This window comes from Vibrio sp. 1180_3, assembly GCF_029478545.1.
Lineage (GTDB): Bacteria > Pseudomonadota > Gammaproteobacteria > Enterobacterales > Vibrionaceae > Vibrio > Vibrio aestuarianus.
Genome location: NZ_SJFM01000027.1, coordinates 1 through 57,671, shown reverse-complemented (window position 1 = coordinate 57,671; position 57,671 = coordinate 1). Strand labels below are relative to the sequence as shown.

42 protein-coding genes, 1 tRNA gene and 3 pseudogenes (1 of these 46 running past the window's edge) are annotated in these 57,671 nt (G+C 42.7%); 17 read left to right on the top strand and 29 right to left on the bottom strand.

Annotated elements, in window-relative coordinates:
* Together EYW48_RS15710 and EYW48_RS15705 are read left to right on the top strand one after the other, a co-directional pair.
* On the top strand, positions 1 to 842 hold the end of the coding sequence (locus EYW48_RS15710; protein ID WP_171980306.1) for a methyl-accepting chemotaxis protein. The gene continues 1,150 nt to the left of window position 1, outside the view; only the last 842 of its 1,992 coding nucleotides appear in the window; its start codon lies beyond the left edge, outside the window; the stop codon is at positions 840 to 842.
* A gap of 171 nt (positions 843 to 1,013) precedes the next feature.
* Positions 1,014 to 2,174: a DUF1887 family protein gene (locus EYW48_RS15705; protein ID WP_171980307.1), complete on the top strand. Its 1,161-nt coding sequence runs from the start codon at positions 1,014 to 1,016 to the stop codon at positions 2,172 to 2,174.
* A 69-nt stretch (positions 2,175 to 2,243) separates the two neighbouring features.
* Here the strand turns inward: EYW48_RS15705 and fadR are convergent, their stop codons facing one another.
* On the bottom strand, positions 2,244 to 3,083 hold the full coding sequence (fadR, locus tag EYW48_RS15700; protein ID WP_053310108.1) for a fatty acid metabolism transcriptional regulator FadR: 840 nt from the start codon (positions 3,081 to 3,083) through the stop codon (positions 2,244 to 2,246).
* Positions 3,084 to 3,734: 651 nt separating this feature from the next.
* Here fadR and nhaB point away from each other — a divergent pair.
* Both nhaB and dsbB read left to right on the top strand, forming a co-directional pair.
* Positions 3,735 to 5,327 carry a Na(+)/H(+) antiporter NhaB gene (gene nhaB / locus EYW48_RS15695; RefSeq protein WP_171980308.1) on the top strand — a complete coding sequence of 531 codons (1,593 nt, stop codon included), beginning with the start codon at positions 3,735 to 3,737 and terminating at the stop codon, positions 5,325 to 5,327.
* A gap of 84 nt (positions 5,328 to 5,411) precedes the next feature.
* The gene (gene dsbB / locus EYW48_RS15690; RefSeq protein WP_176245916.1) at positions 5,412 to 5,933 is read left to right on the top strand and encodes a disulfide bond formation protein DsbB; all 522 of its coding nucleotides are present in this window, start codon (positions 5,412 to 5,414) and stop codon (positions 5,931 to 5,933) included.
* Between the two features lie 124 nt (positions 5,934 to 6,057).
* On the opposite strand, the gene EYW48_RS15685 is transcribed toward dsbB, so the two are convergent.
* Together EYW48_RS15685 and lrp are read right to left on the bottom strand one after the other, a co-directional pair.
* Positions 6,058 to 8,937 carry a DNA translocase FtsK 4TM domain-containing protein gene (locus tag EYW48_RS15685; protein ID WP_277432651.1) on the bottom strand — a complete coding sequence of 960 codons (2,880 nt, stop codon included), beginning with the start codon at positions 8,935 to 8,937 and terminating at the stop codon, positions 6,058 to 6,060.
* Positions 8,938 to 9,115: 178 nt separating this feature from the next.
* The gene (gene lrp, locus EYW48_RS15680; protein WP_053310112.1) at positions 9,116 to 9,610 is read right to left on the bottom strand and encodes a leucine-responsive transcriptional regulator Lrp; all 495 of its coding nucleotides are present in this window, start codon (positions 9,608 to 9,610) and stop codon (positions 9,116 to 9,118) included.
* Positions 9,611 to 9,766: 156 nt separating this feature from the next.
* Between lrp and ald the strand changes: the two genes are divergently transcribed.
* The gene (gene ald / locus EYW48_RS15675; protein WP_171980311.1) at positions 9,767 to 10,891 is read left to right on the top strand and encodes an alanine dehydrogenase; all 1,125 of its coding nucleotides are present in this window, start codon (positions 9,767 to 9,769) and stop codon (positions 10,889 to 10,891) included.
* A 74-nt stretch (positions 10,892 to 10,965) separates the two neighbouring features.
* On the opposite strand, the gene EYW48_RS15670 is transcribed toward ald, so the two are convergent.
* Both EYW48_RS15670 and cysB read right to left on the bottom strand, forming a co-directional pair.
* Positions 10,966 to 12,165, bottom strand: coding sequence for a methyltransferase (locus tag EYW48_RS15670; RefSeq protein WP_277432650.1), 1,200 nt, complete (start codon positions 12,163 to 12,165; stop codon positions 10,966 to 10,968).
* A gap of 91 nt (positions 12,166 to 12,256) precedes the next feature.
* Entirely contained in the window at positions 12,257 to 13,231 is a 975-nt protein-coding gene (cysB, locus tag EYW48_RS15665) for an HTH-type transcriptional regulator CysB (protein WP_053310115.1), read from the bottom strand.
* Between the two features lie 300 nt (positions 13,232 to 13,531).
* Here cysB and EYW48_RS15660 point away from each other — a divergent pair, with 300 nt between their 5' ends.
* Both EYW48_RS15660 and EYW48_RS15655 read left to right on the top strand, forming a co-directional pair.
* Positions 13,532 to 14,296 (top strand): hypothetical protein, encoded by a 765-nt coding sequence (locus EYW48_RS15660; RefSeq protein ID WP_053310116.1) that lies wholly within the window; start codon positions 13,532 to 13,534, stop codon positions 14,294 to 14,296.
* A 66-nt stretch (positions 14,297 to 14,362) separates the two neighbouring features.
* Positions 14,363 to 15,139: pseudogene (locus EYW48_RS15655) on the top strand (tRNA isopentenyl-2-thiomethyl-A-37 hydroxylase MiaE).
* Positions 15,140 to 15,270: 131 nt separating this feature from the next.
* On the opposite strand, the gene pyrF reads toward EYW48_RS15655, so the two are convergent.
* From pyrF to tig, 13 genes are all read right to left on the bottom strand, one after another.
* On the bottom strand, positions 15,271 to 15,975 hold the full coding sequence (pyrF, locus tag EYW48_RS15650) for an orotidine-5'-phosphate decarboxylase (protein WP_171980314.1): 705 nt from the start codon (positions 15,973 to 15,975) through the stop codon (positions 15,271 to 15,273).
* A gap of 86 nt (positions 15,976 to 16,061) precedes the next feature.
* A complete protein-coding gene (gene lapB, locus EYW48_RS15645) occupies positions 16,062 to 17,231 on the bottom strand; it encodes a lipopolysaccharide assembly protein LapB (RefSeq protein ID WP_053310120.1) in 1,170 nt (389 codons plus the stop codon).
* A gap of 21 nt (positions 17,232 to 17,252) precedes the next feature.
* Positions 17,253 to 17,528, bottom strand: a complete 276-nt coding sequence (locus EYW48_RS15640) for a lipopolysaccharide assembly protein LapA domain-containing protein (RefSeq protein ID WP_053310121.1) — start codon at positions 17,526 to 17,528, stop codon at positions 17,253 to 17,255.
* Between the two features lie 143 nt (positions 17,529 to 17,671).
* Positions 17,672 to 17,968 (bottom strand): integration host factor subunit beta, encoded by a 297-nt coding sequence (gene ihfB / locus EYW48_RS15635; protein ID WP_168522718.1) that lies wholly within the window; start codon positions 17,966 to 17,968, stop codon positions 17,672 to 17,674.
* Positions 17,969 to 18,036: 68 nt separating this feature from the next.
* Positions 18,037 to 19,707 carry a 30S ribosomal protein S1 gene (gene rpsA, locus EYW48_RS15630; protein ID WP_053310123.1) on the bottom strand — a complete coding sequence of 557 codons (1,671 nt, stop codon included), beginning with the start codon at positions 19,705 to 19,707 and terminating at the stop codon, positions 18,037 to 18,039.
* A gap of 103 nt (positions 19,708 to 19,810) precedes the next feature.
* Positions 19,811 to 20,491 carry a (d)CMP kinase gene (gene cmk, locus EYW48_RS15625; protein ID WP_053310124.1) on the bottom strand — a complete coding sequence of 227 codons (681 nt, stop codon included), beginning with the start codon at positions 20,489 to 20,491 and terminating at the stop codon, positions 19,811 to 19,813.
* A gap of 173 nt (positions 20,492 to 20,664) precedes the next feature.
* On the bottom strand, positions 20,665 to 20,958 hold the full coding sequence (locus EYW48_RS15620; protein WP_168522722.1) for a helix-hairpin-helix domain-containing protein: 294 nt from the start codon (positions 20,956 to 20,958) through the stop codon (positions 20,665 to 20,667).
* A gap of 139 nt (positions 20,959 to 21,097) precedes the next feature.
* On the bottom strand, positions 21,098 to 22,957 hold the full coding sequence (ppiD, locus tag EYW48_RS15615; RefSeq protein ID WP_171980315.1) for a peptidylprolyl isomerase: 1,860 nt from the start codon (positions 22,955 to 22,957) through the stop codon (positions 21,098 to 21,100).
* 158 nt (positions 22,958 to 23,115) lie between these two features.
* Positions 23,116 to 23,388, bottom strand: a complete 273-nt coding sequence (locus EYW48_RS15610) for an HU family DNA-binding protein (protein ID WP_053310127.1) — start codon at positions 23,386 to 23,388, stop codon at positions 23,116 to 23,118.
* 196 nt (positions 23,389 to 23,584) lie between these two features.
* Positions 23,585 to 25,936, bottom strand: coding sequence for an endopeptidase La (gene lon, locus EYW48_RS15605; RefSeq protein ID WP_053310128.1), 2,352 nt, complete (start codon positions 25,934 to 25,936; stop codon positions 23,585 to 23,587).
* A gap of 120 nt (positions 25,937 to 26,056) precedes the next feature.
* Positions 26,057 to 27,337: an ATP-dependent protease ATP-binding subunit ClpX gene (gene clpX / locus EYW48_RS15600; RefSeq protein ID WP_274693432.1), complete on the bottom strand. Its 1,281-nt coding sequence runs from the start codon at positions 27,335 to 27,337 to the stop codon at positions 26,057 to 26,059.
* Between the two features lie 82 nt (positions 27,338 to 27,419).
* A complete protein-coding gene (gene clpP / locus EYW48_RS15595; RefSeq protein WP_053310130.1) occupies positions 27,420 to 28,046 on the bottom strand; it encodes an ATP-dependent Clp endopeptidase proteolytic subunit ClpP in 627 nt (208 codons plus the stop codon).
* A 105-nt stretch (positions 28,047 to 28,151) separates the two neighbouring features.
* Positions 28,152 to 29,453 carry a trigger factor gene (gene tig, locus EYW48_RS15590; RefSeq protein WP_053310131.1) on the bottom strand — a complete coding sequence of 434 codons (1,302 nt, stop codon included), beginning with the start codon at positions 29,451 to 29,453 and terminating at the stop codon, positions 28,152 to 28,154.
* 552 nt (positions 29,454 to 30,005) lie between these two features.
* Here tig and EYW48_RS15585 point away from each other — a divergent pair.
* Both EYW48_RS15585 and EYW48_RS15580 read left to right on the top strand, forming a co-directional pair.
* Entirely contained in the window at positions 30,006 to 31,793 is a 1,788-nt protein-coding gene (locus tag EYW48_RS15585; protein WP_274700707.1) for an ATP-binding protein, read from the top strand.
* A gap of 15 nt (positions 31,794 to 31,808) precedes the next feature.
* Positions 31,809 to 33,149, top strand: a complete 1,341-nt coding sequence (locus tag EYW48_RS15580) for a sigma-54 dependent transcriptional regulator (RefSeq protein ID WP_053310133.1) — start codon at positions 31,809 to 31,811, stop codon at positions 33,147 to 33,149.
* A 37-nt stretch (positions 33,150 to 33,186) separates the two neighbouring features.
* Here EYW48_RS15580 and EYW48_RS15575 read toward each other — a convergent pair whose 3' ends face one another.
* From EYW48_RS15575 to EYW48_RS15545, 7 genes are all read right to left on the bottom strand, one after another.
* Positions 33,187 to 34,548: a TRAP transporter large permease gene (locus tag EYW48_RS15575; RefSeq protein ID WP_053310134.1), complete on the bottom strand. Its 1,362-nt coding sequence runs from the start codon at positions 34,546 to 34,548 to the stop codon at positions 33,187 to 33,189.
* A gap of 3 nt (positions 34,549 to 34,551) precedes the next feature.
* Complete coding sequence (locus EYW48_RS15570) at positions 34,552 to 35,238, bottom strand: TRAP transporter small permease (RefSeq protein ID WP_168522730.1); 687 nt, start codon at positions 35,236 to 35,238, stop codon at positions 34,552 to 34,554.
* Positions 35,239 to 35,370: 132 nt separating this feature from the next.
* Positions 35,371 to 36,366: a TRAP transporter substrate-binding protein gene (locus tag EYW48_RS15565; protein ID WP_053310136.1), complete on the bottom strand. Its 996-nt coding sequence runs from the start codon at positions 36,364 to 36,366 to the stop codon at positions 35,371 to 35,373.
* Positions 36,367 to 36,636: 270 nt separating this feature from the next.
* A complete protein-coding gene (locus tag EYW48_RS15560) occupies positions 36,637 to 37,899 on the bottom strand; it encodes an ABC transporter substrate-binding protein (RefSeq protein WP_277432649.1) in 1,263 nt (420 codons plus the stop codon).
* A 53-nt stretch (positions 37,900 to 37,952) separates the two neighbouring features.
* Positions 37,953 to 39,407: an ATP-binding protein gene (locus EYW48_RS15555; protein ID WP_053310137.1), complete on the bottom strand. Its 1,455-nt coding sequence runs from the start codon at positions 39,405 to 39,407 to the stop codon at positions 37,953 to 37,955.
* Between the two features lie 3 nt (positions 39,408 to 39,410).
* On the bottom strand, positions 39,411 to 40,142 hold the full coding sequence (locus EYW48_RS15550; protein ID WP_277432648.1) for a response regulator: 732 nt from the start codon (positions 40,140 to 40,142) through the stop codon (positions 39,411 to 39,413).
* A 135-nt stretch (positions 40,143 to 40,277) separates the two neighbouring features.
* The gene (locus EYW48_RS15545; protein ID WP_277432647.1) at positions 40,278 to 41,747 is read right to left on the bottom strand and encodes a protein adenylyltransferase SelO; all 1,470 of its coding nucleotides are present in this window, start codon (positions 41,745 to 41,747) and stop codon (positions 40,278 to 40,280) included.
* A gap of 373 nt (positions 41,748 to 42,120) precedes the next feature.
* Between EYW48_RS15545 and EYW48_RS15540 the strand changes: the two genes are divergently transcribed.
* On the top strand, positions 42,121 to 43,488 hold the full coding sequence (locus EYW48_RS15540; RefSeq protein WP_172531953.1) for an L-serine ammonia-lyase: 1,368 nt from the start codon (positions 42,121 to 42,123) through the stop codon (positions 43,486 to 43,488).
* Positions 43,489 to 43,653: 165 nt separating this feature from the next.
* On the opposite strand, the gene EYW48_RS15535 is transcribed toward EYW48_RS15540, so the two are convergent.
* A complete protein-coding gene (locus EYW48_RS15535) occupies positions 43,654 to 44,427 on the bottom strand; it encodes a hypothetical protein (protein WP_274678381.1) in 774 nt (257 codons plus the stop codon).
* Between the two features lie 271 nt (positions 44,428 to 44,698).
* On the opposite strand from EYW48_RS15535, the pseudogene EYW48_RS15530 reads away from it, so the two are divergent.
* From EYW48_RS15530 to EYW48_RS15505, 6 genes and pseudogenes are all read left to right on the top strand, one after another.
* Positions 44,699 to 45,443 (top strand): annotated as a pseudogene (locus EYW48_RS15530) (carbon-nitrogen hydrolase family protein).
* A gap of 184 nt (positions 45,444 to 45,627) precedes the next feature.
* Positions 45,628 to 46,866, top strand: coding sequence for a DEAD/DEAH box helicase (locus tag EYW48_RS15525; RefSeq protein WP_053310143.1), 1,239 nt, complete (start codon positions 45,628 to 45,630; stop codon positions 46,864 to 46,866).
* Positions 46,867 to 47,076: 210 nt separating this feature from the next.
* Positions 47,077 to 48,858, top strand: coding sequence for an alpha-amylase family protein (locus EYW48_RS15520; RefSeq protein WP_277432646.1), 1,782 nt, complete (start codon positions 47,077 to 47,079; stop codon positions 48,856 to 48,858).
* A gap of 56 nt (positions 48,859 to 48,914) precedes the next feature.
* Entirely contained in the window at positions 48,915 to 51,950 is a 3,036-nt protein-coding gene (locus tag EYW48_RS15515) for an EAL domain-containing protein (protein ID WP_277432645.1), read from the top strand.
* A 146-nt stretch (positions 51,951 to 52,096) separates the two neighbouring features.
* Positions 52,097 to 52,690, top strand: a complete 594-nt coding sequence (locus EYW48_RS15510) for a hypothetical protein (protein ID WP_171980325.1) — start codon at positions 52,097 to 52,099, stop codon at positions 52,688 to 52,690.
* A 99-nt stretch (positions 52,691 to 52,789) separates the two neighbouring features.
* Complete coding sequence (locus EYW48_RS15505) at positions 52,790 to 53,914, top strand: hypothetical protein (RefSeq protein ID WP_277432644.1); 1,125 nt, start codon at positions 52,790 to 52,792, stop codon at positions 53,912 to 53,914.
* A 248-nt stretch (positions 53,915 to 54,162) separates the two neighbouring features.
* Here the strand turns inward: EYW48_RS15505 and EYW48_RS15500 are convergent.
* Positions 54,163 to 54,239, bottom strand: a tRNA-Arg gene (locus EYW48_RS15500).
* Positions 54,240 to 54,440: 201 nt separating this feature from the next.
* Between EYW48_RS15500 and folD the strand changes: the two genes are divergently transcribed.
* Positions 54,441 to 55,304 carry a bifunctional methylenetetrahydrofolate dehydrogenase/methenyltetrahydrofolate cyclohydrolase FolD gene (gene folD, locus EYW48_RS15495; protein ID WP_171980327.1) on the top strand — a complete coding sequence of 288 codons (864 nt, stop codon included), beginning with the start codon at positions 54,441 to 54,443 and terminating at the stop codon, positions 55,302 to 55,304.
* 55 nt (positions 55,305 to 55,359) lie between these two features.
* Here the strand turns inward: folD and EYW48_RS15490 are convergent, their stop codons facing one another.
* Positions 55,360 to 57,516, bottom strand: a complete 2,157-nt coding sequence (locus EYW48_RS15490) for a hypothetical protein (protein WP_277432643.1) — start codon at positions 57,514 to 57,516, stop codon at positions 55,360 to 55,362.
* Between the two features lie 38 nt (positions 57,517 to 57,554).
* Positions 57,555 to 57,671: pseudogene (locus EYW48_RS15485) on the bottom strand (IS630 family transposase); the annotation flags it as partial.

The window sequence follows — 57,671 nt, the reverse complement described above, 5'->3', positions numbered from 1 at the left end:
TCCTAGTACAACTCAATGATGCTTCTGAAAACCTAACCGACACGGCTAATCATAACCAAACCACTTCGTCGCAAGCACAATCGAAACTCAATTCTCAACGTGAGCAAACCGCGAATGTCGCCACTGCAATGACAGAAATGGCGCACTCTGTTCAAGAAGTCGCGCAAAGTGCACAAAGCTCATTAGAAATGGTACAGAAAGTGGAGTCGGCTTCTGAATCTGGCCGCAACATCATGAGCACCAATATCACGACCATTAACCAGCTTGAAACACGTTTGAACCAATCTGTAGATGCGGTGGGTGAATTGCAAAAAATGAGTAGCCAAATTGGTTCTATTTTGGATGTAATTCGCAATATCGCTGAACAGACGAACTTGTTGGCATTAAACGCAGCTATTGAAGCCGCGCGAGCAGGAGAACAAGGCCGAGGTTTTGCGGTTGTAGCTGATGAAGTTCGTGTTCTCGCAAAACGTACCACTGACTCTACATCTGAAATTGAAACCATGATCAGCAACCTACAATCAAGCTCTTCATCAGCAAGTACAGTCATCGAAAGCTGTATGTCAGACATGGAAATGTCGGTCGAACAAGCGTCAACAGCAAATAGCGCGATGGAAGAAATTCAAGCGCTTATACTCGAAATCAGCCAAATGAGCACGCATATCACTCAAGCAGCTGCAGAACAAAGTGAAACCACCAGTGATATTGCACGTAATATTGAAGATATTAATTTGATCGCAGATGAAAGCTATCAAGCTATGTCTCAAATTGCACAAGCAAGCGCTAGTTTGACTCAACTAGCCAGCCAACAAAATGAATTGGTCCATCAATTCAAATTGTAACAAACCCATGGCTAACTCACTTTAGTTTGTAAGTTAAGTGTCAATAATCGTCCAAGGGCGGCTTTTATCTAAAGTCGCCCTTGTTTTTTAAGCATTGCATCGTTATATGATAACTATTGCTTGCACACCATTTTACTTCTTATTTTTGCAAGCTAAACATGAGGATGATTTATGGCTGTTCATGTTGGCATTATTGACCAAGACCCTATTCGCTTGGTCACACCCCTACTGGATAATCGAACGGTAAGTTCACACATTGTTTTTATTGGTGATCAAAGCCAAGAACCTATTTATTTACGTCTACACTCCGTACTCAAGCAACGCGATATCACCTCTGAGTTTTTTGAGATCCCATCGGGTTCAAATACATCAGCGATTAAAAACTCGATCTATGAGTTAGCAGAAGAACTTAAAGCAAGAAATGAAGAGGTTAAGCTCAACGCTAGCTGTGGACTGCGCCATCGTCTGTTGTCTGTTTATGAGGTATTTCGTAGTTACCACTGGCCAATTTTTGTGATCGAACCGAGTAGTGATCGTCTGTGTTGGCTCTACCCTGATGGAAATCAAGATGCTCAAGTTCAAGACCATATCACCATCTCTGATTACCTGACTATTTTTGGTGCCAGAGGTGAGTTCAGTGAACATAATATCCCACCTCAACTCGACAAAAAACTCTATGAACTCGGTGAGCGTTGGGCCAGCAACGCATTAGAATTAGGCCCTGGCCTCGCTACCTTAAATTACTTAGCAACGACTTGTCGTAAAGAGCAGAAACTCGATGTTGAGCTCTCTGAAAAACAACAAGGCTACCGTGAACTAAACCTTCTTTTAACTGATTTGGTCGAAGCTAGAATTGCTACCTATGAAGATGGTGTTTTAACTTTTGCTAATGAAGATGCGCGTCGTTTCTCGAATGGGGAGTGGCTTGAAACTTTAGTACATAGCACGGTGAAGCAAATTCAAGATGATATGCCAACGATTCAAGACCGTTCTCTAAATGTACAAGTTTATCGTCAATTAGGAGAAAGAGAAGTTCGAAATGAACTTGATGTTGCGACAGTTGTGAACAACAAGCTGCATATTATTGAATGTAAAACCAAAGGCATGCGTGATGATGGCGATGATACTCTCTATAAATTAGAGTCATTACGTGATTTGCTTGGCGGATTACAAGCAAGAGCAATGCTAGTTAGCTTTCGTCCTTTACGCCACAACGACATTACCCGAGCTGAAGATCTGGGGTTAGCCTTGATTGGTCCTGATGAACTGAAAGACTTAAAAAAACACCTTGCGGTTTGGTTCCAAGAAGCTGGGGGTAGCGAAGAAATCTAGCGACTGCCATAAATAACAAAGCCCGCTCTGCGGGTTTTGTTATTTTATGAATACTCGACAATGAATAGCCTAGCTATCATCTTCCGTAAAATTAGTCGGTAACGTTGTCTTCATCTGATTCCAAATGTGGGCACTATCGATACCATAATGACGAATAACTACGGGCAATTCTTCGCGGTTGCCGCTCTCACACACAGCTAATAACTCTCTATAAAACTTCAGAGCCAAATCACGAGCTTCTGGGTTTGAAAAATAGTAGCTACCAATTCGGTCGTACAATTTTTTAATTCCGTTGAAGATCAAACCATAAATTTGATTACCTGAATGAAATGCTAAACGTTGGAAAAGCATGTAATCATAAAAATTAAATGTTTTTGCGATGAGTATCTGTTGACGTTTAGCCTCATCTTTCTCGCCATCATCTTTAATGTGCTGCTGAATTTTAGTAGCATAAGGTGATGATTCCATAAAAGAATCCCACGATTCTGCTCTTATCAGGGCTTCACAAGATTCAATCACATTAGTGATCGTACGCTCAGAGCTTTCTTTGTTTACCTTAAAAGCATAGCGCATAAATATTGGACTAATATTAGTACGTGCAGCTAGCAAATCTTCCACGATACTGGTTGCATTGTCAGCATCAAGCGTCATAAGCGTATCTAAAATATGTAGGCCAGATGTTTCCATAAACTGGTTTACTTTCGTTGGCTTACCATGTTGTATAGTTAGCCAACCATCACGGGCTAAGCGTTGCAATACTTCTCGAAGCGTTGTGCGTGTAACACCAATTAATTCGGAAAGTTCTCGCTCTGCTGGTAAGATTGAACCAGGCGGAAAGCGACCATTCCAGATGCTCTCAATTATGTATTTTTCAGCAAAACCTGCTGGGCTTTTTGCCTTAATGACCATTAAGTACTTTTCCAGTTTTCTATTTATTTGTGGGTCGAATAGCACTCATCATACCACTACTTACTCGTTATCGGAAACCACCCTTCAGTAAAGTCGTCACAAAGCAAAATTAGAGCAAAAACTCCATTTCATTCAGTATGGAGATTCCATTTAGATAATAAGTAAAATAGCTATTTTCCATCACTTATGTATCCCTGCCACTCATAACTCACTATAAGATAAAGAGAGATAAATCACATTCATAGATTTATAAGGCGTAATTTAATCTTGCGAAATTCGCTCTTTTTACTTTCTTTGCACGCTATTAACTTAGTTTCACTTCGAATCGTATCTCAATGAACATTTATCATCATTCTCAAGCCATGTTTACACTACTTTGATCGCGTTTTTGACCAAAATGTTGGTAGGTATTTTATCAATAAGCGGTTTCTTATTGACTAAAAAAGCGTGCAAGGTAGAGTGGCGTTCGAAGTAAGGATTGCTTGTCTCACTCAAGGAGCGTCTTAGTTAAGCAGTTATTCAACACTTGAATTATTGTTTCACTAAGTCATTGTCAAATAGACGGTTACGACTACAACATTTGATAATGCCAATACATGAATTTAGATAAGCTGAAGATGTCTATTCATATCAACAGTAAGAGTACTACCCATGCCGATGTCCCTCGGAAGCGCTTTTCTCAAGAACTTTCTTGGTAAAGCTCCTGACTGGTACAAAGTTGCCATTATCACTTTTCTCATTATTAACCCGATTGTCTTTTTCTTGATCAACCCATTTGTTGCCGGTTGGTTGTTAGTGGTTGAGTTTATTTTCACCCTTGCGATGGCGCTCAAGTGTTATCCTCTTCAACCTGGTGGCTTATTAGCTATTGAAGCTATTGCTATTGGGATGACCAGTGCTGAACAAGTAAAGCACGAGTTAGTCAATAATATTGAAGTATTACTGCTACTGGTATTTATGGTCGCGGGTATCTACTTCATGAAGCAGTTATTGCTCTTTATCTTCACCAAGATATTACTTGGCATTCGATCTAAACCTATGCTGTCGGTTGCATTTTGTATCGCTGCTGCTTTCTTATCAGCTTTCTTAGATGCTCTAACCGTGATCGCTGTTGTTATTAGCGTCGCTGTTGGTTTTTATTCGATTTATCACAAAGTCGCTTCTGGTCAAGGTACAAGCTCTGCACACGACCACACGCAGGATGAGCATATATCAGAACTCACACGTGACGACTTAGAGAACTACCGAGCTTTTCTTCGCTCATTGCTGATGCACGCAGGTGTCGGGACCGCATTAGGCGGTGTAATGACGATGGTTGGTGAACCACAAAACTTGATCATAGCAGACCAAGCGGGGTGGCTATTTGGTGAATTCATCATTCGAATGTCTCCAGTTACTGTCCCTGTCTTTATTTGCGGAATTTTAACCTGCGTACTAGTAGAGAAATTCAAAGTTTTTGGTTATGGCGCAGAACTTCCAAACAACGTCCGTAAAATTTTGGTCGATTTTGATACCGAAGAGCGAAAAACTCGCACTAATCAAGATGTTGCTAAACTTTGGATTCAAGGTGCCATTGCGATTTGGTTGATTGTTGGTCTCGCTCTGCACTTAGCAGCTGTTGGCTTAATTGGCCTTTCGGTCATTATTCTTGCAACAGCGTTTACTGGTGTTATTGAAGAGCATTCGTTAGGTAAGGCATTCGAAGAAGCCTTGCCATTTACAGCCTTACTCGCCGTTTTCTTTTCGATTGTAGCCGTCATTATTGATCAAGAGTTATTCAAACCTGTGATTGATGCAGTACTGCATGTTGAAGATAAAGGGACTCAACTCGCGTTGTTCTATGTGGCTAATGGTCTACTATCTATGGTCTCCGACAATGTATTTGTCGGCACGGTATACATCAACGAAGTTAAAGCGGCACTTACTGAAGGTATGATCACGCGTGATCAGTTCGATGTGTTAGCTGTGGCCATTAATACCGGTACTAACTTACCTTCTGTAGCAACCCCGAATGGTCAAGCCGCGTTCTTATTTTTGTTGACTTCAGCACTTGCGCCACTTATTCGCCTCTCCTACGGCCGAATGGTGTTAATGGCTCTACCCTACACTATCGTACTCGCCCTAGTAGGCTTAGCGGGAATTGTGTTCTTAGTCGAACCAATGACGGCTCACTTTTATGATTTAGGTTGGATAGTACATCACTCAGCAAAAGCGGTGGAGCACGCAGTTTCTATTGGGCACTAAAAATTTCAGTTGAACATGAAACTTATCCAAGTTAAAAAGCTCTGATAACTCAGAGCTTTTTTTATTCTCAATAGGGAAATATCAGTGAACATTCTTTCCACCCTCAAGTCCTTCTCACAATCTAGAAAGTCTTGGCTTTTACTTTTGCTTTTTGTGGTTTTCTTCGAACTCTGCGCACTCTTTTTCCAGCACGTATTGATGCTAGCACCTTGCGTTATGTGTATTTATGAGCGAGTTGCGATGTTAGGGATTGTAGGAGCAGCCGTTATCGGGGCTATTGCGCCAAGCAACCCATTTGTACGTTGGGTTGGCCTAATCGCTTGGGGAGCGAGTGCCTACAAGGGGTTAACGTTAGCAATGCAACATGTGGACTATCAATTTAACCCTTCTCCATTCGCTACTTGTGATCTTTTTGTTACTTTCCCCAGCTGGGCGCCACTGAATCAATGGGCACCATGGATGTTTGAAGCTTATGGAGATTGTTCAAAAATTGTATGGCAGTTTTTATCGCTTTCGATGCCACAGTGGTTAGTGGTTATTTTTGCAGGTAATTTATTGGTATTAGCGGTGATAGTATTAGCTCAACTAGCAAAAACCAATCGATAAGCTTATTAGGTCACTGAATTTTAAGGGCACTGCAATCCATATTCGATGCTATGGATTGCAGTGCCCTTATCTTTTTCTATCCTGATAATGGACCAAACGCAGTTAGGCGTTGAGAAACTGAATGTTAGTCTCTTGATGGTGCGGGAGCCAGTACCTCTCGATTGCCATTATGACCAGGCGCACTCACGATTCCTTGAGCTTCTAGCTGTTCAACGATTCTTGCCGCTCGGTTATAGCCAATCTTAAACCGCCGTTGAACACCCGAAACTGAGCCTCTACGCGTCTCTACGACATGTTCCACCACTTGATCAAAGAGTGGGTCGACTTCTTCATCACTTTCCATCTTCTCACCAGGTAGCAAACCTTCTGGGCCTTGATCGCCATGAGTGATCTCTTCGATATAATTAGGTTTACCACGAGCTTTCCAGTTATTCACTACCGCATGCACATCATCATCTGAAGCAAAAGCACCGTGCACGCGAATCGTATGGCTTGAACCCGGAGGTAAATAAAGCATATCACCCATGCCTAATAACGATTCAGCACCGCCTTGATCAAGAATAGTACGTGAGTCTGTTTTGGTAGAGACAGTAAAAGCAACACGTGTTGGAATGTTAGCCTTAATCAAACCCGTAATAACGTCAACTGATGGTCGTTGGGTCGCTAGGATCAAGTGAATACCAGCCGCTCGAGCCTTTTGCGCTAAGCGAGCAATCAGTTCTTCAACTTTTTTACCCACCACCATCATTAGATCAGCGAATTCATCCACAACCACAACGATATACGGCAATTTTTCTAGCAATGGCGGTTCGCTATCCATGCTGTCACCTTCTCGCCAAAGAGGGTCATGGATTGGGTGACCCGCTTCAGCAGCCATCTTCAGTTTATCGTTGTAACCTTTAATATTACGCACACCAAGCACTGACATGAGCTTGTAGCGGCGTTCCATTTCACCCACACACCAACGCAACGCATTGGAAGCATCTTTCATATCAGTAACAACTTCAGAGAGAAGATGAGGAATACCTTCGTAAACCGATAGCTCCAACATTTTAGGGTCAATCATGATAAAGCGGACCTCCTCAGGCGTTGCTTTATACAGCATGCTGAGAATCATGACATTGACCCCAACCGATTTACCTGAACCCGTGGTACCGGCCACCAGCACATGAGGCATCTTAGATAAGTCGGCCACAAAAGCTTCACCAGCAATGTCTTGCCCTAATACAATTGTTGTTGGTGATTTTGCTTCTCTAAATTGCGGGCTATCAATAACATCTGATAAATAAACTGTCTGACGGCTCATATTCGGTAATTCAAGGCCCACATACGGTTTACCAGGAATAACCTCAACCACACGTACCGCCATCGCAGACAAAGAACGCGCTAAGTCCATCGACAAACTAGAAATACGGCTGACCTTAACCCCTGGTGCAAGATCCAACTCAAAACGAGTAATCACCGGACCTGGGAAGATATCTACAACCTGCGCCTGAATTTTATAATCAGCGAGCTTGGATTCAACCAAACGAGCAATTTCTTCTAATGCATCTCGGTCAATAAAGTTCTCACGCTTTTCTGGATGATATAAAAGCTGCAACGTTGGCATTGGCTCGGCAGGTTTCGGAAGATTGGTTTCTTGTTGCATTAAAAATGGATTCTGTTGCGCAGCCATATTTGCCTGTGCCGACGCCACCATTTCTTGAAAAGCAAGTACGTCGCTATCGGTTTGTTCTGCGTGATCTTCTTGCTCGACACTTGCAACTTGCGGCATAAGTTTAGGCTCAGAGTGAACAAACTCTACTTCGCTTGGTGCTTCTTCTTCATCAACCACATCAAAATCTGAAATAACGGGTTCAACGCGCAGTTCATCGACTTCGACTTCAACGTCAGCCACCGAGCTAAATGCCGGGTCAACCTCGGTATCTGCCTGAGGCTGAGGCCAATTTGAATCTTGATCCAATGGTTCAGATCTCAACGGCCGTGCTGGTATCTCTTCCATCGTATTATTAATGAACGTGGGATCAGGCGATTCTTGCCCTGATTGAGATACAAGATCATCATCTTCTAAAGCGACCGATTCAAGCTCCTCAATCGTTGCATTAAGTTGTTTGCTGCGATCAAACTCAGGTTGTTCGATATAATTCGATGGTGTTGTTAACTCAACAGGTTCTTTGGTTTCAGGCATATGAATATTAAAACGCCTTGGCGCCTCATCTGCTAAAACACTCTGTTGAGCACCTTCCACTGTCGGCTCAGTCGACTCACGATCATTCACAACCTCTTGGTCAAGCACTGTGGGTTCAGCACGAGATAATTCAACGGCGGTGAGAACAGGTTCAATGGTCTCTTCTCGCTCACCACGAATCCGGTTAAGCAGCCATGAGAACATGCGGATGCTCGTCTCTCCTAGCGATTCAACAATGGTTAACCAAGAGATCCCAGTTAGCAGCGTAAAACCTGCTCCCCATAGAAAAAGTAATACTAACGTGGAACCTAATAAGTTTAATGTAGGCAAGGCTAGGCTCGTCAGTACATCACCAATAACACCACCCGAAGAGAAATACCAAATATCATCAAAGTTAATATCAGCTAATCCGCAACTGGTTAAAATCAGAACAGTTAGGCCGAGTAAGCGCGTACCCCACAACACAAAATCTAAAGGATCATCGGCATCTCTTTTTCGTAGAAAAACCCAAGCAATCACCATCATAATAGGCGGGATAAGATAAGCCAGTGACCCAAATATGAAGAACAGCGTATCCGCAACCCAGGCCCCAATAACTCCACCAGCGTTTTGTATATCACTGCCCCAAGACGTTTGGGACCACGATGGGTCGGCAGGGTTAAAAGTAAGTAATGCGACAGAAAGAAGTGCAGAGGCAAGGACAGCGATGATCAGTCCGCATTCTTTAAGGCGTTGAGACCCATTCAAACGTGAAGACTGAGGCTCTTCACTCGTTTTAATAATAGTCTCAACTTTATTCGGGTTCTCTTTGAACATAAACCTAGATTCTGATTAGCGCCAATACGTAAATTTGATGAATAATTTAGCGATTGGTTTAAGTGGAAACAGTCCGAGCGGCAAAAGCCGCTCGGTTTGTTATGTAATTTAACCTATCAAGGTTAAAAACCCAATTGACGAAAGTCAGAATGTGGAAAGAAGTACCACTATTCAAACATTATCGAGTTTTTATAACCAATTGGTTGGTTTGCTTTACTTCTTCCATTACGACGTAGGTGCGCGTGTCGTTTACACCAGGTAAACGTAGCAACGTGTCGCCTAGCAGTTTTCGATACGCCCCCATGTCAGATACACGAGTTTTCAACAGGTAGTCGAAATCACCAGAAACAAGATGACATTCTTGAATGTCATCCAGCTTTTGAACCGCAGTATTAAACTGCTCAAACACATCAGGTGCACCACGATTCAACGTAATTTCAACAAATACCAAAAGCGAAGCATCAAGATATTGAGGATTCAACAACGCGGTATAACCGGTAATGAAACCTTGACGCTCTAAGCGACGCACACGTTCTAAACAAGGCGTTGGAGATAACCCTACCCGTTTAGACAATTCTACATTCGAAATACGACCATCTTTCTGCAGTTCATTAAGAATATTGCGATCGATACGGTCTAGATCCTTGGACGGCCTTTTATAGTTGTCTGCCATTTTTTATTCCACCTTATTACTTCCTTGCAAAAATATATACTACAACTTTTTAATATTCAGTATCAAATTTTACACATTCACATCTATACTAGTCATAAATTCGCAACAACAACCCAACATGCAGTTATAACAACCAAAAATATCTAAGGAGTTAGGATGATCATTGGAGTCCCTAAAGAAATCAAGAACCACGAATATCGTGTGGGTATGATTCCCGCGAGCGTGCGCGAACTTATCTCACACGGCCACCAAGTCTTTATTGAAACAAATGCCGGTTCCGGCATCGGCTTTTCAGACGATGATTACATCGCTGTAGGCGCATCCATTCTTCCTACTGCTTCTGACGTTTTTGAGAAAGCAGAAATGATAGTTAAGGTTAAAGAACCTCAGGCTGTTGAGCGTGCTATGCTCCGTGAAGGCCAAATTTTATTTACCTATTTACATCTAGCTCCAGATTTTCCACAAACTGAAGAGCTAATCAAGAGCAAAGCTGTCTGCATAGCCTATGAGACTGTAACAGATAATATGGGTCGCTTACCACTATTAGCACCAATGTCTGAAGTTGCGGGTCGCATGTCTATTCAAGCAGGTGCACAATGCTTGGAGAAATCACACGGTGGCAGTGGATTACTGATGGGCGGTGTACCAGGCGTAGCACCTGCTAAAGTGGTCGTTATCGGTGGTGGGGTTGTTGGCGCAAATGCTGCGCGTATGGCGGTTGGCCTACGTGCGGATGTCACCATTCTCGATCGTAGTGTCGATACATTACGCAAACTTGACGAAGAATTCCAAGGCCGTGCAAAAGTCGTTTATTCTACAAAAGATGCTATTGAGCAACATGTTCTAGAAGCTGACTTAGTTATCGGTGCTGTTCTTATTCCGGGGGCAGCGGCACCTAAGCTTGTCACCAAAGATCTTATTTCTCGCATGAAACCTGGCTCTGCGGTCGTCGATGTCGCCATTGACCAAGGTGGTTGTTTCGAAACTTCTCATGCAACAACACACGCTGACCCAACTTATATCGTTGACGAAGTTGTGCACTATTGTGTTGCCAATATGCCAGGTGCCGTTGCACGCACATCAACATTTGCTTTAAATAACGCTACTCTGCCTTACATTGTAAAACTGGCGAATAAAGGTTATCAACGAGCATTACTTGATGACAAAGGCTTCCTCGAAGGACTCAATGTTATCCATGGAAAAGTAACGTGCCAAGAAGTTGCCGAGAGTTTCTCTCTTGAGTATGTTGCACCTGAAGAAGCTATTGCAATGTTCAACTGATCGCGAGCTCTTATAGTTGCGTTCCGCTGAAATGGATAGAAAGTCAGGCTAATCACCTGGCTTTCTTTTAGCTGCTACTTCTTGAAAGCGTGGACCAGTATATTTCTAGGGGTGATTTCCCGTTCACAAAACTGCTCAATCGTTACTTTGTAACCATTCTCTTGCAAATAAATGGCTTTATCCAACACTAGCCATAGCTCAATGATGCGACGAAAGGCTTGCTGTACAAGACTCAGTCTTTCCATCTGCCAGAATCTATCCGCTCCCTTTTCTTCATAGTGTTTTAAATCCACATCGGCAGGCAACTCAATGCTCTTTTGCGCGCAAGCCCATTGGCAAAAATGGCGAAATCCAGCGGCTAACTGAGATTTTTTGATACTCGGTACAGGACAATAATCTTGATAGCCTAACTCTAGTCGCAAAAATAGATCAAAACCTAAACGATACGTCATTTCCTGCTGACGGTGTCGTCGCACTCTCTCCCCCCCTGTTACAGTTTCTTGTAGGGGAATACGTAATTCACTTTGACTTAGTGCTAATGATGACGCTTGCCCCTCACTCGACATCGCTTGGTAGAGGGCTGCTTGAATTAGGTGATAACAACAAGGTGAGAATGAAATAGCGGGTAGTTTTTTCGCTACTGAATACTCTAAAAGCCGAACGTGGAGGTCACCGCAAGCATGCAGTGCTACAGCGTGTTGTGCTGGATGAAATGCACACAGTGCCTCTGGCTGGAAGGCATCTCCTTGTATAAACTGCATCGGCAGAGCAAATGCATCCGCAATGGTTTGTCCAGCCTCACATAATGGCATTTGATACTCAAAGCTTGTCACTTTTTGTTTTGATTGAGCTGCCAGTATTCTTCCTAAAAAACCTTTACCTGAACACCATTCCAACCATTCCGTCCCTTGGTGCTGATACAATAAAGCTGCGCTCATCGAACGAATTTGCTGTAATTTTCGGCCTGGAATTCCTGTTTCAAGATGGGAATCGCGAATAAGTCGATGACTACGACGGGCTGGTCGAAGTTGTAACGAAGCGTGAACTTGATCTAACCCTTCAATGAACTCAGATAAATGAATAACCAGTTCATTTGGCGACAATTTCAACGCTTCAATTTGTGAAAAGCTCAGAGAGCTTAACCACTGACCTAAAGGTTCATTGAATGAATGCCATGGCGAACCGGGCACAATACTCTGATGAAAAGGCTCAAATCGCCAAAAGTGTTGATTTTCGATTAAGAAAGCATCGAGCTGTTTAAATAATGTACGCATTCATCCCCCTAGAGTTGCTAATTTTAGGGGGAGAGTCATTAATTAGAAAGCGTTTCGCATTGAAAAGAGAAATCTCGAACAAACGAACTATTTAACGAACCGGTAATTCAATATCTTTAAACATCTCTTCTATCTCTATATTCGATTTCAAAGAGATGGCTCGCTCGACGACTGGACGGGTGAGATGAGGTGCAAAACGTTCCATAAAATCAAACATATAAGAGCGCAAGAATGTACCGCGTCGGAATCCAATGCTCGTTGTGCTGGCACCGAAAAGATGACTGGCATCAATGGCCACTAGGTCACTGTCACTTGCTTTATCAATGGCCATACTTGCGATAACACCAACGCCAATTCCCATGCGAACATAAGTTTTGATTACATCGGCATCCGTTGCGGTAAAAACCACTTTGGGAGTTAACCCTACACGGTTAAATGCCGTATCTAGCTCTGAGCGCCCGGTAAAGCCAAATACATAAGTGACTAGTGGATAGGCTGCCAAGTCTTCAATTGAAATGCGCTCTTTTTTGGCTAAAGCATGATCTTTAGGTACAACAATAGATCGATTCCAATGGTAACAAGGCAACATGACGGCGTCTTGATATAAGTGCAAAGCTTCTGTCGCAATAGCAAAGTTGGCAGTACCTTTGGCAACCGCTTCAGACATCTGACTTGGTGTCCCTTGGTGCATGTGTAGTGAAACTTTAGGATAACGAGCAGTAAAGCCTTTGATGACATCTGGTAGAGCATAACGTGCTTGAGTGTGGGTAGTGGAGATATTCAGCGTGCCCATTTCTGGGTGGGTATGTTCACCAGCAACGGCTTTAATGCTCTCGACACGCGAAAGGATTTCCTGAGAAATTCGAATAATTTCTTCTCCAGCCCCAGTCACCTGAGTAAGGTGCTTACCGCTACGTTCAAATATTTGAATGCCTAACTCATCTTCAAGCAAACGTACCTGTTTACTAATACCCGGCTGAGAGGTATACAGACTTTCCGCAGTTGCTGAAACATTCAGGTTATGATTAACCACTTCAACAATGTATTTTAACTGCTGTAACTTCATTATTGGCCCCGCAATCCCTTATCAAAGATCCAGATCATACAATCATAGTTTATAATAATTAGTTATAACGCTTAACACTCTCAATTCAAAGCCTGTAGGGTCAATACTTAACTAAAAAAGAGAGCATTTTGTGCAGTTGACTAAATTTTTGCCAAGCAACGCCCAATCTCACAAATAAAAAGCAGTTTTGACGTTTTAAAACAGGAATAATGAAAATAGTCGTTTTGAAGGTGTAGTGATAACTGAGGATCGTGTATCCTTAAATATCAACCGCTGAATTCTAAGAAAGATACGGATTTTATGAATATAGGTTTAATCATTGCTCTAGTTGCCGTTTTACTGGTATTGGTCCTTGGCTACAACATCATGCTCCAGTACAAAGTAAAGGTCGAGTCAGCAAAAAAGCAGGAATCGACTCGCTACATTGCGATTATTGATGCCACTGAAGATCTTATCGGGAACGCTCACCACATGCCTTTTAGTAAGGATTTATTGGTTTGCCTCAATAACCGCATTCTTGATGCTCTGCTTAATATGCATGAACTGGATCCCAAGAATAAACAATTAGTGCAACGAATTGAAAACATGAAAACACAGGTCAAAAACTTGCAAGAGAATCACCCGGGGGGAGACAGTACAACGTTCAAAGTTCCAACCAGTGATAAGCAAGCCCTGATGATGTTGAAGTTGGTTAAACGCCTTAGAGATACGGTACGCAGTGAACACAATAAAGGACGCTTTGAAACTCAGGCTTATGTCACTGAAAATGCGCGTCTAGAAACTATACAAGTTCGCATCAATATTGAAAATGTACTTAAGCGAGCTAATGATTCAATCATGCGTGGGCAGCCAGGAACAGCAATACAATTATTGCGTAAAGGTTTGGATGTACTGAGTACCAAAAATGACGCTTACTCTAATCAAGCAAGAGAAAAATTGCAGTCAATGTATGATGATTTAGAGAAACGCCGCCAAACTAAAAGTGCCGCAGACCTTCAAGTCATGGAAGACAAAGAGAGAAATAGTGATATGGATGCTCTCTTTGGCGAAAAGAAAAAGTGGTAATATACCACCTCGATTTAATTCTAATTTTGAAGGTCGCGATCGCGGCCTTTTTTACACAGTAACGACATGATAAACAAAACAACAATCCAATCCCTATTAGATCCTATACACCAATTTTTGCAATGTGAAACCCCCGATGAATGAGTAGAAGAGGCTCGTAAACCCAGCAATTTGAAAATCATTCTTCTCGATCATTTACTCTGTGAGCTGAAGGCTGGGCAATCAGCGATGTATCTGATTCGCAAATACGCTGTTGATCAACAAAGTGCACTTACCCTCTTAGATTGGTTCAAACCTTATGAAGATTTTGCTTATCGCCATATCGGCTCCATGGAAACCCTTAAGGGCAAAAGTAATATTTCCAAGATGATTATGGCTAAGTCAAACTCTCCTTATAGCCAAGATTTGATCGACAAAATGGTTCTGCTGATTAAAGAAGAGCTTCACCACTTCTATCAAGTACTCGAAATTATGCATTCCCGTGGCATTGAATATGAGTCAATACCAGCGAGCCGATATGCAAAAGGGCTGCTATCGCATATGACAACACATGAACCTAATACCTTGATTGATAAACTCATTATTGGCGCCTATATTGAGGCCCGTTCTTGTGAGCGATTTGCAAAACTTGCTCCGCATTTAGATGAAGACATTGCAAAATTCTACATTTCATTATTGCGCTCAGAAGCAAGACACTATCAAGATTACCTAGCGCTAGCAGAGCAAGTTGCAGGTAAAGATATTAGCGAGCGAGTCAATTATTTCGGCCAAGTTGAAGCTGATTTGATCACCACAATAGATAATGATTTTAAGTTTCACAGTGGTCGTCCCGCTTCAAACTGATTAAGCGCATAATAATAAGCCCTACCGAAGTAGGGCTATCACTGATAAAATTTTCACTTTGAATCTTCATTAACTAAAGTCGCGGTAATTTACGCCACCAATCAATTTAGCGACGGTTTATCCCTTTATTATCATCCGCGCGGAAGAATACTTTCATTTATCGCTTTTAAAACAGCATCAGGCTGCACAGACTGCGTGATTGGACGACCAATAACTAAGTAGTCAGATCCCGCTTTGATAGCCTCATATGGTGTCATGATGCGTTTTTGATCGCCTACTTCAGCCCCTACAGGACGGATCCCAGGAGTAATTAGCTTGAAATCATGACCAAAGCTACCTTTAAGCACTGTGGCTTCTTGCGCAGAGCAAACCACACCATCTAGGCCTGAATTTTTGGTAAGACTTGCAAGTCGCATGACGTGTTCTTGTGGAGTCGTATCAATGCCAATACCACGCAGATCGCTCTGCTCCATGCTCGTTAAGACCGTCACCGCAATCAACAATGGCTTATCGTTACCATAAGGTTCTAGAATTTCACGCGAAGCTGTCATCATTCTCTCTCCACCACTTGCATGAACATTGACCATCCATACACCAAGTTCGGCGGCTGCTCTTACGGCTTTAGAGCATGTATTAGGAATATCATGAAACTTAAGGTCTAAAAATACTGAAAAACCACGCTTATGAAGTTCGCGCACAAAATCTGGACCAAACAGTGTAAACATCTCCTTACCTACTTTTAGTCGGCAAGAATTAGGGTCGATTTTATCGACAAATGCTAAAGCTTCATCTTGTCTATCATAGTCCAACGCGACAATCACTTTCTGGTCTTTCATTATTACTCCTAACAGTATTGAACCTAAAAAAAAGCAGCTTATTAGCTGCAAATTCTTTTTCGAGTTAACGGATTAACTCTGATGAATCATTCTCCATCTAGCCCACGAATGGGTTTGATTGACCCCCAATTTTTACAAGAAGGACAGTGCCAATATAAAGAATGGGTAGAGAAACCACATTTTCTACACCGATAATGGGGCTTCACTTTAAGCTGCTCTCCCACCAGTTTCTGCAATGTAGACAAACTATCTTTAGCTCTTCCCTCTTCAGCATCGGCTAGATGATAATCAATTAAACGATAAAAGCCTTTCATCGTTGGATTTTTTACGAGTTGCCTAGTTAGCAAGTCTTGAGCTGCACCAACGCCTTCATGTTGTGCAACTAACTGTGCAAGCATCAACTCAGCCGATACACCCGCTTCTTTTTCTATACATTCTCTTAAGAACTCGACCAAGTGCTGTTCTTGGCCAATGTGGTGGTAACAGTCTGCTAGAGTAGGAAGGATTTCACCTATAAAATCAATATCTTGCTCTAAAACCATCTGCATGTATTTAATCGTATGCTGATAATCTTCACGCTCAAGGTATAACTTCCCTAAAGAGATGGTAGCACGAACACATTTAGGGTCTTCGCTTAATGCCTTCTTAAAATTCTGAATCGCCTTGCTATCGTTACCATCTGCTTTTTCTTGCATAGCGAGTTCACACCAAAAATGAGCAATCACACTACGCATTCTTTTGCGGCCTAATTTCACCAAATCATAGGCGTAATCAATGGCTTTATGCCATTCGCGGGTTTGTTGATAAATAGCGACGAGTTGCTGTAATGCACCTTCACGGTGTTCAGGTTCATCCACTAACTGCTCAAAAATTCTCTCAGCGCGATCAAGAAAACCAGACACCATATAGTCTTTTGCCAACTGTTGCAGAGCGAGATTTTTTTGATCAATGGTTAAACTCGAACGAGATATCAGATTTTGGTGAATACGAATAGCACGATCGACCTCTCCTCTTGAACGAAATAGATTGCCTAACGCCAAGTGAGTATCAATGGTTTCATTATCGACCTGAAGTAGTTCAATGAAGTGATCAACCGCTTTATCTGATTGATCAGAAAGCAGTAAATTAAGCCCCGTAACGTATTGACGGGATATTTGGTGAGAATGCTTCTGCTTGTCTTGCTGGGCACTACGATTGCCCATATACCATCCGTAAGCGGCTGCTATTGGCAATAACAAGAAGAGAATTTCTAACATTAAGTCAGCCTTTATTCCATTCTAAGCTTTACTTGTAACGGCATTTTTTTCAGCCGTCTGTTTCTTCAGCTGCTTATTTAGCTTTCGCAGCTGTAACTGAGATTTAAAATAAAAGCTACTGCCAATTAACCAAGCTAAAGCAAAACCTGAGACAAACACTACACCAAGTAAAGTAGATAGGTGGAATTCACCTTGAGCGAGTAAGTAATTAAAAGTCACAACCACTTGATTTTGTGCACCTAATGCTAAAGCAATCAAAAAAAGCGCAACAATGAGAACGATTTTTATAATTTTCATAAGCCATTACCTATCCAGTATTGATCTGGTCTGATTATGCAGGAAAATGACTTCACAAACCATGTCTATCTATAGATTGATATCATAAAAAAACGGCATACCAACTGTATGCCGCTTCTCAAAATAGGTTCTAAATAACAAATTTAGAGGCTCTCATTAACTCGCTCACGCAACTCTTTGCCTGGTTTAAAATGAGGTACAAACTTTCCGTCTAATACCACTTTATCACCAGTTTTAGGGTTACGTCCCACCCGAGGCTCACGATAGTGCAAAGAGAAACTACCAAATCCGCGAATTTCAATTCGCTCTCCGCTCTCCAAAGTTGATGCCATGTGTTCAAGAATATCTTTCACTGCATCTTCAATTTCTTTAGCAGATAGGTGCGTTTGCTCAGCACAGAGTCTTTCTATCAATTCAGACTTAGTCATAGTTTCCCTCATTACTTGCTTATCAAAGTAGGCACTAACCGAAAAAAAAGGAGCCTTTCGGCTCCTTCTAGCGAGTTAGATTATTCGCCTTTAGCAGCCTTGAATGCATCTGCCATAGCATTACCGAACGCACCTTCATCAGTTTTGTTCAGAGTAGCCATTGCTTCTTGCTCATCAGCTTCATCTTTAGCTTTGATAGATAGGTTGATTACGCGGTTCTTACGGTCTACACCAGTAAATTTCGCTTCAACGCTATCACCAACGCTTAGGATTAGAGACGCATCTTCAATACGGTCACGCGATACTTCAGAAGCACGGATGTAACCTTCAACGCCGTCTACAAGTTCAATTGTAGCACCTTTCGCGTCAACTGCAGTAACAGTACCGTTAACTAGAGTACCTTTTTTGTTGTCTGCAACGTATGCATTGAACGGGTCGTTTTCCATTTGCTTAACGCCAAGAGAAATACGCTCACGCTCTGCGTCTACTGCTAGGACAACTGCAGAGATTTCATCGCCTTTCTTGTAATCACGTACCGCTTCTTCTCCTGCAACGTTCCAAGAGATATCAGATAGGTGAACAAGACCGTCGATGCCGCCGTCTAGACCGATAAAGATACCGAAGTCAGTGATAGACTTGATCTTACCAGTAACTTTGTCGCCTTTAGCTTGTGCTTCAGCGAATGACTGCCATGGGTTAGCTTTACACTGTTTCAGACCTAGAGAGATACGACGACGCTCTTCGTCGATATCAAGAACCATAACCTCAACTTCGTCGCCAACATTAACAACTTTAGATGGGTGGATGTTCTTGTTAGTCCAATCCATTTCAGAAACGTGTACTAGACCTTCAACGCCTTCTTCGATTTCAACGAAGCAGCCGTAGTCAGTTAGGTTCGTTACACGACCAGATAGTTTGTGACCTTCTGGGTAACGCTTAGCGATTGCTACCCATGGATCTTCGCCTAGTTGCTTAAGACCTAGTGATACGCGAGTACGCTCACGATCGAACTTAAGAACTTTAACTAGGATTTCGTCACCAACGTTAACGATTTCTGATGGGTGCTTAACGCGTTTCCATGCCATATCTGTGATATGTAGAAGACCGTCAACACCACCAAGATCAACGAATGCACCGTAGTCAGTAAGGTTCTTAACGATACCTTTAACTTCAGTTCCTTCTTGTAGAGTTTCAAGAAGTTCGTCACGCTCAACGCTGCTTTCTGATTCGATAACAGCACGACGAGAAACAACAACGTTGTTACGCTTCTGGTCTAGCTTGATAACTTTGAACTCTAGCTCTTTGTTTTCTAGGTGAGCAGTGTCACGGATAGGACGTACGTCTACTAGAGAGCCTGGAAGGAAAGCACGGATACCGTTTAGTTCAACAGTGAAACCGCCTTTAACTTTACCGTTGATGATACCAACAACAGTTTCAGCTTCTTCGTAAGCTTTCTCAAGAACGATCCAAGCTTCGTGACGCTTAGCTTTCTCACGAGAAAGTTGAGTTTCACCGAAACCATCTTCAACAGCGTCAAGAGCTACGTCTACTTCAGAACCAACTTCAACTTCAAGTTCGCCAGCAGCGTTCTTGAATTGTTCAGCAGGGATAGCAGACTCAGACTTAAGACCAGCATCCACAAGAACGAAACCGTTCTCGATAGCTACTACAGTACCTTTAACGATAGTACCTTGTTGAAATTCAGTTTCGTTTAAAAACTCTTCAAAGAGTTGAGCAAAAGATTCAGTCATTTATTTAATCTTCAATAATTAAACTTCCATGGGTATCCTACCGCATGGGGTTATTAAATTCGCCAGTCATCATCCTTGCGACCAACGCTCTTACCTAACAGAACTATTCTGCTAGCTTAGATTCGGTATATTGTAATGCTTTTTCTACAACTTCGTCGATAGACATTGAAGTTGAATCAAGCAATAGCGCATCCTCAGCAGGTCGTAATGGAGCCACTGGGCGGTTACGATCTCGATCGTCACGCTCTTGGATTTCGCTTAAAAGGGCGTCAAATTTAACATCTAGGCCCTTGAGTTGCAACTGCTTAAAGCGGCGCTGAGCACGCTCTTGCGCACTCGCATCTAAGAATATCTTTACTTCAGCTTGTGGGAATACAACGGTCCCCATATCACGCCCGTCAGCAACTAGGCCTTGCTCTTTGGCAAAAGCACGCTGACGGCGCAGTAACGCTTCACGCACTCGAGGTAAAGCCGCTACTTTTGATGCTGCCATGCCGGTTTCTTCTTTGCGTAGCTCTTTAGATACGTCTTCACCTTCCAAGATAACTTTCACTAAGTCACCTTCCGCCAAAAACTGAACATCCAAATGCGTTGCTAAAGGCACGAGAGCATCTTCTGATTCTGTGTCAACTCCGTGGTGAATAGCGGCGAGTGCAAGCACACGGTATATTGCCCCAGAATCTAATAGATGAAAGCCTAATTTTTTAGCCAACAACATACAAAGTGTGCCTTTACCAGCACCACTTGGTCCATCAACGGTTATAACCGGTGTATGAGAGGACATGATTTACTCCAATTCGTTTTAGTGCGACACATTGCTCGCTTTTGTCGGCGACAAATTATAGTGCTTATCCAGTAAAGGTGCTAGGAAGGAATGTTGATGTGTCTGAAATAGTGCAATAAAAAGTAGTGAAGAGGAGCTCTTCATATAGCCCCTCGTTATTAATTTATGCCAAACTATAATAAAATTCTGTCTTCATTTTTTTGAACGATGGCATTACCGATTCCTTTTACTTGGCTCAGTTGCTCCTTCGTTTTAAACGCTCCATTTTGCTCTCGATAGTCGACTATCGCTTGTGCTTTTTTCAAACCAACACCTTTTAATAAATCAGCGAGCTCTTGGGCGGATGCTTGGTTTATATTGACGGTAATTTCTATACCTTGATAAGTGTCTGCAACTTCTTCGGATGCAAAGGTAGGTGTAAGTGGCAGTAATAAGCTTAAAACGAGTAACCATAGTTTCGATTTCATCTGAGTATCTCCTTGTTGTCAGTTCAGTCACCTCTATACTAACGACTTAAAAAACACATTCAGATGCATAAAGCCAAAAATTAAAATGGGCTACATCTACAGCCCATTTTGAGTTTCATATCAGTTACATTGCTAGTAACTATTGGCTCACAACATAGTACTCAATATCCGTATTCTTACGTAAGATACTTAGCATTCCCGCAAGGTCTTGTTGGCTACCCATTCGTTCTAGCTGAGCACCAATTTGATCGTTGTACTCTGGTGTAACTTTTGACTCAACTTTATCAAGCTCAATAATGACGACATCACCATTTGCCGCTTTTGCTTGCCCGTAAATCACGCTATCCGTTACTGGTTTAGGTAATGAGAAAACGGTATTAGCAAGTGGTGAACTGCGATCAATCATTTCTGCCTCACCAAATTCCAGAGCGTTCTGTTCGAGCAGAGATCGATCTCCATTTTGTAGTGAAGCGACGAGTTTTTCGCCCAACTCCGTTGCCTGTTGCTCACCTTTCACTTTTGAAAGTTGAGTAACCACTTGTTCTTTAACCTCAGATAACGGCAGTACCATTTGCTCACGAGCATCGTTAACACGAACCACAATAACGTGCTCAGGCGCAACTTCTATCACCTCAGAATTTAGGCCATCCTCTTTTACTTCTGGGCTCAAAATCGCTTGTAGCACCGCTGGTGTCAACAACAATTCTGGCGCATCTTGTTGTGAAATAAAGTCAGTAGTTTGGATGGTTGCAGAAATCGCTTTAGCGGCATCATCTAAAGAATCTGGAAATTCAAACGCTACTTTTTCTAATTCACTTTGGAGTTCATAGAATTTATCGACCGCTTTTTGATCTTTTAGCTCTGTTTTAATTTCAGAAGCAACTTGCTCATAAGGTTGGGCAACCGAGTCTTTCACTTCATCTAAACGAATGATGTGGTAACCAAATTCAGATTTAACTAAACCTGTTACATCTCCGACATTTTGAAGTGCGAATGCTGCTTCTTCAAAAGCAGGATCCATCACATCACGTTCAATCCAGCCTAGGGATCCCCCCTCTTCTGCGCTACCAATATCTTCAGATTTCTCTTTTGCTAACGTCGCAAAATCCGCACCTGCATTGAGTTCATCAAGTATTGCTTGCGCTTTGGCTTCATCGTCACCTTGTACCAGAATATGACTCACTTTACGTTGAGCTTGTGTTGAGTACTTATCCAGATGCTCTTGGTAATACTTTTTCGCCTGCTCTTCAGAAACGGCCATTTGCTCTTTCAACTGTTCAGCCGAAAGTTCTATATACGCGACTTTTACTTGCTCAGGTCGAGTGTAACGCTCTGGGTTCTGTTGGTAATATTGTTCAATGTCTTCTTCTGTTAATTCTACTCCTTTAGCAAACTCATCAAGAGATAGCGTTAACGAACGAATATTACGTGTTTGAGAGATAAGTTGACTTTGCTCATCAATTTCACCAGGAAGAATAAACTCACTGCCTTGAATGGCGCTCAATAGTTGGTTACGAACCAAGTCACGACGTAGATATTCAGCAAAACTTTCTGGCGAAAAACCGGCACGACGAAGCGCTGCTTGATAGATTTCTTGATCAAATTTTCCATCAACTTGAAACTGAGGCATATCAATAATCATTTGACGAACCTGAGCATCGCTGACTCGTAAACCTAACGACTGAGCATGCTGCTCAAGTAGTAGGTCGTTGATCATGCGGTCAAGTACAGATTTACGGAAAGACTCTACATAGCTTGGATCAGCCAACAAATTAGCAAAATAGTCACCTAATTGGGACTGCATGCGATTGCGCTCATTTTGATATGCTTGCTCAAAGTCTCCACGACCAATCTCAGTATTGCCAACTTTTGCTGCAGCATTGTTGCTACCACTGACGAGGTAACTACCTACACCTGCGAAGATGAATGATAAAATAATCATTCCTAAAATAATTTTCACCGCGATGCTGTTCACGCCTTCGCGTAATCGATCCATCATAATCTAACTGCTCTCCGGATAAGAAGTTTCACACTTCAGCCTAAAAATTTGAATAGCGCGATAATATCAGAAAAAGAAATGCGCATCAGTAGGATGCGCATAATTTCAAAAGGTTCGAATTAATTTTGCCTACCAGTGGCAAAAAAAGACGATTTTGATTAGTTACAAGCGTCTTTAAGAGCTTTACCTGCTTTGAATGCAGGAACTTTTGCTTCAGCAATTTGAATTTCTTCACCCGTTTTTGGGTTACGACCTGTGCGAGCGGCACGAGTACGAACACTAAATGTACCAAAGCCAACAAGAGCAACTTGGTCACCAGACTGAAGAGTACCGCTTACCGCTTCGATAAATGCATCAAGAGCACGACCTGCAGATGCTTTAGAGATGTCAGCGTTATCTGCGATTTTTTCTACTAATTGTGTTTTATTCACTGTGTTTCCCCTTAGTGTCACCAGTTATAATTTTTTAATGGTGACTTTTCCGTTCCATTAAGTTCCTAAACTAGCTTGAAGCCTTATCGTGTCTGGGCTACAAGCTATAGTGGGTTACGTTAGCGCCCAAAAAAAACGCTGACAAGCCTTTTTAAGCCTATCAGCGCAATCTTTTACTTATTTTTGCTACACATCACTATTTTTTAGCGTCAAACTCAACCCCTGATGGGTCTCGCTCCAGTGCAACCTTTAAAACCTCATCAATCCATTGAACTGGAATGACTTTTAGATCGGCAATAACGTTGTCAGGAATCTCTTCCAAATCACGCTCGTTATCTTTCGGGATCAGTACCGTGGTAATACCACCGCGATGCGCTGCCAACAGTTTTTCTTTCAAACCACCAATCGGAAGCACTTCACCACGCAAGGTTATTTCCCCTGTCATCGCCACTTCAGCTTTAACTGGGTTCCCCGTGAGGCTTGAAACAAGCGCAGTACACATAGCGATACCAGCACTTGGACCATCTTTCGGTGTCGCACCTTCTGGCACGTGAACGTGAATATCACGTTTTTCGTAAAAATCTGGGTTAATCCCCAATTTCTCAGCACGAGCTCGAACCACAGTCATCGCGGCTTGAATCGACTCTTGCATCACATCACCCAAAGAACCAGTTTGGGTGAGTTTACCCTTACCTGGCATGGATTCAGTTTCAATCGTTAAGAGGTCACCACCCACTTCAGTCCACGCAAGACCTGTTACTTGACCAATACGATTGCTGTCATCAGCTTTACCGAAGTCACAACGTTGTACACCAAGGAACTCTTTCAAATTCTCTTGATTTACTACAACGGTTTTTATCTCTTTATTCAACAAGATATTTTTAACAGCTTTACGACAGATTTTTGAAATCTCACGCTCTAAACTACGCACGCCAGCTTCGCGAGTATAGTAACGGATGATGCCAATGATTGCTGAATCTTCAATGACGATCTCATGCGCTTTTAAGCCATTGCGTTCTATCTGTTTGGTAACCAGGTGACGCTTAGCAATGTTCAGTTTTTCGTCTTCGGTATAACCAGAAAGACGGATCACTTCCATACGGTCAAGAAGTGGTCCTGGAATGTTCATTGAGTTTGACGTGGCAACAAACATAACGTCCGAGAGATCATAATCGACTTCAAGGTAATGATCGTTAAAGGTGCTATTTTGTTCCGGATCAAGCACTTCAAGTAATGCAGATGAAGGATCACCACGCATATCTGAAGACATTTTGTCAATTTCATCCAATAGGAATAGCGGGTTCTTAACACCAACTTTTGCCATTTTTTGGATCAATTTACCTGGTAGTGAACCAATGTAAGTTCGGCGATGGCCTCGAATTTCAGCTTCATCACGAACACCACCCAGAGCCATACGCGTGTACTTACGCCCAGTGGCAGCAGCAATAGAGCGACCCAATGAGGTTTTACCGACACCAGGAGGCCCAACAAGGCAAAGGATTGGACCTTTTAACTTGTTGATACGACTTTGTACCGCAAGATACTCTAAAATACGCTCTTTCACTCGTTCTAGACCGTAGTGATCAGAATTGAGGATCTCTTCTGCTTTCGTTAAGTCCTTCTTAACTTTAGAGCGTTTTGTCCACGGGACATTAACCATCCAGTCGATATAGCTACGTACCACTGTCGCTTCAGCAGACATTGGAGACATCATTTTCAATTTCTGAAGCTCTTGCTCTGTCTTCTCGCGCGCTTCTTGCGGCATTTTTGATTCATCAATTTTCTTTTTCAGCGTTTCAAATTCGTCAGGTGCATCATCCATATCACCCAATTCTTTTTGAATCGCTTTCATTTGCTCATTGAGATAATACTCACGCTGAGACTTTTCCATCTGTTTTTTAACGCGGCCACGAATTCGTTTTTCAACCTGTAGTAGGTCAATTTCCGACTCCATCTGCCCCATTAGGAATTCCAGACGCTCGCTGATATCAATAATTTCTAAGACTTTTTGTTTATCAACCAGCTTTAACGGCATGTGCGCAGCAATGGTGTCAGCAAGACGAGCGGCTTCATCGATACCATTCAATGAGGTAAGTACTTCTGGTGGAATTTTCTTATTTAGTTTAATAAAACCATCGAACTGGTTAATAGCACTACGTACTATGACTTCCTGCTCTCTTTCGTCCAGCTCAGGAGTAATAAGATACTGTGCTTCAGCTGAGAAAAAATCACCTTCAACAAAGCGGTCTATTTTCGCTCGTTGCTGACCTTCCACCAATACTTTGACAGTGCCGTCAGGTAGTTTGAGGAGCTGTAAAATGGTAGCAACAGTTCCAACGTCAAATAGATCTTCTATCGTTGGTTCATCAGTTTCTGCTTTTTTCTGTGCCACTAATAGAACTTGTTTGTTGTTGTCCATTGCCGCTTCAAGACATTGGATAGATTTTTCTCTACCAACAAACAAAGGAATAACCATATGAGGATAAACCACCACATCACGTAGAGGCAGTACGGGGATTTCGATACGCTCGGAACGCTCCAAGTTCATATTATTCTCTCTTCCGCTTTAACTTATTACCGAGTATATGGGGGCTAACTAACTGGATTCAATAACAGAATAAAAAAAAGGAGGTATTTGCTACCTCCTTTAAATATTTATCTCTGTGTTTTACTCTGCGCCTGCAGCTTGGTTCTCATTTGCGCTGTAAATTAGCAGCGGTTCAGATTCACCATTGATTACCGATTCATCGATTACCACTTTGCTAACATCCGATACAGACGGAAGCTCATACATGGTATCGAGCAAGACACCTTCTAAAATTGAACGTAAACCACGTGCACCAGTCTTGCGGTTCATTGCTTTTTTCGCAATCGCTCGCAATGCATCTTCACGGAATTCAAGTTCGACATTCTCTAACTCGAATAGTGCAGCGTATTGCTTAGTCAGTGCGTTTTTAGGCTCGCACAAGATTTGAATCAGCGCTTCTTCATCAAGTTCAGTCAGTGTAGCCGTAACAGGAAGACGGCCAATGAATTCAGGGATTAACCCGTATTTCACCAAATCTTCTGGCTCAACTTGAGTGAACAGCTCGCCAATGGTCTTAGTTTCATCTTTGGAACGAACTTCCGCTCCAAAGCCAATACCTGAACCTTTAGCAACGCGTTGATCAATTACTTTATCTAAACCAGCAAATGCACCACCACAGATAAATAGAATCTTAGATGTGTCTACTTGCAGAAATTCTTGCTGCGGATGCTTACGTCCACCTTGTGGTGGTACAGAAGCAACAGTACCTTCAACCAATTTCAATAGCGCTTGCTGAACCCCTTCACCCGATACATCTCGTGTAATCGATGGGTTTTCAGCTTTACGAGAAATCTTATCGATTTCATCGATGTACACAATACCGCGTTCGGCTTTAGCAACATCGTAATCACACTTCTGAAGTAGTTTTTGGATGATGTTTTCGACATCTTCCCCTACATAACCCGCTTCTGTTAGTGTGGTTGCATCTGCCATCGTGAACGGTACATCTAGGAAACGAGCCAGTGTTTCTGCCAGTAGTGTTTTACCACTACCCGTTGGGCCAATAAGCAAAATATTACTCTTGCCAAGCTCAACCCCTTCACTTGTCGTATCACCGTTACGTAAACGCTTGTAGTGGTTATATACTGCAACTGCAAGCACTTTTTTCGCGTGTTCTTGGCCAATCACATAGTCATCAAGATGTTCACGAATCTTGCGTGGCGTAGGTAACGCCTCAGATTCCTTTTTAGGCAGAACATCTTTAATCTCTTCACGGATGATGTCGTTGCATAAATCAACGCATTCATCACAAACGTAAACAGAAGGACCGGCGATCAGCTTGCGAACTTCGTGCTGGCTTTTACCACAGAAAGAGCAGTACAACAGCTTGCTACTACCGCTCTCTTTGCTTTTGTCTGTCATTCGCTAACCTCTTAGCCTTTACTCTTAATGGTTTGAGTGTAACTCAAATTAAGCCAAAATGCGTGAATAATTATGATAACTGTTACTCGCCACGTTTGCTTAAAATCGAATCAACTAAACCGTATTTAACCGCTTGGTCTGCTGACATAAAGTTATCACGGTCAGTATCACGTTCAATCACTTCTAGTGGTTGACCTGTGTGCTCAGCCAATAGTTTGTTGAGTTTTTGTTTGATGGTCAAAATTTCTTGAGCGTGGATCTGAATATCAGAGGCTTGACCTTGGAAACCACCCAACGGTTGGTGGATCATCACTCGTGAATTAGGTAACACAAAACGTTTACCTGGCGCGCCCCCCGCCAATAGAAATGCCCCCATAGAACAAGCTTGACCCATACATACCGTACTCACATTAGGCTTAATGAACTGCATGGTGTCATAAATTGACATCCCTGCGGTTACACTACCACCTGGGGAGTTAATGTATAAGAAAATATCTTTGTCAGGGTTTTCTGATTCTAAAAACAGCAATTGTGCAACGACAAGATTTGCCATTTGGTCTTCAACTTGACCTGTCAAGAAAATCACTCGTTCTTTAAGCAAGCGGGAATAAATATCGTATGAGCGCTCACCACGGGAAGTCTGCTCAACCACCATGGGTACTAGCGCGTCAATAATTGGCGACATTGCGTTTTTTTCTTGGTAGCTCATATTGTTATGTCCCTAAAATAAATGGCCCGGATGATGGGTATCACGCGGACCATTGTTAGCAGAATAGTTAACGTTAAGTCAACCACCTACGCTACATATTGCTTATTAAGCAGGTTGTTGGTTCATTAGCTCGTTGAAGCTAACGGCTTTCTCAGAAACCTGTGCTTTAGCGATGATCGCGTCGATTGCTTGCTCTTCAAGAGCAACATTGCGCATGTTGTTCATCATTTGCTCGTTTTGAGCATAGTAAGCCATTACTTCAGCAGGATCTTCGTAAGCAGTCGCCATCTCTTCGATTAGCGCTTTTACTTTCTCATCATCCGCTTTTAGCTCTTCAGTTTTGATCACTTCGCCAAGAAGAAGGCCAACAACTACACGACGTTTAGCTTGCTCTTCGAACAATTCACGTGGAAGTTGCGCTGCCGCTTCAGGGTTGCCACCAAAACGTTGTGCAGCTTGTTGGCGTAGCACACCGATTTCTTGGTCAATAAGTGCAGAAGGAACGTCAATGTCGTTCTCTTTCACTAGGCCTTCGATCGCTTGCTCTTTGATGCGGTTCTTAACAGCTTGCTTAAGCTCACGCTCCATGTTTTTGCGAACTTCAGCTTTAAGCGCTTCAACACCGCCTTCAACAACACCGAATTTAGCAACAAACTCATCGCTTAATTCTGGTAGCTCACGAGTTTCTACTTTGTTGATCTTGATTGCGAATTTCGCCGCTTTACCTTTTAGGTTTTCAGCGTGGTAATCTTCTGGGAAGTTTACGTCGATTTCGAATTCCATGCCTTTAGTTTTGCCAACGATACCGTCTTCAAAACCAGGAATCATGCGACCTGCACCCATTTCTAGTGGGAAGTTTTCAGCTTTACCGCCTTCAAATTCAACACCGTCGATTGAACCAACGAAATCGATAGTTGCGCGAGAACCGTCTTCAACTGCTGCATCAACTTCAACCCACGTAGCTTGTTGCTTACGTAGCGTTTCTAGCATTTCAACAACATCTTCTTCTTTAACTTCAACCGCTGGTTTTTCAACAGTGATGCTTTCTAGACCTTTCAACTCAACTTCTGGGTAAACTTCAAAAGTTGCAGTGAAAACAAGATCTTGGCCTTCTTCAGTAGCAACTGGAGCAAAAGTCGGAGCACCTGCTGGGTTGATCTTTTCTTTTACGATTGCTTCGATGAAGTGACGTTGCATTACTTCGCCCATCACGTCTTGACGTACCGCTTTACCGTACATTTGAGCAACCATTTTCATTGGAACTTTGCCTTTACGGAAACCATCGAAACGACGATTTTTCGCGATGTTGCGTAGTTCAGCTGTAACTGCATCTTCAATGTTAGCAGCAGGAACAGTAATATTCAGACGGCGCTCTAGGCCTTCTAGCGTTTCAACAGTAACTTGCATTATTTATAAACCTCAAAACTGGCTCAGTATTTCTGAGCATCATGAGCCGTAAGCTAGGCTATCGCCTGGTGCTTGGCTGCATCCTTGTGTTGTGTTCTATCCGAACACTTCAATTAAAATGAGCGTCGACATCTGAAGCGAAAACACCCAAACATCGGACTAATGAGCGATATCTTTACCAACCTAGGTCAAAAAGGTATCTCCGATTAGTCTCAGGACAGAAAATTTAGACGCGACATTCTACCGACCTGAACCAGTGCTGTCGAGCCAATCACCGCTTGGAGATGATTCAATGCCCTAAATTGCCTATCGAGTGCTAAAAATTCCATCAACATGGAAAAGCACAGTTTTGAAATGGGGACAATAAAGGCTTTTTCAAGGGAATCGAGGCTTTTTTTATCTCAGAAGTGTAAAAAGAGATCTTGCTCCTGTTTTGTGCCGCACTATTGAACTCTTTTTAAACAAAAAAACATCGAAAACCAGTAGACTTATCGTGTTCAGAAATGGATTTTCTTAATCACAACCGCAGCTGCAATAAAAGAGTAACCAAGGATGCTAGCGATTCGCCGTGTCAGTCTAATTTTTGTAATACTGTTCGTGTTGATAACAGCACTGGGTGCTCACCTTACCTGGCAATACAGTTATCAAAACTTATTAATTGAACATCAAGCTCAACTTGATCGTTTCTCTAGCCATATCACGGCTAAACTCGATAAATATGCGCACATACCAAGATTACTCTCTAAAGATAAGGAGCTAATCGATGCATTAAACAGCCCTAACAATAGTGCCCAGATAGAAATCACTAATCGCTACTTGGAGCAAGTCAATGAAGTCATTCAAGCGGCCGATACGTATCTCATCGATCAATATGGCAATACCATAGCTTCAAGTAACTGGAACCTTGATCGCTCTTTTATCGATCGCAATTTTGCTTGGCGGCCTTATTTTAAAGCGGCTATTACGGGCCAGGAGAGTCAATATTTTGCGCTAGGCTCAACATCTGGCCAACGCGGTTACTATTATTCTTACCCTGTCATCTATGCGGCGGATGTAATAGGTGTAGTGGTGGTTAAAATGGATCTATCGGCCATTGAAGAAAACTGGCAGAGCAAGCAAAGCTACTTTGTAGCAACCGACAGCAACAACATTATTTTTATGTCCAGTAAACCACAATGGCTGTTTAAAAGCGTGGATACGTTGACCGATAGTCAACGATTATTAGTACAAAATAGTCGCCAGTACCTTGAAACTTCGATTCGTTCTCTCGGTTTAGTGGGTGACTTTACCGCTCCAGTTTCTGAGTGGCAAAACCCACATCAAGGTTGGTTCAAAGGCGACTTCATTGTCTCTACACGTGCTTTGCCTAATGTTTCGCTCAATATCCGCGTGTTATCGCCGAAGATGAATATTTTTTGGGATAGCTTTGCCTTTGCCCTGATCTCTAGCATGGTATTTGCCATCATCTATTTAGCGCTCCTGCTCATCCATCACCGTCAACTCAAACAGCGCCAGATCGAACACTTGCAATCAGAAGCCAAGCAAAAACTCGAATTTTTAGTGATGGAAAGAACCTCAGAGCTGCACGCAGAAATTGCCGAACGAAGTAAGACCGAAGTAATGCTGAGACAAACTCAAGATGAATTGATCCAAGCCGCTAAGCTTGCGGTATTAGGAGAAATGTCCGCCAGCATTAGCCACGAACTCAATAATCCACTCGCCGCCATTCGAAGTTTTGCCGACAATGGACGCCGCTTTTTGGCAACGGGCAAGCCCGAAAGAACCGATGATAATCTTGCTCGCATTTCTGCGCTAACTGAACGCATGGCAAAAATCAGCGAACAGCTGAAATCGTTTGCGCGCAAAAGTGCAACGGATGAAAAAGTTATTGCACAATTATTACCGATTATTTTATCGACTAAAGAGTTGATGCAGCCTCAATTCAAGTCGCACTTAATTCAGTTTCATAGTGAATTACCCAACCAGCCCATTCTAGTCAGAGTAAACCCTATCCAATTAGAACAAGTATTGATTAACTTACTCACCAATGCCGTTCAAGCTGTTGATGAACAAAAAGAAAAGTGTGTTCACTTAACAACAGAAATCCATCAGGATTACGTTACTATTCATATTGATGATAACGGGCCAGGAATCTCACAAGAAAAAATTGGCCACCTTTTTGAACCGTTTTTTACCACTAAAAAAAATGGACTGGGGCTTGGTCTTTCTATCTCACAGCAAATAATACAAAGTATGGATGGCAAGTTAAGCATGACGAAATCAACGCTTTCAGGGGCTCGCTTTTCCGTATCATTGCCACGAATCGCAGAACCACAATAATCACAAGGACACCATATGTGTGATGTGTTTTTTATTGACGATGAAGATGATATCCGTATCGCCATCGAGCAAAGTTTTGAATTAGCCGACATTAGTGCTCGCCTCTTTGCTAGCGCCGAAGAAGCCTTGCTTGCCGTGAAAAGCGATGGCCTGCCTCTTGTGGTCGTCACCGATATCTGTTTGCCAGGTCTCACGGGGCAAAACCTACTCAATTCTATTCGCCATCAAGACCCTGATATCCCTGTGATATTAATCACTGGCCACGGCGATATATCGATGGCCGTACAAGCGATGCACGATGGAGCCTACGACTTCATTGAAAAGCCTTTCGCCACTGAACGATTAATGGAAACCGTTCAACGAGCCATAGAAAAGCGCCAGCTAACACTTGAAAATCAACAGTTAAAACGCACTCTCAAAGCTAGCCAAACGTTGGGGCCTCGCATTATCGGTGCTGCTCATAGTATTGAGTCATTACGCGAGACGATTACGCACATTGCTGATACCAATGCAGACATTTTGCTGTTTGGCGAAACAGGGACTGGTAAGGAATTGGTTGCACGTTCCCTGCATGAGCAAAGTTCACGCCGCGAGCAAAATTTTGTTGCCATTAATTGTGGTGCCGTACCTGAAAATTTGATTGAAAGTGAGCTATACGGGCATGAAAAAGGCGCGTTTACTGGCGCAGATACAAAACGTATTGGTAAGTTTGAACACGCGCAAGGTGGAACACTTTTTTTAGACGAAATCGAATCCATGCCGATGCAAGCTCAAATTCGCCTACTTCGTGTGTTGCAAGAAAGAGTCATCGAACGCGTTGGTTCCAATGAGCTGCTTCCTTTAGATATTCGCGTTATCGCTGCCACCAAAATCGACCTAAAACAGGCTGCTGAAGAAGGTACTTTTCGACAAGACCTCTATTACCGACTCAATATTGTTACGCTTGATATTCCACCGCTGCGCGATAGAAAAGAAGACATTCCAGCCTTATTTCACCATTTCCTTTTGGTGGCTGCTGCGCGTTATGGTAAGGCCGCCACCGCACTACCAAAATCAGACATGCAAACATTGATTAGCCATGACTGGCCAGGCAATGTGCGCGAACTGAGAAATGCCGCAGAGCGTTTTGTTCTACTCGGTAAACTCGTTCAATTGGGAACCACCCAACCAACCATCCAAACAACCAGTAACCTGACAGACCTAGTGGCTGAATTTGAAAAATCGACAATTGAACAAGCGTTAATTGAATGCGGTGGAAGTATAAAAGAGACGATGGAAACGTTGAATGTGGCGCGTAAAACCTTATATGACAAAATGCAGCGCTACGGGTTAGACAAAGACAATTATAAGATTTAATACCATAAAAATGCCCAGCGTCGCTGGGCATTGGATTTTATTTGGTAATGATTTCCGGCCCCATCAGCGTGGTCGGTAACCAGGTTGAGACCCATGGCACATAAGTAACGATAATTAGGAATAAGAACATAATAGCAACCCATGGTAATGCCGCTTTCACCACACTCATCATCGACATTTTGGCGACTCCGGCGGTGACAAATAGGTTTAAGCCCACGGGTGGCGTTATCATGCCGATTTCCATGTTAACCACCATAATGATACCGAGATGAATTGGGTCAATTCCCAACGCAATAGCAATAGGGAAGACCAGTGGAGCGACGATAATCAGCAAACCTGACGGCTCCATAAACTGACCACCTAACAACAGCAGTACGTTCACAACGATGAGGAAGGTAATTGGACCAAGCCCTGCCGACAACATCGATTCTGCGATAATTTGTGGGATGCGCTCTTCAGTTAATACATGCTTTAATATCAAGGCATTGGCAATGATAAACAGCAACATTATGGTCAGTTTACCTGCATCAAACAGGGTCGCCTTGGTGTCTTTATGAAAAAAGGCTTGTACCACTTTGACAACCGCAGGCTTAGTGTTTTCTTTATCTGCAAATGGGCCCATATCTTTGTAAATAAAGTTAGCGATCAAAAATGAATAAACCGCGGCAACGGCTGCCGCTTCTGTAGGTGTAAATATTCCGCCATAAATACCACCAAGAATAATGACCACAAGTAGCAGCCCCCAGCTAGCTTCTTTAGCAGCCGACATCGCTTCTTTCCAACCAACAAATGGCTGCTTGGGCAAATTTTTCACACGGGCAAAGATATAAATGGCAATAATTAACATCAGCCCGGCAAGCAACCCAGGGATCACTCCCCCTAAGAACATTCGCCCAACCGATACGTCCGTGGCCGCCGCATAAACAACCATAACGATCGACGGAGGGATCAAAATTCCGAGCGTCCCCGCATTACAAATAACACCAGCGGCAAACTCTTTGGTATACCCATTTTTCACCATACCAGCGATAACAATACTACCAATAGCGACCACGGTAGCAGGTGATGACCCAGACAACGCAGCGAACATCATACATGCCACAACAGAGGCAATCGCCAAACCACCGCGGAACCAACCTACCATCGCAATTGCAAAGCGGATAATGCGTTTTGCAACGCCGCCTGTAGACATAAAACTGGAGGCTAAAATGAAAAATGGAATCGCCAATAAGGTGTAGTGCCCTTCAAAGGCATTAAATAAGGTTTGAGCCACAGATGCTAACGACGTATCTGAGTGCCACAAAAGAAAAAGAATACTCGATAAGCCAAGTGAAATAGCAATGGGTACACCCACCAGCATAAAACCGATCACCATCACAAACAGTAGTAAAATTTCCATGAATTAGCGCTCCTTGCTGCTGTCGTTCGAGGCGGTAGGTTGACGGAATGGTTCGGCCATATCGTCAGCGGCTTGCGCCATTTCGGCTTTCAGCGCTTCTAAATCTTCTTCGGCTTCATGACCTGCAATCATACGGTCTAGCTTGCCTGTTACAATTTGGTAGGCAATTTGTAAAAAGCGGAATGTTAACAATGCCATTCCTATCGGCAATGCCATATAAGGAATGAAACGTGGTAGCTTTTCATAGCGTTCGCCTTCATTCATCAAATCTGCGAGAAATTGCAGCATCTCTGGCATCGGAATATCGTCTGTTTCATACCATGCGCGCTCTGTCGCAAAGGGATACCAATAGTTCCACGAACCAATGAGCAATAAGATAGAGAAGGCTAAACAACTGCCAACAGCAAGCAAAGCAAACACTTTACGCATACCGGCAGGAACCATGTTAATAATGACATCAACACCAATATGAAAATGCTTTTTCACACCGTAGGAAGCGCCCACTAACACCATCCAAGCAAACATGAATACTGTCAGTTCCAATGCCCATAAAATATTTTCGTTAAACACATAACGCAGCACGACGTTAACGAAAGTGAGTAAGGTCATACTGCCAAGGAAAAATGCAATCAGCATTTCTTCTATGGCATCCGTAAATTTGCCGACTTTAGAGAAAAAAGAGTGTTCCATTTGATACATCGCTCTAATAGTTATTATCGGAATAGACACAAAGCGCTGTACTACTTAACTTCCAAACCAGCGGTAGAGTTAGGTGCAGCGTATTGAGAAAGCCCCATCACTCTTGATGGGGCAAATGGTACGTTATTGGTTTGAAGCCAACGCAGCATCAATCAAATCAGTACCGATGTCTTTTTCAAACTTCTTCCATACGGGTTTAAGTGCAGTAACCCACTCTTGACGCTGTTCTGGGGTCAAGGTGCGAATAACGCCGCCCGCTTCTAATACATACTGTCTGTTTTGTTGCTCAACCCGATTTGATTCGGAATTACGCGTTTCCGTTACTTCTTTTAGAATGGTGGCAAACTGATCGCGAATATCCGTTGGTAGACCGTCCCACCATTTGGTTGAGGTCACGACCAAGTAATCCAAAATACCGTGGTTCGTCTCTGTGATACCATCTTGTACTTCGAAGAATTTCTTCCCATAAGTGTTAGACCAAGTATTTTCTTGGCCATCGATAACTTTGGTTTGTAAGCCACCATATACTTCAGCAAAAGACATTTTTTGCGGGTTTGCACCAAGTTGCTCAAACTGAGCCACTAGCACATCGGAGGCTTGAACACGGAATTTCAACCCTTTGGCATCGCCTGGGACCAACAATGGCTTATTGGCTGACATCTGTTTCATGCCGTTATGCCAAAACTCTAGGCCTTTCACCCCACGACGTGCCATTGAGTTTTTCAGTTTTTCGCCGTCAGCAGAATTTTGGAAACGGTCAACGGCATCAACATCATCAAAAAGAAAAGGAAGGTCAAAAATGCGGAACTTTTTGGTGAACTTCTCAAATTTAGAAAGAGAAGGTGCAGCAAGCTGAACATCGCCATTGAGCAAAGCTTCTAACACTTTGTCATCATCATAGAGTGTCGAGTTTGGAAATACCTGCATACAGGCTTTGCCATTCATTTCCTTATTGACGCGCTCTTCAAGCAATGAAGCTGCGATACCTTTAGGGTGTTTATCGGTATTGGTTACATGGCTGAATTTAATCACCATTTCACCAGGGTCACAGTTTGCAGCGGCATTGAAACTCGTTACGGCAAGAATTGAGGCAGAAAGAAGGGTTAGAGGCTTTAACATTATTATTCTCCTTGAGTGAACATATCAGCCCCATCAATGGGTGCTGTATAGGCTATACAAGGCAATTACCAAGCCAACTTTGTACATTTATTTAACAAGCCTTTAACCACAAGGTTCTCAACGATTACGCGGTTTGTAAACAGACAAAGTCCTACAAGACTTATTGGTACAATGGGTGGGAAATGACACACATAAAACGGCATTTTGGGTGGAAAATGACACTAAGCAAGATGGTAAGCGAGTAAAGCATGAGGATATCAACCTCGAACGTTACATCGCCGCTTTTACTGCTTTGGCTAGCTTACGCGCAGCCTGTTTAGGATCAGCATGGCTGTCGTTAAAGAAGTCAGTAACTACATCAAACATTGCACTTTGCACATAGCTGGTCGTTGCCATGCCGTGTGCCATGCTAGGTACTAACCCAGCGGATGCTGCCGTGTTTTTAAAGGCATTCATTGAATCTAAAGCGCATAGATCAAACTTAGACATGTCTACGTCAACTCGCACAGGAATGGAGCCTTTTTTGAGATTAAATATCTCTTGGAACTGAGGAGCAAGAATCGTCGTTGCCAATGCTTGTTGCGCTTGCTTATTTTCGGTGTCGCTTAACTCATAAAAGGCAAAACTATCGATATTATGAATGAACTGCCCTTCCGTACCGGGCGCAGCAACACAAAGGTAATCTTTACCTGCAACTTTACCGGCAGCGGTAAATTCACCTTTGGCCCAATCCCCCATGATCTGCATCGCAGCTTGACCACCTATCACCATCGATGTTGCTACGTTCCAGTCTCTACCGGGAGCATTAACGTCGATATAATCATGCATTTTTTGGAATTTTCTGAACACCTCGACCATTTTATCACTCGATAGTACATCCATATCCAGATTAACAAATGCCTGCTGGTAGCCTTTAGGACCCAATACGTCTAAAGCAATGACTTCAAACAACGTTGCGTCTTGCCACGGTTGACCACCATGAGCAAGTGGAATAAAGCCTGCGGCCTTAAGTATATCGCCGGCTGCAAAAAACTCATCCAAGCTAGTAGGTACTTTCAGACCGAATTTATCCAATAGTGCAAGGTTGACCCATAGCCAATTTACACGATGAATATTCACTGGGACAGCAACATACTGGCCATGCCATTTCATGATCTCGGATACCACGGGCGGAAGAACATCATCCCAATGGCCTTGTTTGGCAACATCATTCAAATTGGTCAGAAAACCAAGCCCTGCCCACTCTTGAATATCACGCCCTTTAATTTGCGCAGCAGAGGGTGGGTTACCCGAAACGGCGCGGGTTTTTAGCACGGTCATCGCGCTGTCACCACCACCACCAGCCACCGCAAAATCCCTCCAACTGTGACCTTGCTCTTCTAGCATCCCTTTCAGTACATCAATCGACTCAACTTCTCCATTAGCAGTCCACCAGTGAAGAACTTCAACATCAGCGGCATCAACCGATGCAGTGAACAGCAACGATAAAACCAAGAGTATTTTTTTGATAGATAACCTCGTGTTGGTACTCATATCAACGTCCATCGTTTGCTTTGCGCTAAAAAGAAATTGTCTGGCATCCTAGATCACACTTCAAGCATAGGCGGGATAAACACTTGCACTTCCAACCCACCGTGCGCTGGGTTGCGCAAAATAATATCACCACCGTGTCCATGTAAAATACTGCGGCAGATACCCAACCCTAAGCCGTGTCCTTGATCATCATCGGCCAAGCGAAAATAAGGTTCAAATACCGCCTCCAATTTATCAGCCGGAATACCCGGGCCTTTGTCTTGGATTGTCACTACCACCCATTCTGGTGTTTCTTCCAACTTAACCCACACCTGCTGACCATATTTAACACCGTTACCAATTAAATTGGTTAACACGCGCTTGATAGCCAGCGGCTTTGCGATAACGGGAGCGATCTCAATCGGAGAGAAGTGCACCACAGATTGAGATAAGTTATAGCCCTCAGCGATAGTGATAATCATCTCATTGAGATCAATGCTGGCATTATTCTCATGCAAATCGGTATCGCGTACGCACTGTAATGCCCCTTTGACCATCATCTCTAACTCGTCCAGATCACGGTTAAACTTCTCACGTTTTATATCGCTGTCGAGCAATTCAGCTCTTAGCCGTAAACGGGTGATGGGCGTTTTTAAATCATGAGAAATGGCAGAGAATAGATGCTCCCGATCAGCAATATAACGGCGAATACGTTGCTGCATTCGATTAAAGGCTTGCGTGGCCGTGATCAACTCCGTTGCGCCCTCTTCACGTAAAGGACGTTGGGCAATATCCATGCTCATTTCATTAGCGGCCTTAGCGAGGTTTTTCAACGGCCTAACTTGGCGGCGCATTAATAAGTAAGTGAGTAGCAGCAATATGGTGGTGGAAAAGAACAAAAATAACATTTGCTCCTTGCCCAAAATCGTATCGTCTAACTTCACGTACGGTGCGGGCAACAAGGCGGCAACGTAGATCCACTCATGGCTTGAAAGCTCAATTTGCACCACCAAAATAGGTGGATTAAGAGGTTCCAGTGTTAACGTATGGTATGCCCAGGACTTTGGTAAATCACTAAGTAAAATGTCATTTTTCAATAAACGTAGGTGCTCAGGCTTGGTAAATTCCACTTGAATGCTAGCGACATTGTTTAATTTTTGCATGAGAACCTCAGTGACAGCATCAACCGAAGCTCGCTTTAAGCGCGTCTCTTCAATCGGCTCCACCAACAACGCCTCTTTATTGAAAGAGACAAAAAATCGCGTGCCACCCATATTACGGATTTGGTCGAGTACAATATGACGGTATTTCACTGGCAGCGACTGAAAAAATGTCACTGTAGAAGCAAACATACCCGCCATACTAGATGATACCGAGTGTATCCCCTCGAGTTCTTTCTGTTTCGATTGGCTGTACCAAATGGCTGTGGCGATCCCTTGTGCAATCACCACCGCTAACAGCGTCAGTAGTAGTGTGCGAGAAACTAAAGAATTGGGTTTAAGTCGCGAGAATAAAGGCGTCAATGGCATCGTTTAACTACCATATGTGACCGGAACCGAGAGAATATAACCATTACCACGCATCGTTTTTATATAGTGAGGATATTTAGCGCTATCGCCTAGTCGTTGTCGCAAGCGACTCAGTTGAACGTCAATACCACGCTCATAAGGCAAAGCTTCGCGCCCACGCGTTGCGTACGAAATAGTGTCACGATCCAGCACTTCATTAGGGTGGGTTAAAAAGAGCATCAATAAGGCAAAATCGCTGCCTGAAAGATCATGTCCTTCATCACGTTCAAGATGCATGATGCGATGCGACAAGGTATCAAGTTGCCAATCGCCAAAAGTAATCTGCTTGGTAGACGCACTATCGGTAGGCTTATCGTCAGAAACTTGCACTCGACGAAGCAGCGCTTTGATACGAGCCATCAACTGACGCGGGCTAAAAGGTTTCGCGACATAATCATCAGCCCCAATCTCCAAACCAATGATTTGATCGGTTTCATCGGAAACCGCTGTTAGCATAATGATTGGCACATTTGAATTGCGACGAATTTTTTGACATAGCGTAAAACCGTCGTCACCCGGCATCATCACATCAAGCAGGATAAGATCTGGGTACGTGTTTTGCTCTAAATAAGACAGCAATGCCACACCATCAGCGAGCGTAATAATTTCATAGCCCGATTTGGTCAGATATTCGTCGAGTAGCTCACGAATTTCCTTATCATCATCTACTACAACAATGCGCGTTCTTGACTGCATACCCTTTTCCCGCCTTTACCACAACTTGATTTTTTACCACTAATCGCCACAGTGTATCGATCGACCATTTTTTTGATTATTGATATTTATGTAAAATTTGAATTCAAACTGGATGAAGATCACAAATTGGAATGGTTATGAGGAACAGCTGATCGTTAATTTTTTCCCCCATTGTGGTGGAAGTTGCGCATAGTGATCGTTTTCAGGTTGCTCATCAAAAGGGTGAGCCAGTAGTTGTGCCAAACGTTGCACTTCTTGATAATCACCCTGTTGCGCTTTATCGATAGCTTGCTGAGCAAGGTAATTACGTAAAACATACTTAGGGTTCACTTTTCGCATTGCTTCACAGCGCGCCTCAAGCGAGGTCAAATTTCCAAACCGATCCGTTTCTAAATGACAACGTTCTAGATAGTGATCGAGCCAAATTTTGGCCTCCCCCCTGTCAAGGAATAGATCAATAACCGCTTGAGATCCTTGAGTATCTAGGTTAGATAATTGCCTAAAAAATCGTGTGTAATCGGTATGGTTTTTAGTTAGCAGCTCGAACATATGCTCAAACAAAGCAGAATCGCCGGTTTGTTGTGTCAGTAAGCCAAGTTTATGGCGCATGTGCTGGCTAAAATAACGCCCAAGTTGTCTTTCAAACTGTGAAAGAGCGGCTTCAAGATCAGCACGCTCAACCAATGGAGAAAGCGCATGTGCTAACGCCGACAAATTCCACAAGGCAATTCTAGGCTGCTGATCAAACGCATAACGCCCCTGATAGTCAGAATGGTTACTAATAAAACTGGGCTCGTAATCATCTAAAAATGCAAAAGGGCCATAATCAAAAGTTTGACCAAGAATCGACATATTGTCGGTATTCATCACACCATGAGCAAAGCCGACCGCTTGCCAATCGGCAATCATCTTGGCTGTGCGCTCCACAATGCGGTTAAACATAACGGCATAAGGTTTTTCTTCAGCGAGGCAGTCTGGGTAGTGCCACTCGATCACTTTATCGGCGAGTAACTTTTGCTGCGTAAGTTGGTTGGTATAAAAGAAATGCTCAAAATGACCAAAGCGGATATGGCTTTGTGCCACTCTCACCAACAGAGCACCTTGTTCTTGTTGTTCTCTATAAACTGTCGTATCACTGCTCATCATAGCTAGTGCTCGGGTGGTGGCAATTCCTAAACCTGCCATTGCCTCACTACACAAATATTCACGAATGGTTGAACGCAGCACTGCTCGGCCATCGCCCATTCGAGAATAAGGTGTTAACCCTGCTCCTTTAAGATGGAGATCAAAGACCTCCCCTGAGTGACTTTCAATTTCAGCAAGCAGTAAACCGCGCCCGTCACCCAGTTCAGGGTTGTACACTCCAAACTGGTGGCCAGCATATTTCATGGCAAGCGGTTTAAATTGAGAAGGAAGTGCTTGACCCGATAAACTGACTAATAACTCATCGTTAGCCGACTCTGGTAAAGACAAAAACGAAGCTAGCTGTTTATTCCAAGCCACCCAACGCACATTTTTTAATGGCGTAGGATCAACCTTAGAATAAAAAGCGGTGGGTAACTGATCGTAACGATTGTGTAGCTTTACCTCATCCCAAATCGACATGCGAAGTCCTTTGTTTACAATGCTATGACACTCGCACGTTAACAAATACCCGACCAAGTTGCTAGGGTATATGAGTGTAACCCAACCCTAGTTGGCTCTATTTAGATAAAGGCAAATATACCCATAACGATAACGAACGAAAAAAGACTGGTTTTACCTATCACCCCGAGAAAAGCAGGTTGGATCATTTCTTGATGCTGCATGTTACCCTCACTAATTATTACATCGTGATTACAATATGATGAATTTTTGATATTTACTCAACTGGTTAAGATATTAAATTTTTGTTACAAAGCATTCAATCTTCTCTCTCTTTCACTAACGAAAAACGCTACTATTGCTAACAGTCACTCTCTTTATCGTAGGTATTGCCATGTTATCCATTTTTGAGATTTTTAAAATTGGCGTCGGCCCTTCAAGTTCACACACCAACGGTCCGATGATCGCCGGTTATCAATTCACACGCCTTATTGCTGATCTTTCTGAAGTAAAGCGAGTACAAGTTGATCTTTATGGGTCTTTATCGTTAACCGGTAAGGGCCACCATACCGACCGAGCGGTCGTTCTTGGTTTACTGGGCAATAAGCCCGACACCATCAAAATAACCAGTGCCAAGCAATCACTAGCCGTTGCTTTCGAAGAGGGAATACTCAACTTAGCAGGCTCTCACAATATCGCTTTTGACGTTCAAACCGACCTTATTTTCCAATCGACCAACCTGCCACTGCACGAAAATGGCATGACTATTACGGCCTTTGGTAAACAAGGGCAGCAGCTTGCCTTTGAAACCTATTATTCAGTCGGAGGCGGATTTGTTGCCACAGCGCAAGAGCTGCAACATGGCAGCAGTCAACCGACAGTAGACGTCGAATTCTCTTTCTCCTCTGCCGACGAGCTCCTATTCAAAGCTGAAAAAAATGGGCTCAGTTTAGGTGGTTTAGTGCTACGCAATGAACTTGCCTTTCAAAGCGTTGAAGAGATCAATAAAAAAGCTGACCAAATTTGGAAGGTAATGTCGCTGTGTATGCAACGAGGTTTAGAAACAGAAGGAATACTAGAAGGAGGGCTGCATGTCACTCGCCGAGCACCTGCGCTATTAAAAAAGCTGGAAGCAAATGCGGCAATAGAGAATGACCCAATGGAAATCATGGATTGGATTAATTTATTTGCTTTTGCAGTAAGCGAAGAGAATGCAGCGGGTGGACAAGTGGTCACATCACCAACTAACGGTGCCGCTGGCGTTATTCCTGCGGTGTTAATGTACTACCATCGTTTCATTAAGCCACTCGACACCAAACAGTTGAAAGATTTTCTAGCCGTTGCTGGCGCGATTGGAATTTTGTACAAAACCAATGCATCAATATCTGGCGCTGAAGTGGGTTGTCAAGGTGAAATTGGCGTGTCTTCCTCAATGGCTGCGGCAGGGTTAACCGCACTGAGAGGCGGCAGTAACGAACAAATATGCATTGCTGCAGAAATCGCGATGGAACATTCTCTGGGTATGACCTGTGACCCGATTGGTGGTTTAGTCCAAGTGCCATGCATTGAGCGAAATGCCATGGGAGCAATGAAAGCGATAAACGCCTCTAGAATGGCATTAAAACGAACCAGTAAATGTTTAATATCTTTAGATAAAGTCATCGATACTATGTTTCAAACTGGTAAAGACATGAACAAAAAATATCGAGAAACGTCATTAGGTGGGTTGGCACTTATTCATTTAGCTCCACCCTGTGAATAAACGGTCTCTGATAAAAATAAACCTTATACCCTTCCGACTTGAATTTGCAGCGGTGTTGGCTACGTTCACTCACCCCAATCACATAGTGTATCTATGCTAATGGGGATGAACTCACTTGCCGCCTACCTGCAACTGCAAGTGGTTTGGGTATATACCAGTGAAGCTTTAAGCATTAAATTCTGGCACGCGGTTTTCTAGCTTCTGCTCTGCCGCTTCGCGTTGAATGATCCATTGATAACTCAATGACAAAATACAAATTTCAACTGCACAAACAAACAGCCAAATTGCAGAGGCTAAGAGTGTCATCATCAAAATATTGGACGCAAATAATGGTTGCAACACGATATTGATCAATGTCGGGATCACACCAATCAAAATAAACAGCGATTTACTGTGTGGCTTCGACCTGCGCCACGCAATAGTTAACCCTCTTGGTTGATGGTCTAAAGCCGTTGCAGGTAACACCAGTGACCAACGTGCTAATAGCCAGCAAATAGGAAGTATCACACCATAAGTCATAAGCTGCAGCACCCACTGTGCAGCACCGATGGAACTTGCAAGTGACCCGACCAGAAACAAAGGGATAAACATCACACCAAACAACGCACTCGCCAATACACACCACCACCCCACAAATCGCCACTCACGGATACTGATATGAAAAATAGCCTCCAAACTGCATGACTTTTCATCTAACAGTGCCAAACGGTGAATCCGAACGGCCGCCATTGCTGCTGTCGCCACATAAAGTAAACCAATCAGTATATTCAATGGTGTAAAGATAACTTGAGGCTGTGAAATATCAGCCCAACCTAAAACAAAATAGCCATTCACTACACAAAAAGGAGCAGACAGAAAAAGCAGCGTCAGCCAGTTTGCTCTTACTAGTTTAAGCGCACTGACCACCGTATATTGGACGGGTAACTGTTGATCTTCCATGAATGAATTCCCTTACAAAACCGTAGGGTTAATATATCGGATATGGATATTTTTTATCCGAAAAGCTCTGTGACACTAATCTAACTCCCCACATTAGTTGTTAACAATATTGTTTTTACCTCGATAAAAAATTAACGAAGCCGTGCTAGTAATCTTTAGAAGGTTAAGAGATAGTAAAAATGTCGTATTACTCGTTGCTATTTTTTCCTGGCTATCAGTCAGCTGATTTCTAACGAGCAATCCAGATAAATAAAAAAAGGATACTTATTCAATGAGAAAATCAACCCCACGCTTAACCTTAAGAGTCATAGAGACGAGTGATTATTCTGAACTGGCGGCGTTAATGGATCTGGTCTTTCATGACGTTGGCGGATCATGGCCACGGATGACCATCATGGACCTTGTACATCAGTTTCCTGACGGGCAAATTTGTATTGAAGATGATGGGCGCATTGTTGGTGTTGCATCGAGATGGCTCGATAGACGAACAGTATAAAATTCATATCACTCCACATGAAAAAAGAGACTGGGTGATTGATGGTGGCGATAAGGTGAAGGTTTTTGAAACCGATGCAGGACGTGTCGGCATTTTGATTTGCTACGACAGTGAGTTTCCAGAACTTGGCAGAATGATGGCAGAACAAGATGTGCAGATCATCTTCGTGCCATTTTGGACTGATACCAAAAATGGTTACCAACGCGTACGCTTATGCTCACAAGCCCGTGCCATCGAAAACGAATGCTATGTTGCTATTGGCGGCAGTGTTGGAAACCTTCCAAGGGTGGATAATGTCGACATTCAATATGCTCAGTCGGCGGTTTTCTCCCCTTCTGATATCTATTTTCCACACGATGCAACGATCACAGAGGCAAGCCCTAACACTGAAATGATCATTTTTGCAGACGTTGATTTAGACAAACTCAAGCAGCTTAACATGGAAGGCTCCGTCACTAACTTACGTCACCGACGATTGGACCTATATGGCGGATTTACTCAAAAACGTTCAGCTAAATAACTTCGACTAGCAGCAGTGATACTCAAGCGGTATCACTGCCTTTCATGAACAACAAAATAGCTATCGCTAAAATGTGCGATCTTCGTTCGCGTTTGCTGACTTCATGCTAGAATGTGCTCTTATCGACACAGGTTGAGCCTTGTTGGGCTAATCCTACCAAATTATCATAATTCTGAGAGTCAGCATGCCATTCTCCAATCTTGGATTGAGCGATCCAATCTTAAAAGCCGTTACCGAACTCGGTTATTCCGCCCCCACTCCCATCCAAGAAAAGGCGATTCCAGCCATTTTAACGGGTAAAAATGTGATAGCGGCGGCGCAGACCGGTACCGGTAAAACGGCCAGTTTTGTATTGCCTATTCTACAAATGCTCAGCCAAGGAAAAACACAGCGAGCCAAACGCGTACGTGCATTAATTCTTGCTCCAACTCGTGAGTTAGCACTGCAAGTAGAAGAAAACATTACGCAATATGCGAAATATCTTTCACTGACATCGCTTGCAATGTACGGCGGTGTTGATTCTCAAAAACAGAAACAACGCTTGATTGAAGGTGTGGATATTTTGATCGCCACACCAGGCCGCTTGCTTGATATGTATGGACAACGTGCCGTCCATTTTGACGAGCTGGAAGTGTTAGTCATGGATGAAGCCGACCGCATGTTGGATATGGGCTTCATTGAAGACATCAATAAAATTGTTGATCGCCTACCGCTTGATCGTCAGAACCTGCTGTTTTCTGCAACACTCTCTCGCCCAGTACGCGAACTGGCAAAATCAGCGATTAATAACCCAATCGAAATTGATGTTGCGGGCTACAACAAAACACCAAATCAAATTGAGCAGTGGATCATCACGGTCGATAAAGATCAAAAATCCGCTCTGCTTAGCCATTTGATCAATGAAAACCAATGGCAGCAGGCGATGATTTTCATTGAAACCAAACATGGCGCCGCCAAGTTAGCCAGTCAATTGGAAAAACGCGGCATCACTGCCGAAGCATTTCATAGCGGCCGTAGCCAAGAAGTTCGAGAAAAGTTATTGGCCGATTTCAAAGCCGGTAAGCTTCAATTTCTGATTGCCACTGGCGTCGCGGCTCGCGGGATTGATATTGACAATTTAGAGCGTGTTATCAACTACGACCTACCCTACCCGGCTGAAAACTACATTCACCGTATCGGCCGTACTGGTCGCGCAGGTGCTACAGGCGAAGCAATCTCACTGGTATCAAGAGATGACTTTAAAAACTTATGTATGATTGAAAGCCGCTTAGGACATTTATTGGTACGCAAAGAGATTGAAGGCTTCACCCCGAAAAAAGACGTACCTATTTCGATTTTAAATTACCACTTGAAAAAGCGTGATAACGACCGCTCCAATGCGTCTCGTCCCCCTTCTCGCCCTAAGCAAGCTAAACGCTCGTAAACGTTGACTCTCTATCCATAGACCTCACAAGTTAGTGGGGTCTATGCTAATTACCGTTCCAAATAATTCAAACCGCATCACACTTCCGCTCACTCCTTGCCATCTACGCCCCCAATTAATGCATCAAGGAGGATTTTGTCTCATTGCGCTTCAACTAGCCTAAAACTCATCCAATATTGATATCAACGTGATGGCTTAGGTTCAACCGTTATGACCACTAATAAATACAATATCTATCAAGTATTCACGCGCTTATTTGGTAATAAAAAAAGTGTCAATACTCCGTGGGGCAGCGCCGAACAAAATGGCTTGGGTAAATTCAGTGATTTTACTCATCAAGCGCTGGCTGAAATTCAAAAGTTGGGCATCACCCATATTTGGTATACCGGTGTACCCCACCATGCGTTGGTTCGTAACTATACTCAATACGGCATTCACAACGATCACCCAAGTGTGGTCAAAGGCCGTGCAGGCTCACCCTATGCTGTCAAAGACTACTATTCGGTCAATCCAGATTTAGCCGACAACCCAGAACTGCGAAATGAAGAGTTTGCAGCGCTAATTCACCGGACGCACAATGCAGGGATGAAAGTCATCATCGATATCGTCCCTAATCATGTTGCAAGACAGTATCACGGCTTAAATAACCCTGCTGGCGTGAATGATTTCGGAGCCAATGATGACACTAGTGTCGAATATGCAAAAAACAACAACTTCTATTACATACCACAGCAGCCATTTGAACTGCCTGATATACCTACTTCCCTTTTGCCACTCGGTGGCGAAAAGCACCCTGATTTAGCAACGCCATACCATGAATATCCTGCAAAATGGACAGGCAATGGCTCACGACTCGCCAAACCCAATGCGGATGACTGGTATGAAACCGTCAAAGTAAATTACGGTATCAAACCTGATGGCAGCAAAGATTTTGTGACGCTACCAGAAGAGTACCGTTTTAAGTCTCACCGTGAGCACGCGCTATTCTGGCAAGATAAAAACGTGCCAGATTCATGGGTTAAATTTCGTGATATCGCGCTGTATTGGATCAATAAAGGCGTCGATGGCTTTCGCTACGACATGGCAGAAATGGTGCCTATTGAGTTCTGGAGCTATATGAATTCGGCGATTAAACAACAAAATCCACACGCTTTTTTGTTAGCCGAAGTTTACCAACCGGAGTTATACCGAGATTATATTCAGCTAGGAAAGATGGATTATCTCTACGATAAAGTAGACCTTTACGATTCATTAAAAGCCATCATGCAAGGCCATGGTTCGACCAAAGAGATTGGCCGCATTGAATATCAATTGCGTGATATTGAACATCACATGCTGCACTTTCTCGATAATCACGATGAGCAGCGTATTGCATCACCACAATTTGCAGGAAGTGCTGAAAAAGCGCTCCCCGCGATGTTGATTTCAACGTGCTTATCCACCGCGCCAACCATGATTTACTTCGGACAAGAGGTGGGTGAAGCGGGTGCCGAACATGCAGGCTTTGGTCAGCCATCTCGCACTTCTATCTTCGACTACATTGGTGTGCCAAGTCATCAACGCTGGATGAACAACGGCCTATTTGATGGTGGCCAGTTAACTGATAGCGAAAAGCAACTTCGCGATTTTTATTGCACATTACTCAATTTAGCCAAACAGAGCCCAGCGTTGATGGGCGAATATCATGATTTGTATGCGCAAAACGTTGACAACTTTGCTCCTCTGCAAGACAGCCTATTTGCTTTTGCTCGAGGGAATACCACTCAAAAATTGATCCTGGCGGCGAACTTCAGTGACACTCACTCGAAATTATTACATCTAAGTATTCCGATGGCATTGATTAAGTATTGGGGATTAAGCGAGGGGGAATATCCACTGTTTGATCACCTTACCCAACAAGCACTGGTATTGATAGTGAATGAGAAAGAAGATACAGCCTACGTACCACTTCAGTTTTCACCACTTTCAACGCATTTTATCGAACTGATTTAGGGGTAATAAACTTACCCTGTAAACAATTACTAACATTAACACTGACGACTATTGATATGCCTAAAAATAAAACAAGCCGTCCAACAATTGGTGTGATCATGCCAATGCTAAGTGGGTTCTATATGGGCGAGTTGAGCGCAACCTTTCGTCAACTCGCCAAGCAGCATAATGCTAATTTAGTCATCATTCGCTCTGGCGAGCAACGAGATTTTGACCTTGCAGTTAGCTTAAACCACCTTGATGCATTACTGGTGGTTCTTCATTGTGCTTCCGACCGCTTGGTAAAAAGAGCATTAGCTAAAAATATTCCAGTAATCTCATTAGCAGCGAGTTATTCACCACTACCTGTCGAACAATTTTGCAGCACCCAACGCGCTGGAATTGAAGCACTTTATGATTGGCTTTACACCAATGGCCATACCCAAATTGGCTTCTGCGGAGATTTATCGGTCAATGATATACGCTCACGCTTTAAGGCTTATCAAGATTCGTTAAGTAAATATCACCATATCTATCAGTCTGAACACGTTTTTTGCGTCGAGAATTGTGCTTTATCCGGAGGAAGAGAGGCCGCGTTAGCTTTCATTGAGAGAAAGTCCGATTGTAGTGCCGTGATCTGTGCCACCGATCAAAATGCGATTGGTATGATTGAACAATTGCAACATTTAGGCTGGAAAGTTCCAGAGCAAGTTGCCATCGTTGGCGTCGATAACATCTTTTTGGGTAAACAAACTCATCCTCAGCTAACCACTGTCGATCAACAGCTTGAATCTTTGGCTAATCAAGCATTCCAGCGCGCCCTCCAACGAATTGCTGGTGATCCATTTCAACATGAGATTCATCACATATCACAAAAATTGGTGGTTAGAGAATCCTGTGGAAACACCAATACCAACAACAGAACGAATGAAACGCAAGGATCAATAAGACACGCTCTAACCAATGTTCGAGGTCTATCTCCAGCAGAACTATTTGAAAGTTTCTATGCACAAGCTAAAAATGGCTTTAATTCAATACTCGATACTCACGGGTTATATGGTTCTGGATTTGATTGGGCCTGCATGGCTACCTATCACTCAGGACAACTCGAAGTAACGGATTGGGCAGAACGCGGTTATATAAAACCACAAATAACGTTAAAGGCAGAAAGCGACAGTTACGGTTTGAGTGCCTTTCCACAGCTCAATTCTGACGAACATTTCATGGCAACCATCATCCCGATTTCAACCGGGCAAAAGAGCCATTGGCGATTACTGGCCATCGTTGATTCATTACAAGGTGAATATTGCGTTGCTTCTCAAGCCATGTTTAACAATTACCTCGATATGTTGTCCTTGTTCATCGAACGAGATGAATTATTAAAAACAAGCCAATTGCGCCAAAAAAATGCACAACAACTACTCCAACAGTTAAAAGTCGTATCAAACAGTTCCAATGACGGCATTTGGGATTGGGACTTAAAAACCAATACTCTTCATTGGAATAGTCGTCTCATCAAAATGTTGGGAATGGATGATGACCTAGAGACAAAGCATTTTGATTGTGACCAACTGTTTGAACATATTCACACTGAAGATTTGGAAGAGTTAGAAAAACAAATACAGTCACATTTCCTAAACAACACGCCCTTTAAAACCCAATTTCGAATGCGTAAGTTTGATGATACTTACATTTGGGTACAGGCGAATGGTTCAGCAGTACGCGACTCAAATGGCAAGGCAGTGCGCTTTATTGGGTCCATGACCGACATAACAGAGCAAAGAGAGTCAGCGGCTAAAATTCATCATATGGCTTATTTTGACTCATTGACTGGCGTTGCAAATCGACGTAAAGCGATCGAAGAAATTACCGCTCACATCGACAATAAGCCAACACAACTTAAAGCTGTAATGCTCATGGACTTAAACCGTTTTAAAATGGTCAACGATTCATTCGGCCACCATGTCGGCGATGCATTACTTTGTCATGTTGCCAGAGAGATAACCCAAGTTCTGGGTTCAAAGCACACCATAGCAAGGCTTGGAGGAGATGAGTTTTTGCTATTTTGCTCTGTTGCAAATGTAGAACAAGCCAATGATATTGCACAAAAAATACTGCGCAGTATTGAAAAACCGATGCGTCACAATCAAATAAAAGTCAGTAGCCAAGGAAGTTTAGGGATGGCAATTTATCCCTCCGATGCTTCATCTACCGAGGAACTGATCAAAAATGCAGACATTGCCATGTACCGTGCGAAACAACAAGGTGGTGGAAAGTACCTCAGATTCAGCCCTGATATGCATAAGGAATCGAGTAAATTTATTGCTCTAGAGCAACGGCTATCGAAAGCAATTGATGACAATAAAATCGATATTTACTACCAACCTCAAATGTGCAACAAAAGTGGCAAAATCGTTGCTACTGAAGTTTTAGCCCGTTGGTTTTGCCCGATCAATGGGCAGATACCTCCTAGCAAATTTATACCAGTCGCTGAAATATCTGGGTTGATTGAAAAACTAGGCAAACAAGTATTTACCAAAGTTTGTGAAGATATAAGTCATTCAAAATTGTTGCAGGGCCTCAATCAGATATCAATAAACATCAGTGCTCGCCAACTCACCCAGCCAGATTTTGCTAACTTAATCATCAACACCATTAATGACTATCAATTACCTGCATCGCTATTTTGTTTAGAAATTACAGAAACCGCCGCATTCACAGATTATGATCAATCGTTACGTTCGTTAAAAAAACTAAGCAGTGTAGGTATTTCTATCTCATTAGACGATTTTGGGACCGGTTTTTCATCACTATCACTGCTAAAAAACTTGCCACTGTCGGAAGTTAAAATAGACCGCAGTTTTATACTCGACATGACATTAGATCAATCCAACCTGGAATTTGTATCTTCAATGATTTTAATGGGACAAAGTTTAGGTTATCGAGTCGTTGCTGAGGGTGTAGAGACCAAAGAGCATGTAAAACAATTGTCTTCATTAGGCGTCGATCTACTACAAGGTTACTATTATTCAAAACCCCTTCCGTTAGATAAATTTACTATCAAATATCAAGAACAATATTCGAACGAGGCCCTGAAATTACTAATAGAGTGAACGGGCATCAATATTAGCCATGAGACGCGATTGCTACCCTTTTTATCGCATAACTCTGGATGAAAGATTAACATGCATCATTGCTCGGTAGTGTCACTCACCTATCGAGCTGATTTTTTATATTTAACAGACAACAAGGTGATGACATGTGCGAGTTAACAACAGAACAAACCGATGCAATAGCCACCTTCAAACACAGCCTCCATCTTCCTGGCGGTGGTTTTCATGCGCTTATCGTTGAATTATGTAGAGAGTTCCAATTACCTTTCCAAGTTGTTCGCTCCGTTCTTAAGCAGGCACAAGCTTCTATCGAAACAAAAATACGAAACCAATTTGATGATGTTGTTGCTAGTGATTTAACCAAAGAACATTGGCTAAGCATCATAAAAGATGAACTCAACGAACGAGCAAAAGATAACATTCCTCTGATGAAAATACTGATTGATAGTGAAATCTACCGTCAGTTTCTTGATCAAAGTAAATCACCACTTCGCACTGAATCGGAGCGTGAATGTCTTTTAGAGCAATTAATGCAGGCTTATGAACAACAAGTTTATAAACCTCTCAAAGCCATGCTGTACACCACAGCCTTACAGTGGCAACTGCCGAGCGATTTATTGGATATGACCGAAGAAACGCGCCAATTGTTTAGTAACTATCCGCAACATATGGAAGCCAGTGCATTATTATTTAAGCTCAGTGAACAAATTAGCTCTCAACCACTAAGCGAGCATTCCTAACTATTCAGAATTAGTCTCGTGATAACAATTTGAAAACGGGGAATAATCTAATGGCGTTATTCAACGAAGACTAATTCTAACAATTCAATAGGATGTAATATGATAAATAATAGTAGTAGCAGCGTAGGGACTTGTAGCGTCAGCAGTGCAAGCCTATCTAAAGGCGAGCGTCGGATTAGTGATGTACAAAACATAGACAAAACAATCGCTAGCATTAGACATACGGATAGAAGCGGAGAGTTAATATTTCTGGCGCTAAGACGACACAAAAAAATGAAAAAACTCCAAAAGCTAAGTGTAACACTGGATAAATATAATAAGACGAATAATAAAGACAAAAGAGCTCGTGTCGACAAACTCAAAAAAGATATCAATATAGAGATAAAAAACTATGATAATTTTGGGGTTAAGAAACCCCCTATGCAGATGATACCGCGTGGGACAAGCAGCCGCCCTGAACCGGCTAGTAGTAACACCACTACTCCGATGTACACGATACCGCGTGTGGCAAGCACCCAGACGGGTGCGGCAAGCAGCCCCTCTAAAGTGTATGATACTGACGGGTTTCCTATAAAGACGCGTGTGGCAAGCACCCAGACGGGTGCGGCAAGCACCCAGACGGGTGCGGCAAGCAGCCCCTCTAAAGTGTATGATACTGACGGGTTTCCTATAAAGACGCGTGTGGCAAGAACCCAGACGGGTGCGGCAAGCAGCCCCTCTAAAGTGTATGATCCTGACGGGTTTCCTATAAAGACGCGTGATACTACCAGCCGCCCTAAACCGGCTGGTAGTATCACCCCTGCCCCTAAGGCTCCCCCTAAAACTAACAAGGCTAGTGGCAAGGCAGATCCAAGAATATTGGAATTACAAGTACTGGAATACGATCTCGCCACTTTGAGAGAGAACGTCAGTGGTTCTGGACAAGGTGGTAGAGACTATCAAAATAACGCAGGTCGGCTCAAGAGACGGATAGAAGAGTTAGAAATTGAATTGGCAGCTACAGTAGTGGACCCAAAAAGGGTTACCCCGACTATCTCTCAAGAGCACGCCGATATAATAAACGATATAAACACCACGATTGATAACCTCAAAAATATGGACCGGGGCAGTTCTTCACAAGCTTTTCAATATTACCAAGAGCAAAAACCGATACTCAAGAGAGAGATAGAGGTATTAAAATCGAGACTGCCAGTGGAGCTACATCAGTACCTAACCAATAGGTAATACAGCCAAACTGGCGGACTACCTAAGTATAGGTAATCAGCGAAAATTGGTATCAACGAAAGCCTCCTAGTGAGGCTTTCTTTTTTAACAGACCACCTTCTGAGGCTAGCCTTAGGCATAAGCCAAAGCGTTATCAAACGCGATCGAAAAATACAGCTCCGTTGCAACGTTTTGAAACGGAGCCGAATTAAATTCTATAAACGAAAAAAGCCTGATAACTAAATAAGTTATCAGGCTTCTAGAAGAAATGGCACGCCCTGTAGGATTCGAACCTACGACCACATCCTTAGAAGGGACGTGCTCTATCCAGCTGAGCTAAGGGCGCGCTACAGGGAAAGGATTATACGAGTTGAACTCGGTAAATCAATCGCTTTCTCTAACATTTTGTTTCAAATGCCTAAAAAAGAGTCGCCCAGCAATATACTGATGAAAAACAAAACAAAGCAAACGTTTGCTTATAGATGTTATTCAAAATATCTGCGACAATGCGCGCAAAAATTTTCGCTACGAATGTGTAAGGAAAGTCATGACAGCTCAAAATATTGATGGAACACTTATTTCACAAACAGTCCGCTCAGAAGTCGCAGCACGAGTAAAAGCTCGTACTCAAGCAGGGTTGCGCGCGCCAGGCCTTGCTGTTGTATTAGTCGGTGAAGATCCTGCATCGCAAGTTTATGTTGGCAGCAAGCGTAGAGCGTGTGAAGAAGTTGGTTTTGTATCGAAGTCTTATGACCTTCCTGCCACCGCCAGTGAAGAAGAGTTACTGACGTTAGTCGATCAACTTAATGAAGATCCAGAAATTGATGGCATCTTAGTACAACTGCCACTACCGGCTGGTATTGACACAACTCATGTACTTGAGCGCATCATTCCTGAGAAAGATGTGGATGGTTTCCATCCATACAATGTAGGCCGTTTAGCGCAACGCATTCCTAAACTGCGCTCATGTACACCAAAAGGCATTATCACACTGCTCGATCGCTACAATATTCAACTACGCGGTAAACACGCGGTGATTGTAGGCGCTTCCAATATTGTTGGCCGCCCAATGACACTTGAATTACTGCTTGCGGGCTGTACGACAACGACATGCCATCGCTTCACTAAAGACTTAGAGCACCATGTGCGCCAAGCTGATGTTTTGGTTGTTGCTGTTGGTAAACCCAACTTTATTCCAGGTGCTTGGGTGAAAGACGGTGCGATTGTGGTCGATGTTGGCATTAACCGCTTGGAATCAGGCAAACTAGTGGGTGATGTGGAGTACGATGTCGCTAGGGCGAAAGCAAGCTTTATCACACCAGTCCCTGGTGGCGTTGGCCCAATGACGGTGGCAAGTCTGATAGAAAATACGATGCTTGCGTGTGAACAGTTTCATACTAAAGTAAGTTGATCTTCCGTAATAAAGATGGTGACCGGTTATCGGTCACCATTTGAAAAATAGGACTCTAAAGTGATGTTATCCAATCCCCGCCATCTAAAGTAATGTTAACCAACTCCCACCAATAAAGATTACTCGGTTCAGAGTAGCCTTTACCAAAAACTCCGGTATTACTATAACCACCACCATCGGGACCACTATAAAACTTCCTGTCTCCATAACGGGCTATAATAATAGGTCCAGTAGAGAGCCAGACCCCACCAGCTTTGATATTATCAGAAGCATCGATAAGTGTTAAAGTAACATTGTAAGAAAGCCCTTCACCTTCACAGGAGCTGATTTCATTCCAATTGATAATCTTATCTTCAGATATACAGCTATCACTTCGCACGAGCCTAAAAATTGCAGCTCCTTGCTCTCCCGTTATTTTCGATTCCATTGAAACCTTAACGAGTTGATTTCTCTCTAATGCTTGATGCCCTAATACACTAAATCGACTACCTTCTAAATTATAGGTCGTACCCACACCTAGTTTGTTCTTAATACCTAAATCGCTCTTAAGTGTAAGGATATTTTGATTTATGGTGTAATAAGGAGAAAATACTTGATTGGCATCTGTTTCTTGTGGAGAGTTAACCTGAACTATGAAATGCTTTTTCTCTGATGCGAAATAGTTATCACTTTCCTCTTCATAAACAAATATATTGAAATGTCCCGCGCCTGAATCATAATCATTAAGTGATATTTCACCACTATTTACATCTACTGATATACTAGGCGATTCAGTACTTATCATATAGATTCTCTTTCCATATTGTGCTGAAGACACAACTGGTTTTATTTTTTTAAACGGAGAAAAATCAACACTGATGTTGTCAATAACAATACCTGGATGGGTCGCTTTCTTTACACTGCCGTTGATTATTTGGGTTGACTCCTTATAATTTCTGGAACTTGAAGTTACTTCTATATTGTAATCTCCCGCCCCCTTAACAGTAAGTTCACCAGTGCTTTTGTTAACCTCTACATTGTTATTATTTGAGCTAAGCAATTTATAATTAGTTGTAATTATCTCGTTAGAACCAATCGGCTGAGAAATATTAGGAGACAATGTCAAATTATCTTGATATTCAATCGATGGATAACTAAATTTGATTGGATTATCCGCTTGAGCAACCATGACATTAAATGTCATTTCACTTTCGGAGAAACCACCACGACCTGAATCGATGACTCTAACTATAGCAACACCTGCATTTAATATATCCATACTCCCATCTTTATTTACCTTAATAACATCTATCGCTGAATTAGAATTTAACGAATAAGAGAGTTGCCCATTTGCTCCGATAATGACTGGGGCAGGAAGACTTTTCTGGTCCAAAGATGCTGAAACAACCGATTGAGGGCTTAACGTTAATGATGATTTAACTGGTTGAACGGTAATCACAATGTCACGTATATTTGATGCTTTAAAATTAGAGCTTTCAGGTTTTCTGACTGTAACCATTGTGGTACCAGAATTAATAACTTTCAGAATACTTGCATCTACTGTAGTTACTACTTCTTTATTACTTATGTTAATGATTTCCAGATCACTGTTAGTAGTAGTTCTATAGTACTTAGATAAATCAATTAGTAAGTCATTATCATATACCACAGTAATCGGTTTTAACTCTTCTAGCTGTGGTTGAACACCTTGGCTTATATCAACTATTACGGTTGCATTATTAGCAGCAGGTTGGTAGTTACGTCCACCATCATCAGATATACTTAAAACATAATAACCAACACTAGGTATTTTAAATTGTTCATCACGTAAAGTTATTCCTGATAGCTCACTCGATATAATAGATAAATTACCTTTTTGGCCAACAAGATGAAAAGGTAAAGACAAATCTTCATGATATTCTGACTTAATAAAATCATTTCTCAATCCAGGGTGTGGAGCTTTGATTACATTATATGAGATAACGCCTTGGTATTTTTTATATCTATCATTTTCTGGAACAGTTACCGTAACATCAATAGTTCCTGTATTATTAATTTGAGGAAAATGAGTAGACGGGTCTATACTCAATACATCTTGACCATCAGCGATAGAATAGCTTACAGATTCAGGACTACCATTGAAGCTTGGCTGAAGACGCTTTTCTTCCTCAAACACTACAGATTGCTTATCTAGCTTTAGAGAATAAGGTGCTTCCGCTTTATTTATCTTCACTGTAAATGTAGCGCTTTCTCTGCTAGTACTATACCGAATCAACTTGAAGATGCAGGCTTGAGAACCTGAAAATGATCATTAATTCGAGATGTCAAAGAGCCTGCGATCTCTGGAAGAGTCACAGAAAAAAATTGGTCTATTGCCGCCTTGAAGTC

Excerpts from the sequence above, each read along its gene's own strand:
- folD (WP_171980327.1), top strand. The coding sequence starts at position 54,441 with ATGACAGCTCAAAATATTGATGGAACACTTATTTCACAAACAGTCCGC.
- ppiD (WP_171980315.1), bottom strand. The coding sequence starts at position 22,957 with ATGATGGATCGATTACGCGAAGGCGTGAACAGCATCGCGGTGAAAATT.
- EYW48_RS15515 (WP_277432645.1), top strand. The coding sequence starts at position 48,915 with ATGCCTAAAAATAAAACAAGCCGTCCAACAATTGGTGTGATCATGCCA.
- EYW48_RS15570 (WP_168522730.1), bottom strand. The coding sequence starts at position 35,238 with ATGGAACACTCTTTTTTCTCTAAAGTCGGCAAATTTACGGATGCCATA.
- EYW48_RS15580 (WP_053310133.1), top strand. The coding sequence starts at position 31,809 with ATGTGTGATGTGTTTTTTATTGACGATGAAGATGATATCCGTATCGCC.
- cmk (WP_053310124.1), bottom strand. The coding sequence starts at position 20,491 with ATGTCCTCTCATACACCGGTTATAACCGTTGATGGACCAAGTGGTGCT.
- fadR (WP_053310108.1), bottom strand. The coding sequence starts at position 3,083 with ATGGTCATTAAGGCAAAAAGCCCAGCAGGTTTTGCTGAAAAATACATA.
- EYW48_RS15705 (WP_171980307.1), top strand. The coding sequence starts at position 1,014 with ATGGCTGTTCATGTTGGCATTATTGACCAAGACCCTATTCGCTTGGTC.
- EYW48_RS15575 (WP_053310134.1), bottom strand. The coding sequence starts at position 34,548 with ATGGAAATTTTACTACTGTTTGTGATGGTGATCGGTTTTATGCTGGTG.
- clpX (WP_274693432.1), bottom strand. The coding sequence starts at position 27,337 with ATGACAGACAAAAGCAAAGAGAGCGGTAGTAGCAAGCTGTTGTACTGC.
- EYW48_RS15640 (WP_053310121.1), bottom strand. The coding sequence starts at position 17,528 with ATGAAAATTATAAAAATCGTTCTCATTGTTGCGCTTTTTTTGATTGCT.
- ihfB (WP_168522718.1), bottom strand. The coding sequence starts at position 17,968 with ATGAGGGAAACTATGACTAAGTCTGAATTGATAGAAAGACTCTGTGCT.
- EYW48_RS15685 (WP_277432651.1), bottom strand. The coding sequence starts at position 8,937 with ATGTTCAAAGAGAACCCGAATAAAGTTGAGACTATTATTAAAACGAGT.
- EYW48_RS15535 (WP_274678381.1), bottom strand. The coding sequence starts at position 44,427 with ATGGAAGATCAACAGTTACCCGTCCAATATACGGTGGTCAGTGCGCTT.
- EYW48_RS15585 (WP_274700707.1), top strand. The coding sequence starts at position 30,006 with ATGCTAGCGATTCGCCGTGTCAGTCTAATTTTTGTAATACTGTTCGTG.
- ald (WP_171980311.1), top strand. The coding sequence starts at position 9,767 with ATGATCATTGGAGTCCCTAAAGAAATCAAGAACCACGAATATCGTGTG.
- EYW48_RS15510 (WP_171980325.1), top strand. The coding sequence starts at position 52,097 with ATGTGCGAGTTAACAACAGAACAAACCGATGCAATAGCCACCTTCAAA.
- tig (WP_053310131.1), bottom strand. The coding sequence starts at position 29,453 with ATGCAAGTTACTGTTGAAACGCTAGAAGGCCTAGAGCGCCGTCTGAAT.
- EYW48_RS15525 (WP_053310143.1), top strand. The coding sequence starts at position 45,628 with ATGCCATTCTCCAATCTTGGATTGAGCGATCCAATCTTAAAAGCCGTT.
- lapB (WP_053310120.1), bottom strand. The coding sequence starts at position 17,231 with ATGTTAGAAATTCTCTTCTTGTTATTGCCAATAGCAGCCGCTTACGGA.
- EYW48_RS15560 (WP_277432649.1), bottom strand. The coding sequence starts at position 37,899 with ATGAGTACCAACACGAGGTTATCTATCAAAAAAATACTCTTGGTTTTA.
- EYW48_RS15520 (WP_277432646.1), top strand. The coding sequence starts at position 47,077 with ATGACCACTAATAAATACAATATCTATCAAGTATTCACGCGCTTATTT.
- nhaB (WP_171980308.1), top strand. The coding sequence starts at position 3,735 with ATGCCGATGTCCCTCGGAAGCGCTTTTCTCAAGAACTTTCTTGGTAAA.
- cysB (WP_053310115.1), bottom strand. The coding sequence starts at position 13,231 with ATGAAGTTACAGCAGTTAAAATACATTGTTGAAGTGGTTAATCATAAC.
- rpsA (WP_053310123.1), bottom strand. The coding sequence starts at position 19,707 with ATGACTGAATCTTTTGCTCAACTCTTTGAAGAGTTTTTAAACGAAACT.
- pyrF (WP_171980314.1), bottom strand. The coding sequence starts at position 15,975 with ATGAAAGACCAGAAAGTGATTGTCGCGTTGGACTATGATAGACAAGAT.
- EYW48_RS15550 (WP_277432648.1), bottom strand. The coding sequence starts at position 40,142 with ATGCAGTCAAGAACGCGCATTGTTGTAGTAGATGATGATAAGGAAATT.
- EYW48_RS15660 (WP_053310116.1), top strand. The coding sequence starts at position 13,532 with ATGAATATAGGTTTAATCATTGCTCTAGTTGCCGTTTTACTGGTATTG.
- EYW48_RS15545 (WP_277432647.1), bottom strand. The coding sequence starts at position 41,747 with ATGTCGATTTGGGATGAGGTAAAGCTACACAATCGTTACGATCAGTTA.
- EYW48_RS15620 (WP_168522722.1), bottom strand. The coding sequence starts at position 20,958 with ATGAAATCGAAACTATGGTTACTCGTTTTAAGCTTATTACTGCCACTT.
- EYW48_RS15565 (WP_053310136.1), bottom strand. The coding sequence starts at position 36,366 with ATGTTAAAGCCTCTAACCCTTCTTTCTGCCTCAATTCTTGCCGTAACG.
- lrp (WP_053310112.1), bottom strand. The coding sequence starts at position 9,610 with ATGGCAGACAACTATAAAAGGCCGTCCAAGGATCTAGACCGTATCGAT.
- EYW48_RS15540 (WP_172531953.1), top strand. The coding sequence starts at position 42,121 with ATGTTATCCATTTTTGAGATTTTTAAAATTGGCGTCGGCCCTTCAAGT.
- lon (WP_053310128.1), bottom strand. The coding sequence starts at position 25,936 with ATGAACTTGGAGCGTTCCGAGCGTATCGAAATCCCCGTACTGCCTCTA.
- EYW48_RS15555 (WP_053310137.1), bottom strand. The coding sequence starts at position 39,407 with ATGCCATTGACGCCTTTATTCTCGCGACTTAAACCCAATTCTTTAGTT.
- EYW48_RS15670 (WP_277432650.1), bottom strand. The coding sequence starts at position 12,165 with ATGCGTACATTATTTAAACAGCTCGATGCTTTCTTAATCGAAAATCAA.
- clpP (WP_053310130.1), bottom strand. The coding sequence starts at position 28,046 with ATGAGCTACCAAGAAAAAAACGCAATGTCGCCAATTATTGACGCGCTA.
- EYW48_RS15505 (WP_277432644.1), top strand. The coding sequence starts at position 52,790 with ATGATAAATAATAGTAGTAGCAGCGTAGGGACTTGTAGCGTCAGCAGT.